This is a genomic window from Pseudarthrobacter sp. NPDC092202, assembly GCF_044755505.1.
Lineage (GTDB): Bacteria > Actinomycetota > Actinomycetes > Actinomycetales > Micrococcaceae > Arthrobacter.
In genome coordinates, this window is the sequence record NZ_JBIVRG010000009.1 from 1 (window position 1) to 55,894 (window position 55,894).

Here is a 55,894-nt window from a genome sequence, read left to right on the forward strand (position 1 = left end):
CTCGGCTTCCGCAACCTCGCGAACTACACAGCCAGGAGCCTGCTCGAGGCCGGAGGTTTCAGACCCTCGCTACACCCTTGATTCCGAAGAGCCGCACAACCTTGGATTGACGTGTGATCCGATCGGCGGTCTGGTGCAGGTCCCGTGCATTGAGCGGAACGCGATCGCGGCGGCGAAGGCGATCAACGCCGCGAAGATGGCGCTCTGGGGCGACGGGTCCCACCGGGTGTCGCTGGACGAGGTGATCGTGACCATGCGTGAGACCGGCAAGGACATGAGTTCTAAATACAAGGAAACGGCGATGGGCGGCCTCGCCGTCAACGTCGTCGAATGCTGAGAGCCCCAGGGAACCTTCAGTTGTGGACCGCAGCCCACCAGTTCAAAGTGGACGCGAAGACCAGCCAGGCAATGTAGGGGAGCAGCAGCAGTCCCGCGGTCCTGCTGATGGGGCCGAAATAGAGCACTGTCACCGTGACCGCGGCGATCAAGGCCACGATAATGGCCAGGGCGAGCCATAGCGCAGCCGTACCCAAAGCGGGATAGAGGCCGAAGAACACCGGAGTCCAGGCGAGATTCAGCCCCAGCTGGACCGCGTAGGCCGTCAGCGCCGGCCTGGTCTTGGGAGCACGCTTCCGCCAGACCAGCCAGGCTGCCACCGCCATGGCTGCGTACAGCAGCGTCCACACCGGGCCGAAGAGCCAGTTCGGCGGGGACCAGGGGGCCTTGTCAGCCGTGGCATACCAACCGTCCACGTTGTCCACCGTGGAGAATCCGCCGAGTCCGGCCACCAGGAAGGAAGCCACCAGAAATCCAGCCAGCACCGCTGCCTGCACCCGCGTACTGTACGGCTGGTCCCTTCCATCCGGCGGCAATGACAACTCTTCGCGGTTCGGCTGCATGCCTCAACCCTTGCCAACCGGTCCACCCGAGTCAAGGCCACGGGGCAAAGGCAGGCACCGGCGGGCTCCTGAAAAGGGGCAGCGGCATCAGGCTTTAGACTTGAGGCTGCATGTCCGCACGCAGACACGAGTACCGAAACCGCGCACGAAACCGATTGGACACGGCCCCCTTGCGAGAATTTACCGCACGTTTTGCCACAGCCGAAGAGATTGAAAACTGGGACAAGCACGTCACGGCCAACCCCAACGGCGGCAACATGCTGCAGTCAGCCGCGTACGCGTCGGTAAAGAACGGCAGCGGCTGGAAAGTCCGCTTCCTGGTCCTCGAATACGGTGCCTCTGCCAGCTACAACCTGGTGCTCGAAAGGAGCTTTCCCCTGCTGGGCCGGCTTTGGTACCTCATCAAGGGCCCCGACCTGGAGGCGGCGGCGGACCTTCGCGCGGCGCTGGAGGCCTGCGCAGCTTTCGTGCGCGGCCGGAAGCTCAACGTCTTCACCATCAAGATCGAACCGGACATCGTGGAGTCTGAAGAGGCTCAGGCGCGCCTGTTGGAAGCGGGCCTGGTCAAGGCGCCCAACATCCAGTCCAACGACTCCACTGCGCTGCTAGATATCTCCGCCCCGGAAGAAGCAGTGTTCAAGGCCATCTCCTCCCGGGCACGTAACGCCATCCGCCGGGCCGAGCGGGAAGGCTGCGAAGTGGTCCGCCAGGAACACGGTCCGGAAACCTACCGGGCCCTCTACGACCTCATGGCGGACACCGTCAACGCCAAAGGCTCCATGCCGCTGCGCAGCTACGAGTATTACGCAGCCTTCTGGGACGAATTCTGCAACCGGGGCCAGGGCAACTTCTTCTTCACTTACGAAGACGGAAAACCCAGCGTGGGAGCCTTCGTCATCAACTACGGGGCCAAAGCGACCTACAAGGACGGCGGCTCCACCCAGAACCGCAAGCAGTACGGCGACTCGCACCTGGTCCAGTGGGCTGCCATCCGGCGCATGCAGGAACTGGGATGCAGGGAATACGACTTCTGCGGCACCCCGCCAGCCTCACTGATCAAGGACAAGAGCCACAATCTTTACGGGATGGGCATGTTCAAGACCAGCTTCACCAAAACCGTCACCGATTTTGTGGGCTGCCACGACTACGTTCTTTCGCCCGTAAAACACAAGCTCTGGGTCAAGGGAGCCGAGAAGGTGTTCCGCCGGATCGAAACTGCCCGCACCGGCCAGCAGTTCTACTGACCTGTCAGGCGGGGCCACCTGACTGCTCCGCGTCCCGCCGCCGACCCAGCCCACAGCCTGCCTCTGCCAGCCCCCATTCGTGAAGAAGGTAACCCCTTGACTGCAATTTCCGCCGCCGACCTGGAGTTCGCCGTGCTCAGCGACGCCGAATTCGAACAGTTCGCGCTGAAGCACCCGCAAAACAGCTTCCTCCAGTCCCTCGACTTCACAAGGTTCCAGCGCGCCAGGGGGCAGCAGGTTGAACTCTTCGGCGTCCGCCGCGACGGTGAACTGGTAGCGGCCGGCAAGCTGAACTACACCACCACACGCCTCGGCTACACCATCTGCGAATGCGCCAAGGGCCCCCTGATGGACTACACGGACGCTGGGCTGGTGCGCGCCGTCGTCGGACTTCTCCGCAAACGCGCCGTGGAACGGAAAGCCGCGGAGCTGCGGATCTCCCCGAACCTCAAGTACATTGCCCGCGACGCCGATGGCGCGGAACACCCCGAGGTGGAGGACAACAGGCCGCTGGTGGCACAGCTGGGCGGGCTGGGCTTCCAGCACCAGGGGCTGGACATGAACTTCGTCAACGTGAACTGGATGTTCATCAAGAGCCTGGAAGGCGTCCAGGACGCGGAAGAACTGATCATGGGCACCAGCTACCGGACCCGGAAAGCCATCCGCAAAGCGGAAAAGAACGGTGTTTTCCTGGAACAGGCAACGCTGGAAACCCTTGACGATTTCTACGGCGCCCTGAGCCGGGCCGGCGACGAAAAGGGTTTCGTCTACCGCGAACGCGCCTACTACGAACAGCTGCTCCGCACCACCTCCGCAGAGTTCACCAAACTCATGATGGCCAAGATCGACATTCCCGCCTACCGGAAATCCATTACGGACCGGCTTGCCGAGGAATCGGCCACCGCGGCCGAACTGCGCCGCGAAGTGGAAGAGACAGGCAGCAAGAAGAAGGCCAACCGGCTCAAAGTGGTCCAGGACCTGGTGGACAGCTACGAGCGAAGCCTCAAGGACATCGAACGCTTTCCGGATTCCGTTGGCGTGGCCACCGTGGCCGCCATCCACTTCGTCTGCTACGGCGACGAGGTGGTCTGCGTCATCGGCGGCACCGTGCAGGACTACATCTACTTCAACGGCGCCACGTCGCTGTACTGGGGAATGATGCTGCACGCCCTTGAGAAGGGCTACCCGCGATACAACTTCTACGGCACGTTCGGCATCTCCGGCCAGGACGAGGAAGGCCACGGCGGCTACGAGTTCAAGAAGGGCTTCGGCGGGGAAGTGGTCCAGCTCGTGGGCGACTTTGTGATGCCCGTCCGCCCGGCCGTGTTCCGTGCCCACAAGCTTGCCCGCGCGGCAGCAGGCGCCGCCCGCCTCCTGCTGGGCAAACTGCCCCTGCGGCGCTCCGCCTGACGCGCTCCGCGGGACACGCACTGCACATCACCATCACGGGAGGAGGGACCCATGACCGACCGGCCTGACCATCCCGGCGGCGGATCACCGAAAGCAACGCCGCGCACCGACGGCCTGCCCAAAACCGAGCCGCTGACTCCCTCCCAAGTACGGCAGAACGCAGCTGCGAGAAGGATGCTGCGGCGCCTGGTCCAGGGTGAGAACCCGCCCACGGCTCCCATGAGCATCGTGGACAGGCTCACCGGCAGCCCCTACGCAAACCCCATGATCCAGGTTGGCGGCGTGGACACGTCCGCCCGGAAGACCCTGGATTTTGCGCTGCACCTGGCCGAGACCATGTTCCGCTACGGTGCAGGAGCGCTCGAGGTTGAAACCAGCATCATTGCCGTCACGGCGGCGCTGGGCCTGAAGAACATCGAAGTGGACATCACCAACCAGTCGGTGGGCATCAACTACGCCCCCAAGGACCAGACGCCCATCGCGCTGCTGCGGGTGGTCCGGTCCTGGACCAACAACTATGCGGGCCTCGCGAAGGTCCATCAGCTGGTGACGGACATCGTTGCCGGGGGAGTGGGGCGCGATGAAGCGATCCGCAGGCTTGACGAGGCAATCACGAGCCCCAAGCCTTTCCCCCGGTGGATGGTGACGGCCGCGTTTGGGATTTTTGCCGCAGCGTTCGTAGCCGTGCTGGGCGGCGGGCCGGTGTCCTCCGTCATAGCGTTCGCCGTCAACATCGGAGTGAGCCTGCTGGCCCGCCAGCTGGGCCGGTGGCGGGTGCCGGACTTCTTCACCACCGCCAGCTGTTCCTTCGCCGTCACCCTGCTTGCCCTGCTCCTGTGGCAGTTTGGGCTGACAACCTCGCCAGCCATCGTGGTGGTGGGGGGAATCCTGCTGCTCCTGCCCACGGGCCGGTTGGTCTCCTCGGTGCAGGACGCCATCAACGGTTTCCCTGTAACCGCAGCGGGGCGGTTCCTTTCCACGCTTCTGACCTTTGGTGCGCTCGTGGCGGGCATCGCGGTCGCTTTTGTGGCGGGCCAGCTGACGGGCATGCAGGGCATCGATGTGACGCAGACCTTCCCGCCGGCCTACGACCTGTGGGTCCTGGTAATTCTTGTGGCAGTGGCGGTGATGGCCATCGGTGTCACGGAACAGACCACCTGGCAGCTCCTGCTTCCCACGGCGGCAGTGGGGGTCGCAGGTTACCTCGTCCTGTTGGGCGGCGGCCTGCTGGGCATCGGCGACCGGTTCTCGCCGGCCCTGGCTGCCGTGGCGATCGGCCTGCTGGCCCGGGTGGTCGCCTTGCGGATGGGCGCACCCCAGTTGGTGGTAGCAGTGCCCGCGGCACTGATCCTGCTGCCCGGCCTGACCATCTTCCGGTCGATGTATGTGCTGACCATCGAGGAGGCCGAGATCCTGCTCGGCGCCGGCGGGATGCTCAACGCCGGCGCCATAGTCCTGGGGACTGCCGGCGGGATCGTGCTGGGGGATACCTTGGCGAGGCCGCTGACCCGCAGCCTGGCCAGCAACGAGCGCCGGCGGGCCCGCCGCCGCTGACCGGGCCCGGCTGCCTAGATTTGCCCTACGGGCAGTTTCTTCTCTGCCTGGAAAGCGTCCTCAACGCGGCCCTTGGCCCAGTACCCGGACAGGGACACCTGCTTGCGTTCCAGGCCGCGCTGGACGAAAAAGACATCGCGGAGCGCCTTCATGTACCCCCGCTCGCCGTGGGCAAAAACGTCCACTCTGCCGGCGGGCCAGTCAGCGGCGGCGACGGCCTGCACCAGGAGGCTGCTTTCGCCTGCCGGAACGCCACGGCGGAAGAGCCAGTGCAGTTCCAGTCCGGCCGGGGCGGCAATCGGTTGGATGTCGGCCTCGGAATCAACCTCGAGGAAAGCGGCGCCGGCCGCTTCCGCCGGGAGGGATTCGATGCAGGCGGCAATGGCCGGCAGGGCTGCCTCGTCACCGGCGAACAGGTACCAGTCAGCTTCGGGGTCCGGGTTGTACGCCCCGCCCGGGCCGGTAAAGGTCAGGGTGTCTCCCGGCTGGGCCCTCGCCGCCCAGGGCCCCGCCAGCCCTTCGTCGCCGTGGACCACAAAGTCGATGGCAAGTTCCTGTGCCCCGGTATCCACCCAGCGAAGGGTGTAGGTGCGCGTAAAAGGCCATTGTTCCCGGGGCATGGTCTCGCGGATGCTCCACAGATCAAGGGGGACGGGGTACTGGACACCTGGCTGCGGGAAGACAATCTTGACGTAACGGTCAACAAAGCCGTTGTTGACGAAATCGGCAAAACCGTCGCCGCCCGCAACAATCCGCACCATATGCGGCGCCAGTTGTTCGCGGCGCACCACCGTGAGGTTGACCTGGGGGCGGCTTTTCTTGCTGGCGCTGGTGGCGGCGGGAACAATGCTCATAAGGCAAGCCTAAGCTAGGGTACTGCCGGGAGCTCCCAGGTTACGCCGGCTGCCCCCTGCTCCCGCAGGAGCGCGTTGACGCGGCTGAAGGGTCGGGAACCAAAGAAACCCCGTGAAGCCGACAACGGGCTGGGGTGCGCGCTGGACACCGAGGGGACGCCAGGCAGCAGCGGGCGGACGCTCTCGGCGTCCTTCCCCCACAGGACCGCGACCAGAGGCAGGGGTGACCCGTCCGGTGCCCGCCGCGCGCCCAATGCCTGCACTGCCGCCGTCGTAATTTCTTCCCAGCCCTTCCGCCGGTGGGACCCTGCCGACCCTGCACGGACCGTCATCACGCGGTTCAGGAGCAGTACCCCCTGGCCGGCCCACGCAGACAGGTCGCCGTGCACCCTCGGCGGGATTCCCAGGTCTGCCTCGAGCTCGCGGTAAATGTTCGCGAGGCTCCGGGGAATGGGCCGGACGTGCGGATCCACGGAGAAGGACAGCCCCACTGGGTGCCCCGGCGTGGGGTACGGGTCCTGTCCCACAATCAGCACCTTCACCTCCGCAAGGGGCTGGCGGAAGGCTCGCAGGACGTTCGACGGCGCCGGGAGGACCTGGTGCCCGGCTGCTACTTCATCGGCGGCGAACCGAAGAACGGCGCGCAGTCCGGCGTCCACGTCCGAGAGTGCCGCGGCCCAGTCCGGTGCCATCAGCTCTGCCAGCGGAAGCCGGGCCTGGGCGGCGAAGCCCGTGGTGCCGGTCGGTTCCTGCTCCAGCTCAAACAAGGCGTCGGATTCAAACATCAGTCCATTCTTGCAGGCGGCAGGAGGCGCCGGCTGTGCCTGCGCCTCCTGCGCGGCTCAGCTACAGCGCAAATGACAATGGTGTTGTTCGTCCGTAGCATGGGGGTCAGACATTTACGTAAACCAGCTAAGGAGAGTGCGCCGTGGCGGAGCCAGCTCGGGAGCACCTGCCGGAGCAGGAACAACGGAACACCCTGTTGGCAGACTTCACGCTGCGGGAGTCGCCGCTGAGCGAGCGGGAGCAGCAGATGCTTGCCTTGGAGCGGCAGTGGTGGAAGTATGCCGGCGCCAAGGAACAGGCGATCCGGGAACTGTTCGACCTGTCCGCCACGCACTATTACCAGCTCCTCAACGCCCTGATCGACACCGAGGATGCGCTGGCGCATGACCCCATGCTGGTCAAGAGATTGCGTAGACTACGTACGTCGCGTCACCGTGCACGCACTGCACGCCGCCTGGGGTCCGACGCTTAAGACGCTCACGCTGAATCCTCAGCAGCTACACACAAGGATGTCTCTTTCCCATGACCAAATACGCCCGCGATGAATTCGACAAGGTTCCGCAGACCGCATCGCGACAAGGTGTACACCGGACAGCATCTGCTCCGCGCCGGGTCCGTCTGTGGCCCATCCTGACCGCAGGGGTTGTTGCGCTGGCCATCGGCGTGGTTTCCTTCCTGATCCTGCCTAAGCTTGGGTTCGACGGTCCTGCCACCCAGGCGGCGTCGAGCCTGGAAGCAGCGCCGCTGGCCGAAACCGGTCCGACCCCGTCCGCTGCGCCGGCCACGTCAGCAAGTCCCTCCATCGAGCCGGAGCCTTCGTCCTCTTCCGAACCGGATGCAGCGGGCAACGAGACTCCGTCCAGCCCACAGCCCACCATTCAAACGGCAGTGGTGGACAAAACCCAGGCCGTGGCCGTGTACAACGCTGCGGGAATTGCCGGGCTGGCAAGCCGTGTGGGGGGAACCGTGCAGTCGGACGGCTGGACGCTGGGCCAGGTAGGCAACTGGGCAGGGGCGCCGCAGCAGGGCTCCGTCATCTTCTACGCGGGAGCAGCGCAGGAGGCCAGTGCGCAAGCTCTCGCTGAACTCCTGGGCGTTCCGGCCGTAGTGGAGAGCGCCGAATTCCAGGTTCCCCTGGTGGTGGTTCTCGGCCCCGGATACCAGTAGCGCCGGGCTTCCCAACAAACACTTACGTCACATCCTCCCCCGCCAGGGCCAGGGGTTACGCCTGAATAACGTTTGCCGCCGGCCATGCAGTGCCCCGGCGCTGCCGGTGCGCATTGGCTAAAGTGAATTCCGGGCTTCGAGTCACGGCGGCACCGGCGGAACACCCCGCACCTAACGGAAAGAGTGGTCATCATGGCACGAGGAACCGTCAAATGGTTCAACGCGGAAAAAGGCTACGGCTTCATCACCGTTGACGGCTCCGGGGACGACATCTTTGTCCACTGGTCCGCCATCCAGGGTGAGGGCTACCGTGCGCTGGATGAAGGCCAGCGTGTGGAACTTGAAGTCGGCGAAGGCGAGAAAGGCCCGCAGGCCGAAAGCGTCCGGCCGGCCGAGTGAAGCACCCGTTTTCTTCCGCTGCCGCCATCCGCCCGTTGTTCGCCGCAGCCCTCTGCGGCACGCTGGCCCTGACCGCCTGCTCCGGAGTGACTGGAAATGCGCGCACGGAGCCGGCGGAGGCCTCGGGGGACGGCACGCTAAGGGTTGGCCTGATCCTGGACAACGCCGGTGCCAACGGCTTTCTGAACGGTCCCCAACGGGCGGCCGCCAAGCTCGCCGTCAAGGAGATCAACGCCGCCGGCGGGCACAAGGGCCGTCAGGTGGAACTCCTGCCTGTTGAAGCCGGCGTGGACACAGCGTCCCAGGCGCAGGCGCTGGTCCAGGCCAAGGCGGATGTAGTCATCGGCCCCACGGACTCCAGCCATGCCGCTGCGGCCGTCGATATCCTCTCCAGGGCGCGGACTCCGCTGATCTCCCCTGCCAACACCGCGGCCGCGCTCAGCAGCATTGCCAGCGGCGGATACTACTTCCGGACGGCCGCCGCCGACGTCGCGCAGGGACCCGTGCTGGCCAAGCTCGCCAAGGACGCCGGAGCCGCCACTATCTCGGTGGTATACCAGGAAGGTGCCTACGGCGGCGATGTCTCCGCGGCCGTCTCCGCGTCCGCTGAGCAGGCGGGACTGGATGTGCTGGCAGAAGTTGGATTCACGCCGGGCGAAGCGGGGGCTGCCGCGGCCGCAATCCGCGAGGCGCAACCGGACGCCGTCGTCCTGATAGCCCGTGACGGCGCCCAGGGCGCCCTGGCTGAGCTGAACAACGCAGCCCTCGCGGGTTCGAGGCTTATTCTGAGCGACGGCGCCTTCAGCCGGTATGGCTCGAGGCTGGGAACCAAAGCCATGGACGGTGCACGGGCGGTAGTCCCGGGGCAGCTTCCCTCAGCAGAGTTCCAGGACAGGCTGCTGGGTATCGATCCGGCCCTGAAAGACGTGTCCTTCGCGGCCGAGACGTACGACGCCGTGACCCTTGCCGCGCTCGCGGCGGCAAGGGCTGAGGATGATGCCGGGCGTTCAATCGCTGCAGCGCTGATCGCAGTGTCAGGCGGCACCGCCGACAGCCCGGACGCAGCCGGAACGGCGCCCTGCACCAGCTACAAAGACTGCCTGGAAGGCAAGGCATCCGGTGCGGACATCAATTACGACGGCGAATCAGGCCCTGTCGCGTTCGATGCCAACGGTGACATCACCTCAGCCACCTTCACGGTGTTCACGTATGGCGCCGACAACATTCCCACGGCCACCGGCGTAGAAACGGCAGGCCGCGCCGCCGGCTGATCGCCCTCGGCGAAGACGCCCCCGCCAGGGCGATTTGCACTGCTTATTCGCTTGCACTCTCACGTGGGGAGTGCTAATTATTGAGTTAGCACTCTGACGTACCGACTGCTAAGCAAAGCGTGGCTTCGGCCAGCGGCGCCGGCACCGGTCGAGGAGCGAAGAAACACCTAACTGGAGTGAGACCCTCACCCGAAGGCATACAGAGGCCGCCGGCAAACGGGTCGTCCGTCGCGGGCACTGCAGCGAAGGTTCATTCTTAACGACTGTCCCGAAAGGACTACTGCCGTTATGGCCAAGATCATTGCATTTGATGAAGAGGCACGCCGCGGCCTTGAGCGGGGCCTGAACATCCTCGCCGACGCCGTTAAGGTCACCCTCGGCCCGCGTGGACGCAACGTCGTCCTCGAAAAGAAGTGGGGCGCCCCCACGATCACCAACGATGGTGTTTCCATCGCCAAGGAGATCGAGCTGGACGATCCTTACGAGAAGATCGGCGCCGAGCTGGTCAAGGAAGTTGCCAAGAAGACTGACGACGTTGCTGGCGACGGCACCACCACGGCTACCGTGCTGGCACAGGCCCTGGTCAAGGAAGGCCTGCGCAACGTTGCCGCCGGCGCCGACCCGCTGTCCCTCAAGCGCGGCATCGAGAAGGCCGTTGACGCCGTCACCGCCGAACTGCTGAACTCCGCCAAGGAAATCGAAACCAAGGAAGAGATCGCAGCAACCGCCTCCATCTCCGCCGGTGACGACGAAATTGGTGCGCTGATCGCCGAAGCCCTGGACAAGGTGGGCAAGGAAGGCGTCATCACGGTCGAGGAGTCCAACACCTTCGGCCTGGAGCTCGAGCTCACCGAAGGCATGCGCTTCGACAAGGGCTACATCTCCGCCTACTTCGTCACGGACACTGAGCGCCAGGAAACGGTCCTCGAGGATCCGTACATCCTGATCGTCAACTCCAAGATCTCCAACGTCAAGGAACTGGTTGCTGTCCTGGAAAAGGTCATGCAGTCCAACAAGCCGCTGCTGATCATCGCTGAGGACATCGAGGGCGAGGCCCTGGCCACCCTGATCGTCAACAAGATCCGCGGCACCTTCAAGTCCGTCGCCGTCAAGGCTCCGGGCTTCGGCGACCGCCGCAAGGCACAGCTTGCCGACATCGCCGTCCTCACCGGCGGCCAGGTCATTTCCGAGGAAGTGGGCCTCAAGCTGGAGAACGCCGGCCTGGAACTCCTGGGCCAGGCCCGCAAGGTTGTTGTCACCAAGGACGAGACCACCATCGTCGAAGGTGCCGGCGACGCCGACCAGATCGCAGGCCGCGTGTCCCAGATCCGCGCCGAGATCGAGAACTCGGACTCGGACTACGACCGCGAGAAGCTGCAGGAACGCCTGGCCAAGCTGGCCGGCGGCGTTGCAGTCATCAAGGCCGGTGCTGCCACCGAGGTTGAGCTCAAGGAACGCAAGCACCGCATCGAGGACGCAGTCCGCAATGCCAAGGCTGCAGTTGAAGAAGGCATTGTTGCCGGTGGCGGCGTGGCCCTGATCCAGGCCGGAGCCAAGGCATTCGCCAACCTTCAGCTGTCCGGCGACGAAGCAACCGGGGCGAACATCGTCCGCGTTGCCATCGACGCTCCGCTGAAGCAGATCGCCTTCAACGCAGGCCTCGAGCCGGGCGTGGTTGTGGACAAGGTCCGCGGCCTGCCCGCAGGCCACGGCCTGAACGCAGCAACCGGCGAGTACGTCGACCTGCTGGCTGCCGGCGTCAACGATCCCGTCAAGGTAACCCGCTCTGCCCTGCAGAACGCGGCTTCCATCGCCGGCCTGTTCCTCACCACCGAAGCAGTGGTGGCTGACAAGCCCGAGAAGAACGCTGCCCCCGCAGGCGGAGACGACATGGGCGGCATGGGCGGCATGGGCGGCTTCTAAGCCTTCCATGCCGGGACCTGTCCCGCTGCACACAAATGCGGCCCCCTCTCCGGAGGGGGCCGCATTTGTGTTTACCGCGGGCTGTTACTACTTGGCGCTGGCCAGCATCCCTTCAACTTCCTTCTTGAAGGCTTCAGCTGCGGCCTGGGGGGTAAGGCGGTCATAGAGGACCTCATCGGTGTAGCGCTTGATGACGTTCTGCACGCTGCCTGCGCCCACCGGCGGGACCGGTGGCGCCTCCTTGATATCGGGGGCAATGTCCTTCAGGAAACCCACCACCGTGGTATCGGCAGGCTTCAGGGACGGCGTGATGCTTTCAACGATGTCCGTGTTGGTAGGCACGCCGCGGTCCGTCATCAGGATTGCCCCGGCCTCCGGGCTGTTGGCCAGGTAGTTGATGAAGGTGGAAGCGGCTTCCGGATGCTTGGAGCGTGACGAGGCGGACCAGAACATGGTGGGCTTGTAGTACATCCCGTTCTCAGCCGCTGAACCGTCGATGCTGGGTGCCCGGAGCATCTTGATACTGCTCCCGGTGGTGGATTCGAGGGATCCGAGCTGGTTGGTCCACCACCACGCCATGCCCACCCTGTTGGTGCCGAAGAGGCTTTCCTCGAGCCCGGCGCCGGAGTCTTCTGTGGCCACCGTGGCCGGTGGGCTCGCCTTGGAATCGCGCTGTTCCTTCAGCCGCTCCCAGAAGGATGCTGCGGTGGCGGTATCGAAGTCGAGCTTGCCGTCCTGGGAATACAGGTTTTCCCCATGCTGGCGCAGCCAGATGATCAGGTCTGCTTCATTGCTGCCGTACGCGGCGCCGTAGTTCTTGCCGTCTCCGGCGGCGCTGATCTTCGAGGCTGTTTCCATGAAGTCGTCCCACGTCCAGGTGGTGTCATCCGGGATGGGAACATTCGCAGCTTCGAAAACCTTGGTGTTGGCCATGATGACGTAGGCGTTCTGGCCGGTGCTCAGTCCGTACTGGGCGCCGTCATACTGGCCCGAGGCCAGTGCTTCCTTGTCAAGTTTCGAAGTATCGATGCCTTCCTGCTTGGACAGGTCAAGGAGCGCCCCGCGCCCGCCGTATTCCGCGATGTACTTCTGGTCCATCTGGATGACGTCCGGTGCATCGTTGGCAGCAGTCTTGGTGGCCAGCTTGTCCCAGTAGCTGCCCCACTCGCCGGGCTCGGACTCAATCTTGATGTTTGGGTGTTCCGCCTCGAAGGTGTCGATCACCTTTTCGGTCTGGGCGTTGAGGTACTCGTTTCCCCACCAGGCAAACCTGAGGGTTACTTCCTCGTTGCTCTCCGAGCCTGAGGAGGTGCCGCAGCCTGTGGCGAGGAGGGAAAGCGCAACTGCTGCTGCGCCGAGCTGGAATTTCCTCCGGCTGAGGGTTGGGATCGTCATTGATGTGCCTTCCTGGTGCTGAGGGCGCTTCCCGTCGGCTGCCGCTGCATCTGTGTACATCGGGCGAATGAGAAAACGCTTTCTCGTTTCAATACAGCGATTCTGCCTGTCCCGCTCCGTCCGCGTCAAGTACTTTTGGTAACCGCTTTCCAGGCGATGACAGGGGGCCGGTCTCCGGTTTGTCATGGCCGTCTGGCAGGATGGACCGGTGACGATAACTGCAGCGGCTGACGGCTCGGCCTTGGGAAACCCCGGTCCGGCCGGCTGGGCCTGGTATGTGAATGACGACTGCTGGCGTGCGGGCGGGTGGCCCCATGGGACAAACAACCAGGGCGAACTGATGGCGGTCCTGGACCTGTTGCGCGCCACGGCCCACCTTCCCCAGGAGGACCTTCACATCCTGTGTGACAGCCAGTACGTCATCAATTCGATTACCAAGTGGATGCCGGGGTGGAAGCGGAAGGGCTGGCGCAAAGCCGACGGCAAGCCGGTCCTCAATGTGGACCTCCTCAAGGAACTGGACCGGGAGCTTGCCGGCCGGAAGTACACCTTCGAGTGGGTGAAGGGGCATGCCGGGCATGACCTGAACGAGGCCGCCGACGAACGTGCCAGGGCCGCCGCAACGGCCTACCAGCAGGGCGTGGCTGCCCGTTCAGGGCCAGGATATCCCGGGGCCCACCATGCCCACCCGGCGCCGGCAAAGCAGGAAACCCGAAGCGCACCGCTGCAACCAGAAAAACAGGCAGTGGCCTACGAGGAACCGGACCTGTTCAGCCAGCTGGATAACCGCGGGTTCGATGAGCCTGGGACTGCCGCAAAAGCAGCTGAAGCCCCGCCTGAGGCCATCGTGGAGGAACTTGAACGGGAGCTGCTGGGGCCGCTGGTTCGCGGGGATATCGGCCGGACAGCGGTCCTGCTCCACCCCGACTTCACGGAGATCGGCAGTTCGGGCAGGATGTGGACCCGGGACGCCATGATGATGGCCCTCGAGGAGGACCCTGGCGAGCGTACGGACATTGAGATCCTGGACGCGGAACGCATCGGTGCGGAGGCGGTCCTCCTTACCTACCGCAGCTATGCACGCTCCGGCACCACTCTGCGAAGCTCACTGTGGGTGCTGGATGGCGGCCGGTGGCGGCTGCGGTTCCACCAGGGCACACCCGAAGCCTAGCCACCGCTCAGCTGAACCGCTGGGTATTCCCCTGCTCCGCCTGCGCGTAGGTTGCCGCTGCTGAGGCAAGCGCCGTGTTGATGGATGCAAGTGAGGCTTCCACCCGTCCCTGCGTAAGGGTCCATTCAGTGATGAGTGCCTGGAAGTTTGTGGCGGCAGAGCCCCGCCACGAACCCTGGAGTTCGTCCAGGCCTCGTTTCATGGCCTGGACGTCGGCGCTGATTCTGTCCACCGTGGCCTGGACGCTGGCGGACTTCAGCTGAAGGAGTTCGGTATCGACCGAGATGATGCTCATGGTGGTGCCTCTCGCTGTGCGGCAACTTGCGCCTGCGGGCCCGGCCGGTCCGGCCCCTTGCCCTCGAGCGTAGGTAAACTGCACCGGACGCTTCCACCGCCGGCGGCTATATGTGCATAACTTCGCCGCCGTTGCCCTTCTTCTCGTCCACGCGGTCCGCTGCCATGCGGCTCTCATCCACGCCCATTCCCGAATCCGGAACGTCGTCACGCTGCGGGAGGCTGACCACAAGGGTGGCGCCGCCGCCGTCGGTCTTTTCAACCCGAACGCTGCCGCCGTGGGAGCCCACGATCGCGGCAACGATGGCGAGTCCCAGCCCGCTGCCTCCCGTGTCCCGCGTCCTGGACGTGTCCGCCCGGTAGAACCGCTCGAAGACCTTGGACGCGTCTTCTTCCGAGATGCCCGGACCATGGTCCCGAACTTCGATGACGGAGCGAAGCTGCCCGTCTTCCGCCGGCCGGACCCCCACCGCCAGCTCGATGGGGCTGCCCTCCGGGGTGTAACGCAGGGCGTTGCCCACCAGGTTGCCTACTACCTGGCGGAGCTTGGCTTCGTCGCCCAGGGCGGGAGCCGGTGTGGCGGGACCGCCGTCCAGCCCCGTCAGCGAAATCACGCGGGAGCGGTCGCTGGCCTGGGTATCCACTACGGCGTCGTGCGCAATGAGCTGCAGGTCCACGGGCTTTTGCTGCAGCGGACGCTGCTCATCAAGGCGGGCCAGCAGCAGCAGGTCCTCCACCATCGAACCCATGCGCTTGGCTTCGCTTTCGATCCTCCCCATGGCAGTGGACACGTCCTCCTCCGTGGCCAGCGCACCATGCCGGTACAGCTCGGAGAAACCTCTGATGGTCACCAGCGGGGTCCGCAGCTCGTGGGAGGCATCGGCCGCGAACCGCCGCATCCTCGCCTCCGACGCAGTGCGTGCCGCGAAGGCTGTTTCGATATGGGCGAGCATGGCATTCAATGACCTGCTCAGCCGCCCCAGCTCGGTGCCGGGGTTTTCGACCTCCACGCGGCGGGAGAGATCGCCCGCGGCGATTGCCGCCGCGGTCTTTTCCACCCGGGCAAGGGGCCGGAAGGAACGGGAGACGGTCCAGCTTGCAATGAGGGATGCGAGCAGCAGCGTCAGCAGACCCACTCCAGTCACCACCAGGGTGGCGTGCTTGAGGACGTCGTCCACGCTCCGCAGGGGCAGTCCGATGGCCACCACTGCAGTCGTCTGGCCGTTCTGGACGGGTACGGCGACCACCCGCCAGTTCTCGCCGTCCGTGCCGCGCACCTGGTAGGGGACCGCCCCGCGTGCCTGGGCCTGCTCCACAGAGATGGAGCTGATGTCCGGGCGGTTGTCCACATCGCCGCCGAACGGATACGGGTCTTCGCCCGGGGCGAAGAGAATCAGCGAATAATCTGTGGGGACCATTGGGTTGGTGGGAGCCTGCAGGGGCGTAAAGGAGCGCTGTTTCCGGGCCAGGTCAACAGCTGCATACAGCTTGTCGTCCACCTGCGCCTGCAGGTAACTGTGCAGCAGCGCCAACGTTCCAGCCCCGGTCACCGTCAGGGCAACTATCAGCAGCGCCATGATCATGGCCACCAGCTGCGTCCTCAGGGACGCCGACTTCCATCGCTGCAGCAAGGTCAGCGCTTTTCTGCCGTCCGGAGCACGTAGCCCACGCCGCGCTTGGTCTGGATCAGCGCGGGGGCGTCGGGATCGATGTCTACCTTCCGCCGAAGGTAGGAAATGTACGACTCCACGATGGAGGCGTCACCGTTGAAGTTGTACTCCCAGACGTGGTCCAGGATCTGCGACTTGGAGAGCACCCGGTTGGGGTTGAGCATGAGGTAGCGGAGCAGCTTGAACTCGGTGGGGGAGAGCTCGATGACGGTGCCGCCGCGGCGTACCTCGTGGGCGTCGTCGTCGAGCTCAAGGTCGTCCACGCGGATCACGGCGTCGTCATCCACCATCGGCTGCGTCCGGCGCAGGACAGCCCGGATCCGGGCCACCACCTCATCGAGGCTGAAGGGTTTGGTGACGTAGTCATCCCCGCCGACAGTGAGCCCGGTGACCTTGTCCTCGGTGTCGTCCTTGGCGGTGAGGAACAAGACAGGGAAGTGTTTCCCCGCGGCGCGGAGCCGGCGGGTAACGGTGAAGCCGTCCATGTCAGGGAGCATGACATCCAGCACGGCCAGGTCCGGGGCGTGGGCATCCGCGGCGGCAAGGGCGTCACGCCCGTTGGACGCCGAAACGACGTCGAATCCGGCAAACCGCAGCGAGGTGGAGAGCAGCTCGCGGATGTTGGGTTCGTCGTCGACAACGAGGAGCTTCGCTTCTGGACCGTTCTTGTTCATGCTTCTATCATGCTCCCAGACTCTGGGAGTTGTCTGGACGTTGGATGGAAGCCCGGTGGGGAAAGCCGAGGCCTACCAGCCCATGGTCCCCGGTTCGCCCTTGAACGGGCCGGCTACCCGGTCAGTGATCCAGCCGCCGTAGAAGCCCCCTGCCTGCGGACGGACACTCTCGCCCTCCACTTCGCAGTAGTCCATCCTGCCCGGGTACACGGCCACCCGGTCAGCCAGTGCCTCATACCCCTTTGCTGGCTCCGGGTAGAACCACGCTGCTGCTTCAGCCACCGCCCCGCCCCCTCGGACAGTGAGGTAGTGCGCCGTGCCTTTGAACTCGCAAAAGCTGGTTCCGGGTGCGGGCGCCAAAGCTCCCGGCCGAAACGCCGAGCGGGGCAGGTAGTAGACCGGCGGGTGGCTGGTTTCGAGGACCCGGAGCGAGTCAACGGTGTCGAGGATCAGTTCGCCGCCCAGGACGATGCGGATCCGTTCGGTCCCCGGCTCGACGCGCGGGGGCCGGGGGTAGTCCCACGCGGATTCCTGTCCGGGACGGGGCACATCGGGGGTAACGTTGCGGCGCATGCCTCCAGTGTGCCCGACGGGAACCCAAAACAGAGTGAGAACGTTCCGTGCTGCACTCCTTCCGCCCGGTGAAGCACGGGAATACAGTGATGGTGCCGGGCTGGCTCCGTCCCGATCCGGTATCACAGGGCCCTCCCGCCCCCGCAGATCTACGCTTGGCTGCTCCACACCACGTTTTTCAATGATTTCCGGCCCAATGAAGGGGATAAGCATCATGACTGACCTGAGTGCATCCGAAAACACCGCATCCAATGAACGCAGCATCCGTGACTGGGCGGACCTGGCAGAGGAAATGTGGTCATATCTCACCGGCAAGGGTGCCGCGATCAACTACCAGTTCGTGGACATGACCATCGAAGTGCCGCGTGACATTGGCCCCGATGCTCCGCGCGCCACCTGGAAGCTGAACGGCAGCCTGCGCGTCACAACCAGTGACAAGGATGCTGCCGGCTCCGATCTGAACCGTGGCTGACGGAGATGGCTGAATACCGCCTGGACATGGACCTGGACTTTTCCTACACAGACGGGACCGGATCGGTCACTAGGGGAAGTGCCCGGTCCTCGGGCACGGACGTCACGGTGTCCATGGACAACCTGGCACCCCTGGGAGGCGGAGGCATCCCGTCACTCGAGGAAATCAGGCCCCTGGCGGAGATGCTGGCAGGGAAGGGGCTCAGCGTCACCCTCTCCGGTCCCGACGGCAGCATCGTGAGCCTGGGCGCGGTGAAAAGCCCAGCCTCGCAGCGTCTGGTGACCCGCTCCCCGCACATCAAACTGGGCAAACTGGGAGCACTCGTGCCGATTGTCAGGCAGGGCCGGCGCAAGTCTGCGGCGGTCCCGCTGCTGCCGCCGTCCACCCCCTTGCCCCTGCTTCCCACCGTCCGGCGGAAAATCAGCCGCCGGATCACCACGACCCACTACACCCGGGGCAGCGGCCGGCCCCGGTTGATCTTCGTGCAGGACGCAGCCACATGGACCGGGCAGATCCCCCGGGAGGTAACGCTTGCGGGGGAGAAGACCACCATCGGAAGCGACCCGGGCTCCGACATCGTCCTGGACGGGCTGGAAGGGCTCCACGCCGAGATCAGGCATGACGAGCTGGACGAGTACGTCCTGGTGCCGCATGGGACTGTCAGCGGCAGCGTGGTGCAGGGCGGCCCTTCAGTGCTCCGTACAGGCGCCCGGATACAGATGGGGCAGTGGTGCCTCGCCTTCTTCCGGGAAGAATTCGCCGACCACGGGCGTCCTTACGGCGGCCGCAGCGGTGGGGAACTGGCTTACGAGCGCCCGCAGCTCGATCCGCGGACCGGAACTATGGAAAGGGACAGCTCGCGCGGCGTCACCTGACCCTGCTCTGCCTGACGGGCAATGGTCCTAGTCAGCCGTTTCCACATCCTTGGCGTCCATGATCCGGTACGCATAGCCCTGTTCCGCAAGGAACCGCTGGCGCTTGGCGGCGAACTCCTGGTCCAGCGTGTCCCGGGCCACGAGGGAGTAGAAGCGTGCCGAGCGGCCGTCCTTTTTGGGCCGCAGGAGCCTGCCCAGCCGCTGGGCTTCCTCCTGCCGGGAACCGAATGAGCCCGACACCTGGATGGCAACCGATGCCTCGGGAAGGTCGATGGAAAAGTTGGCCACCTTGGACACCACCAGGGTCTGGATTTCCCCGGCCCGGAAGGCGTCAAACAGTTTCTGGCGCACCTTCACCGAGGTGTCGCCCTTGATCACGGGTGCGTTGAGGCGCTCGCCGAGCTCATCCAGCTGGTCGATGTATTGGCCGATAACCAGCAGCTGTTCGCCGGCATGCCGGCCAACCAGCTGCTCCACCACCTGCGTCTTGGACTCCGAGGTGGCGCACAGGCGGTATTTGTCCGCGTCCTCAGCCATGGCGTAGGCGACCCGTTCGTCCTTGGGCAGGTCGACGCGGACTTCCACGCAGTCAGCAGGCGCAATGTAGCCCTGCGACTCGATGTCCTTCCAGGGGGCGTCGTACCGTTTGGGCCCGATCAGGCTGAACACCTCGCCCTCGCGGCCGTCCTCCCGTACCATCGTTGCCGTCAGGCCAAGGCGCCGCCTTGCCTGGAGGTCCGCCGTCATCCGGAAGATCGGCGCGGGCAGGAGATGCACCTCGTCGTAGATGATCAACCCCCAGTCGTGTCCGTCCACCAGTTCAAGGTGGGGGTAGAGGCCGCCGCGTTTCATGGTGAGGACCTGGTACGTGGCAATGGTCACCGGGCGGACTTCCTTGACCGCTCCGGAGTACTCGCCGATTTCTTCCTCGGTGAGGGACGTGCGCCTGAGCAGTTCATCTTTCCACTGCCGCGCGGCCACGGTGTTGGTCACCAGGATCAGGGTGGTGGTGGAGCCGGTGGCCATGGCCGCGGCCCCCACCAGGGTCTTCCCGGCGCCGCAGGGCAGCACCACCACGCCGCTGCCTCCGGACCAGAAGTTGTCGCTCGCCATCTGCTGGTATGGCCGCAGCTTCCAGCCGTCCTCATTCAGCGCGATCAGGTGCGGGGTGCCGTCCACGTAGCCCGCAAGATCCTCCGCAGGCCAGCCGATCTTCAGCAGCAGCTGCTTGAGCTGCCCACGCTGGGAGGCATGCACCACCACGGTTTCGCCGTCAATCCGGGGGCCCAGCAGCGGCTGGATCTTCTTGGCCCGGATCACTTCCTCCAGGACAGGATAGTCATCGGTCCGCATGACCAGCCCGTGCTGCGGGTCCTTTTCCAGGCGCAGCCGTCCGTACCGGGACATGGTTTCTTCGACATCGATCAGCAGCGAATGGGGTACCGGGAAGCGCGAGTACTTCAGCAATGTGTCCAGCACCTTCTCCGCATCCAGTCCGGCGGCGCGGGCGTTCCAGAGCCCCAGCGGCGTGAGCCGGTAGCTGTGCATATGCTCCGGGGCGCGCTCGAGTTCGGCGAAGGGTGCGATGGCATGGCGGGCTTCGGTGGCCAGCTTGTGATCCACCTCAAGCAAGATGGTCTTATCGCTTTGGACGATCAAAGGTCCGTCGTTCACGCCGGGAAGTCCCTCACTGGCGCAGATTCCCCTGCAGCCTCAATGTCGATGATGCGGTGGATGGACAGCACCCGTTCTGTTTCCTTGGCTGGATCAAATACCCGGACGCGTCCGCCGCTTACAGAGAGCGGAACAACCGTTTCCAGGTTGGCATTCCCCAGGCCGTCCACCACGTTCATGCTGATCCGCTGCTTGAGCCTGATGGCGCGCTGCAGGGCCTCGAGTCCCAGTTGCGTTCCCGTCTCGCCGGTGTGGTCTCCGGAGCCACCGCGGTGTCCGACGGCGGCGCCGCCCTGGCGCAGGACCGCGAGCTGGGCTTCCACCTCCTCCGTCCCGGGCGCCGTCCGCGGCGCGGTGTACACCGGGCGGGCGTCCTGGGCGGTGTGGGTTCCGCGGAGCCGGACCACGGGCTCATCCGCGCCGTCCACGGAAGGGGAGAGGCCCAGGCTGCGGAGAACCTGCGCGGTTTCCCGCGGCGGCGCGGAGGAGACCAGGACCGTGGGGGCGATCTTCTCCAGTTTCAGGGCAGCTGCCTTCGGCCCGGAAAGGAGCTCCAGCAAGGTGCCCTCGTCCTCGCTGTGGACAAAGCTGGCCGCTGTCCCCACGCGGAGCCTTCCATGACGCAGGGCTGTGTCCTCCACGAGGTATTGCAGCGGCTGGGGCACCGCGGTGGCGGAGTGCTCGCGAAGGAAGTCCATGATGCCGGCAGCGTCATATCCCGTGTCCAGGGCCCGCTTGATGGAGGCTTCCGAAAAGCGGTAGATGGTGGCCGGCCCCTGGCCTTCGGCATCAGCCAGGACCAGCAGTTTTTCGGTCAGTGCGGGGGCGAGGTACCCGGGGGCGACTGCGGTCAGGTCTGCCTGGAGCAGGACATGGCTCAAAGCCGCCGGCAGGTGTTCGCCCAGGATGGCAAGGGCGGCCTCAGGGTTGTCTTCCGCCAGCGCGCTGCCCAACTGGCTGAGGGCGCCGGAGCCCACCAGGCCCAGGAGCTCAGCCTCGCTGAGAACGCCGCGGATCATCGAGCTGAAGCGCCGTGCCATCCGCGGCTGGGCCCACTCGGCGCGCTGGAGAACCGCTGCCGCGTCCAGCACCGGGGCGGTGCCGTCCGCCGGGCCCGCCTCCACGGTCAGCTCGTGCAGGATTTCGAGGATGCGTTTGCGGACCAGCGGGGCATCAGGCCGTTGGGCTTCGGCCGACAACGCAATAATGGTGCTTCCAGAGGCGGAACGGTGCGCCGCCGGCCCGCCGCGCGAACCATTAATGGGCTGGCCCACCAGGGACGGTACCCGCTCGCTGGCCAGCCAGGCATTTACCAGCCAGAGCCACTGCTCCTGGCGCGGCAGGGCAAGCCATTCCAGCTGCGGAGGCTGGACCCAGGACGAGGAATCGACGTCCAGCCGGATCAGGCCTGCCAGCGCGGCCAGTTCCAGCAGGAGGCCCGCCTGCTGGTGGTCGATCCGCAGCAATTCGGCCAGCCGCCTCATTTCGCGCACCCCTACGCCCCCGCTGCGCAGCGTAGCCAGGGGCTGGTCCCGTACGGCGTGGAGGAGCTCGCCCATGAGCCGCAACGTTTCCGATATTGCGCTGAGCGCAGCGTTCCTGCGAAGTACCGCCGAGGTCCGGCCAAGCTCAGGGACGGGGGGCTGCAAAGTGAAATCATTGATGATCGCCCCGCCGCGCAGTGAGAGCCCCACGCTGTGGGGCAGCTCCACGTGCGCGGCGTCCAGCGGCACCAGCAGTCCGCGTGCCAGCAGCCAGTCGACGGGCCCGACGTCGGACCCCTCCGTGGTGATGGAAGCCTTGCGTTGTGCCTGGGGGACTGCGCCCATAGCCCAGTTGCGGAACCTGGCGAGCAGCGCCGTCGTCCGCTCCGGGGCAGTAGACAGGATGCTGTTGAGGGCGTCAGGAGAGGAAGTCCAGTGCTGCAGCGCAAGCGCGGCCTCCATGGGCGTGGTGGCGTCATGGATGGCCACGCCGCTGCGGTGCAGCTCGGAGACCAGCTGGACAACGCGCTGCGCGAAGGCAGGCTGCAGCCGGACGAGTTCCGTGTAGCTCCTGCCCAGCCCGGCGGGATAGATCCCCACCACGTCCTTCAAGGAACCCACTGGCAGGTAGTGGCGCTGTTTTGCCGCAGAATCCGGGGTCCCGTGCGGAGGCTCGGCGCGGTGCACCAGCGCCAGCTCCTGCAGCGTATGCAGGATCCGCTCAACCGCGGCTCCCGACGATCCCGGAATCATTTTGCGGAGTCCGGCCGCCGAGGCGCTGTGCCCGGTGTCCGTATTGGTGCACAGGTGCAGTGTTTCGAGGACCTGCATTTGTGGCCTGTTAAGCCGCTCCAGCGCACGCTGCACGCTGAGCCGGGCGCTGGCCCGCGCCGCGAGGGCACTGAAGTCGGGGACAGGCGGAGAAATGAGGTCCGGCCGGGCGTCGAACAGCGCACGCAGGGAATCGTCGCTGCGTGCCTCCAGCTCCTTGCTCAACGCACGAATGAGGGACATCAGTCCAACGTTACCGCTGGTCCGGCTTTCCTGCCCGGCGCCGCCCGGCAACGCTGTCCAGAACCAGGAAAAGCATCAGGAGGAAGGCGAGCGGCAGGCCGTAGAGCGCCGAGTACGTCACCCAGGCGGGGGCCACTGACCCCGCGAAAGCCAAAGCCATCACAGCCCCTACCGCCACCAGGGAGAGCACGGCGACAGCTGCGGCGGTGATCATCAGGGCACGCCGATAACGCGAGGGTGTCATGGACGTAACGCTACAGCTCCCGCACCCTCCGGCGTGAACGTTGCTGCACGGAGCCCTTGAATGGCTCCGCGGGGCGGGTTAAAGCAGGAATAGGGCGGTGGGCAGGATAACCTTGAGGGATAGACCAACACGGTCTGCAGCCGCCATACCCTAAACCCGCACAGCAATGCGGATGCGGTGGCGGGCGGCCGTGTCAGAAGACGCAGAACGAAGAAGGTTGATTACGTGCCTACCGGCAAGGTCAAGTGGTATGACAAGGACAAGGGCTTTGGTTTCCTCGCGGGCGAGGACGGCCAGGAGGTATTCCTGCCTAAATCGTCGCTGCCCGAGGGCGTAACAGAGCTTAAGGCCGGCACCAGGGTTGAATTCGGTGTGGCTGACGGCCGGAAGGGCGCCCAGGCCCTGGGCCTGCGCGTGCTGGACAAGACACCCTCCATTGCCAAGGCAAAGCGGCCCAGTGCCAAGGACCTCGCTCCTCTCGTGCAGGATCTGGTGACGGTCCTGGATAATCTGTCCGGAACCCTCTCCGCAGGCAAATACCCGGAAGGCAACAAGGGCAAGGCCATCGCCGCTGCCCTGCGTAAGGTTGCCGACGAGCTGGACGTTTAGGCACTGATGAACCCCGAAGCTGAACAGCCGGTCCCAGCTGTGCCGGAACAGGACAGCACGACGACGGGTGGCCCGGGCGCCGCCGGCCCGGCCGTTGCAGGGGCCAGGGCTGTGTCCAAGCGCCGAGCGGGCGTCCCGGCATGGCGGACAGGGAAGCCGGATGCCTTCCTCGCCGCTGCCGTGGACACGGCGCGTTCGGCTGTGGAGGAAATCACGGCGGCGCCCACCATTGGCCGCCACCTGGCTGCCAAAAGCGAGGGCGACCGCCTGGTAACGCACCTGTTTGAATCCAGGTTGCCTGGCTACCTGGGCTGGCAGTGGTATGCGGTACTTACCCGCAACTCCCGCTCCAAGGTGGTCACGGTCAGCGAGCTCGGCCTGCTGCCGTCGGAAGATTCGATCCTTGCCCCGGAGTGGGTGCCGTGGGCTGAACGCGTCCGGCCCGAGGACGAGCAGGAACAGGACCAGGAGCAGGACCAGGTACGGGTAGGGAATCCGGAAACTGGCGGGCAGGAAGGCAATCCGGCAGAAGGTGAAGCCCAAGACGGCGCCCCTGGGGCCGGGAGCCAGGACGCGGCCGCAACGGAGCCTGCCGGAACCGGGCCCGTCGTCGAGCCCGCTGAAGCCGGAGCCGCCGCCCCGGGTGCGCCCGCCCCGTTCGCAGAAGCGCAGCCTGTAGAAGCGCAGCCTGTAGAAGCCCAGCCTGTAGAAGCCCAGCCCACTGAGGACAGCGCCGCCAGGCCTTAGGCAGGCCGCACCTCAGGATGCAGTCTTCACCACGTACACAAAGGCGCCGCCCGGGACTGTTCCCGGGCGGCGCCGTCGTACATTAATGCCCTGCCCAGCTCGGTAAGGCCCGGCAGCTCGGTAAGGCCCGGCAGTTCGGTAACGCCCCCAGTTCGGTGAGCCGCGACCCTTTGGTGAGCCGCGGCCGGACTGCCGGCGGACCGCTACTTGCGCAGTTCGCCCACCACGAAGTCGATGCTGGCCAGCAGCGCAGAAACGTCGTCGGGCTCGATGGCCACGAAAGTGGCGATGCGCAGCTGGTTGCGGCCGAGCTTGCGGTAGGGCTCGGTGTCCACGACGCCGTTGGCCCGCAGGACCTTTGCCACCACGGCTGCATCCACTGACTCGTCAAAGTCGATGGTGGCGATGACGTTGGAGCGCTCGTCCGGGTTGGTGACGAACGGGGTGGCGAATTCGGAAGCTTCGGCCCAGCTGTAGATGCGGCCGGCGGAATCGGCAGTGCGCGCGGCGGCGAAGTCCAAGCCGCCGTTGCCGTTCAGCCACTGCACCTGTGCATCCAGTGTCACCAGGGTGGACAGCGACGGCGTGTTGTAGGTCTGGTTCAGCCGTGAGTTGTCGATTGCGGTCTGCAGGTCGAGGAAATCGGGGATCCAGCGGTCGGTGGACTTGATACGCGCCGCGCGGTCCAGGGCGGCGGGGGAGAACAGGCCAAGCCAGAGTCCGCCGTCGGAGGCAAAGTTCTTCTGCGGGGCGAAGTAGTAGACGTCGCTCTCCGCCACGTCCACGTCCAGGCCGCCGGCGGCCGACGTCGCGTCGACCAGCACCAGCGCGCCCTCGTCGGCACCCGCTACCCGCTTCACGGGGGCGGAGACGCCCGTGGAAGTCTCGTTCTGCGGCCAGGCGTAGGCATCGACACCCGCTTCAGCCTGGGCAGCAGGGCGCGTACCTGGTTCGGATTTGATGATTGATGAGGCATCCAGGAAGGGCGCCTTGTTGGTGGCGGCAGCGAACTTGGACCCGAATTCACCGAACGAGAGGTGCTGGGCCTTCTGCTCCACCAGGCCGAAGCTGGCAATGTCCCAGAACGCAGTGGAACCGCCGACGCCGAGGACCACTTCATAGCCCTCGGGGGCACGGAAGAACTGGCTGAGGCCCTCGCGTACGGACCCGACCAGGTTTTTCACCGGAGCCTGCCGGTGCGAGGTTCCGAGGATGGTTTTGGAAGCAGCGGAAAGCGCATCGATCTGCTCCTGCCGGACCTTTGACGGGCCGGCGCCGAACCGTCCGTCCTTGGGCAGGAGGTCGGCGGGAATAGTGATGCTGTTTTCGCTCACAGGTGCTCCAATGTCGGCGTGGACGCGGTTGGGGTCCGGACGGGTGGTTGGTTGGCGGACAGTCGGCTGTGACTGCGACTTTCGGCCCCCCTCATTCTGCCTGAACAGGCGGTGGGGCGGGAACCGGCACCGTCATAGTCCAGAAATTGAGACAGAGACCAAGACGTTGGGACGGGCCCCGGCGGCGGCCGCCAACTATTCGGACAAAGTCAAAATAGGCTAAGCTTTCCAACGGACTACGTCGCGCGGATGGCGATATACGGTGGGACAACGCAAGGTACTGCGCTCGAGGAGCTGAGCTGGATGACGGATCTGATCGACACTACGGAGATGTACCTTCGGACCATCTTGGAGCTTGAGGAAGAGAACATCGTTGCCCTCCGGGCCCGGATCGCCGAACGCCTGCGCCACTCAGGACCCACGGTCTCCCAGACCATCGGCAGGATGGAGCGGGATGGCCTGGTGGTTGTCTCCGGCGACCGGCACCTGGAGCTGACGGAAACCGGCCGGAAGCGCGCTACCGAAGTGATGCGCAAGCACCGGCTGGCGGAGCGGCTGCTGGCGGACGTTATCGGCCTGGACTGGGCGTACGTCCATGACGAAGCCTGCCGCTGGGAGCATGTTATGAGCGAACGCGTGGAGCGGCGCATCTACGAACTGCTTGACCATCCGACCGAGTCACCGTACGGAAACCCTATCCCTGGCCTGGCTGCCCTTGGGGGCCAGGCGTCCGCAGGCTTCGCTGACGGCGCCATCAGCCTGCTTGAAGCAATGAAGTCCTATGGCCCGGCGTCGGAGGTGACCGTAAGCCGGTTGGCTGAGCCGATCCAGGTGGAGCCCGAGCTGCTGGTCCAGCTGGACGAGGGCGGAATCCGTCCGGGAGCCGCAGTCTCGCTGGAGCGGGTGGGGGACTACATTTCGGTCCGGGTGCCCGGCATCGAAGGTGCGCTGGAGTTGCCGCCTGAGGTGGCGGCCCACGTCTTCGTCGCCATCCGGTAACTCCCGCGCTGTACCCGCTCGGAGCGCATCAGCCAAAGATAACGGAATTGTTACTTTGGGCCTTCTGGCCCTATAGTTAAACGCAAGCGTAGATACTAAAGCGTTACCTGATCCGGAGCCGAGCTCTGCCAGCGGATCAGGTGCACGAGTCATTACTGGCAGAGGCGGGGGAACCACAACCGGCAGACGGGGGACTGCCTTGGGGTGAAGTCCGTCAGCAGCAAGCCTCTTCCAGTGAAGGATCCTTCCGGGGATACCTCTGTGCCGGGCTTGCCTAGGCGGACCGGGTCTTTGAACTCTCTGACCCGAATCCGACAGCTAACTTCGCAGGCTTTCCAGAGAGGAACCCTTCTTGTCCATAGAGACCCCCAAGGGGCGCCGCCGCGCGGCGTCTCCCGTTTCAACGCCGCGCGTTGTCGAGGTCATCACCACGGAACGCCCCCGCGATCCGCACCGTGACGCCCGCCGCCGTCGAGGACCCTTCCGGCAGATCACCGAATTTGCCGCAGCCAGCGGGATCGCACAGAAGGCCGGAATCGCTCTTGCTGCCACCGGCCTGGTGTTGACCGTGACCGTTCCGGCAACAAGTCCCGTCATGGCAACCGACAACGCAAGCGGCGTTACCCCGGTGGCAGCATCTGCTGTTACCCCGCAGCCGCAGGTATCCGCGGAGGCCGGCGCCCAGATCGACTTCAGCCGCTCTGCCGTGGTGACCCAGGCAGACCCCGATGGCAAGCTGAAGCAGCTGCTCAGCGCCCAGTCCGCAGGTTCGGTGTCCCGCGCGGCCTCGGCCGGAAGCCTCGGCGCTCCGCTGGCCGCGCTCTCCACTGCCTCCGCGTTCGGTTACCGGGTCAGCCCCATCACCGGCGGCGCGGGTGACTTCCACCGCGGCCAGGACTACGTTGCCCAATGCGGCACCTCGGTGCTGGCGGCTGCCACCGGCACCGTAACGTTCGTGGGCTGGCACCAGTACGGCGGTGGAAACCGGGTGGTGGTGGACCATGGCAACGGCCTGGAAACCACGTACAACCACCTTTCGTCCATCAGCGTCACGGAGGGACAGACGGTCTCCCGGGGCGATGTCCTGGCCCTCAGCGGAACCACGGGTGCTTCCACCGGCTGCCACCTTCACTTCGAGGTGCAGGTCAACGGCGAAGTCGTCGATCCCACGGGCTGGCTGTAGTCAAATGATGGTTTGCTATCGAATCATCGTGACCCGCCGTGACCTGAATGTGACATTCACCGAAAACTGCTGTACCGTCTAACTCGCGTCAACTTTTCCGAAGTTGACGCTCTTGTGCGGATTGCCTAGCTCTGCCACCGCTCAAGGTCCGTTCGCATTTCATCGTCTGGCAGGGGCGGGGGAACCAATTTTGGTCTTTGCTTCAGCGAAGGCCTTGGGGTTAAGTCGCAAAACTTCCTTGGAAGCCGCGCGGCCGGGTGACTCCCATCCGAATCCGACAGCTCACCTCGCAGGCATTGGGAGAGGCTACCTTCGTGTCTTCACGCCATCATTCTGCGCGCCACCGTGCGCAAACGGTTCGTACCAACCCCTTGGACACAGTGTCCAAGGCTGTTAGTGCCAATGCCGGGACAGTAGGTCGCCAGGCTGCGGTTATCGCAGCTGCTTCCGGTCTCATCCTCAGCATGGGCCTGCCTGCCAACGCCGCGGACACCACCGCCGGCGTTTCCGCTTCCACCGAGTCCGGGTCTGCCCAGTCCGCCCTGGCGGTCACCGCAGCACCCACCGCGACTGTCTCCTTCGAGCGTCCCGTGGTGAAGACCACCGCCGCACCGAAGCCGGCTCCCGTGCGGGCGCAGTCCACCGATTCGGAGGACCGCACTGCTGCCGCTACCCGGACGGCCTCCACCGCAGCGGCTCCCGAAGCTGCAGCTGAGAAGCTGGCAGAGACGGTTTCCTCGGCCTCTACCTCCGGCATTGCCGCACTCGCATACACCGGCATCGGCCGTCCCTACGTCTGGGGAGGCACCACCCCCAACGGCTGGGATTGCTCAGGGTTCACCCAGTGGGTCTACGCCCAGGCCGGCATCAGCATCCCGCGCGTCAACGCCTGGACCGCAATGACGCCCACCTCCACTCCGCAGCCGGGTGACCTGGTTATGCAGAACGGTGGCGCGCACGTGGGCATCTACGTGGGCAACGGCATGATGATCAGCGCGCTCAACCCCTCCCAGGGCACGCTCCTCCACTCGGTAGCCGCCACCGGAAGCTCCGCCTTCTTCACGATCAACAAATAGTTCTTGGGCCTTCGGGCCCAAGAACTATTTCTTTGCACCCCTTTCCACACACCACATCCCCGTTCGGGGCCTGCCGGCGTACCCCCAAGATGCCGGCAGGCCCAGACCCCTTGGTGCCCACAACGGCCTGAGGAAAACGAAAGAGAGAACTGATGACTACTCGTGCCACCGCACGGCATCGCGCCGAAGTCACCAAGACCAACTCAATCGCTGTTATTGCCAAGGCTGTTGGCGACAACGCCGGTGGCATGGGCCGCCAGGCAGCGGTTATCGCCGCCGCTTCCGGCCTGGTGCTCACCAGCGGCATCGCTGCAAACGCAGCTGACTCCAGCGTCCAGCGCGACTCTGCCCCCGCGTCCACCCTGGAAGTAGAGTCCTCCGTCGAGGCGCCGATCTCCGCTGCCTCCACCATCGCCATCACCTTCGAAAAGCCGGCCGTTACCACCACGCCCGCGCCTGTCGTCGTTGTCGAGGAAGAGCCCGCGCCTGTTGAGGTCAAGGAAGCCGAGCCGGCTCCGGCCGCCGCCCAGCCTGCTGCAGCCCCCAAGGTAACCGCCAAGGTAACCACAGCCTCCGCGCCCGCTGCAGCTCCTGCTGCTTCCGCCAGCGGCAAGGGCGCAGCCATCCTCTCGGCAGCGTACGCCCAGCTGGGTGTCACCCAGGACTGCACCATGCTGGTCACCAACTCCCTGGCAGCAGTGGGCATCAACTTCCACGACTGGCCCGCAGGCTACCTCTCCCTGGGCCGCACCGTAAGCGCCGCCGAAGCGCAGCCCGGCGACCTGATCTACTACGCAGACGGTGGCGCAGGCATGGCCCACATCGCTGTCTACGCGGGCAACGGCCAGGCCGTCCACGGTGGATACAACGGAAACCAGACGGTCGTCTTCAGCGCCAACGTTGGCTCCGGCCCCGTTTTCATCCGCGTGAACTAATTAGCTCCGCGCTAGGCCGTCCCACAGGGGCGGCACAAGAACCCCTGCCCTGGCGGCAGGGGTTCTTGCTTTTAAACGCCGGTTGGGTGGCTACCGGCCAGGCGCAGCCCCCGGCCGCCCGATACGCCCGCTGGCCCGACACGGCAGTTTTGGGAAACCGCGATTAGCTGATAGTGGGCTTCTATGTTTACTCTTGTGGTGTCGATCCATAGCCCGGACATGCCGAGGGCAGCCGGCCCTCGTGCCCCTGACGGGTGCGGCCGTGAAGAGGTACGTGCATGCGCACTCTCGTTCTGAATGCTGGATATGAACCGCTGGCGGTTATCACGTTCCGCCGGGCGCTGGTGCTTGTGCTCACGGGTAAAGCCAGTGTGGTTGCTGAGGGTGACGATCCCGTGGTGGGCCCCCAGGAGATATTGGGCCGCCCGTCCGTTATCCTCCTGAACCGCTATATCCGTCCGAGGTACAACCAGGCCACCGCTGTCAGCCGCCGGGGCGTGCTGAGGCGCGATGGCCACCGGTGCGCCTACTGCGGAAAAGCGGCCCACACCATCGACCATGTCCACCCAAAGTCCCGCGGCGGTGCGGATTCCTGGGAGAACCTGGTCGCGGCCTGCCTTCGTTGCAACAACGTCAAGGGCGACCATACTCCTGCTGAAATGGGGTGGAAGCTGAGATTCGTCCCGGAACCCCCGCACGGAACCATCTGGCAGATCAAGGAACTCGAAAAGCCCACCCCTGCGTGGGATCCGTTCCTGCTGCCCGAGCGCGCAGCTTGACCCCAACCTGCACCAGGCATTCCTGATCCATACAGCTAGGCTGGGGGAGTGGAAGAGAGCCGGTTGCCTTTCGATGCCGTGATCCTGGCCGGCGGCCGGTCGTCCCGGTTGGGCGGAGTGCCCAAGCAGGACCTCGTGTTCCACCATGCCACCCTCCTGCAGCGGGCGCTGGCCGCGTCTGCGGGCGCCACCAGCACTGTGGTGGTGGGTCCGCGCGCAGATTCTACGGTTACGGGGGTGATCTGGTGCCGGGAAGAGCCTGAGTTCGCGGGTCCGGCAGCTGCTATCTCCGCCGGGCTGGAGGCTCTTGCGCGGCACTGCAGCCCCGCATCGGAATACACCCTCGTGCTGGCGTGCGATATGCCCTTTGTCCAGGATGCCGTGGCGGTGTTGAAAGAAGCGCTGGTCCCGGCAAGGGGAGACGGAGTCATGGCCCGCTCTGCTGACGGGACCCTCCAGCCGCTGGCCGGCATGTACCGCACGGCTGGGTTAAAAAGGGCGGCAGCGGAACTGGCTGCACGCGGTACGCTAATCAACGGCTCCGTGCGTTCGCTGCTTGCTAGTCTGGAGGTGCAGCCTGTCACCGTCCCCGCAGGTTCCACGGCCGACGTGGACACGTGGGATGATGCCGCCGCACTAGGGATTGCCGCCGGGAGCCAGGACAACAGCCAGGACCGGCGCAGCCGCAGTTAACTTGGGAGGCACGTTCGTGAAAAGTCAGGATGAAACGCTGGAGGAGTGGTGCAGGTCCCTGCTCCAGGCCTATGAGCTTGAGGACGTCCAGGTGGATGTCAACGCCATCCTTGCCTTGGCTGGCGTGGCCGCCCATTCAGTGGTCCGCCCGGCAGCGCCGCTGACCACCTTCATTGCCGGCTACGCCGCTGGCCTGGCATCCGGGTCCGGGCAGCCAACGAACGCCGCTTCCATGGAATCCGCGCTCGCCGTGGCCCGTGCCCTGGCCGCCGACTACGATGCTGAAGCCGCCGGGACTCCCGGCGGATGACCAGCGACGCCCAGAAGGAACCAAGCAAACCCGACGCTGACCATCCCCGGCACCTTGACCACACGTGGGACGAGGCCCGCGAGGCCGCCTTTGACGCCGCCCATCCGATTCCCGCCGGACCGGTCGCGCTTGAACTGGCGCTCGGACGAAAACTTGAGCAAGATATTGTGGCGCTGCAGGACATGCCCCACTATGCGTCGTCAGCCATGGACGGCTGGGCGGTGAACGGCACCGCGCCGTGGATCCTTGTTGAACCCGGCACCCCCCTTGCTCCCCACCAGGCCAGTCCTATCGCCACAGGGGGGCTCATCCCGCTGGGTGGCAAGTCGGTACTGCGCAGCGAAAGCGCCCGGCTGGACGAGGACGAGGATGGACTGCCCATCCTGGTAACCGGCGGGACGGCCCGCCCCGGCGAGCCCCGCACCGGCCAGCATGTGCGGAAAGCGGGTGAGGAGGCTTCGGAAGGTGACGTCCTTGTCAAGGCAGGAGTGGTGCTCAACCCCGCGCATCTGGCGCTGGCTGCCCTTGCCGGGTACGACGAACTTGTGGTCCAGGGTAAGCCGATGGTCCGGCTGCTGCTGACCGGTTCCGAGGTGGTTGGCCACGGCGTGCCCGTCCCCGGGCAGGTCCGGGACACCTTCGGCCCGCAACTGCCGGCAGTGGTGGGCATGCTGGGCGGGATACCCGGCGGACAGCAAAGGATCGGCGATTCCTATGCTGAGTGGCTCGGCGCACTGGAGGACGTGGTGCCGGAGCTGCCGGGTGCACCGGACCTGCCGGCCGACGTCGTCATTACCACCGGCGGGACGGGAAAATCCGGCACGGACCATCTTCGCAGGGCCGTAGCGGAGCTGGGAGGCCGCTTGATCATCGACGGCGTGGCCATGCGTCCGGGGCATCCTGCCGTCCTGGCCGAACTTCCGGACGGACGCTTCGTGCTGGGATTGCCGGGGAATCCGCTTGCCGCCATGATCGCGCTGTCCACGGTGGGCGCGCCGCTGTTGGCGGCGCTGGGACACGGCGACATGCCGGCGGTGCAGAAAGTGCCATGCGGAACCACCCTTGAGCCGGAACCAGGGCGCACCCGCCTTATGCCGTTCCGCCTGCTCTACGGGATGGCCTCGCCCGCCCAGCACACCGGCCCCGGCATGATGCGGGGACTGGCCTCCGCCGACGGCGTAATGGTTGTTCCTCCCCACGGGGTGAAGCTCGGCGAACTGGTGCCGGCCTTCGCCCTGCCCTGGGGGCCGCCCATCCCTGCGCCCCCCGACCCCAACGCGAAACCAAAGACGCGCAGCGCGGGACGGACGGGCCGGACAGCCGCCAAACCCGCAGCCGCCGGTCCAGTGGACTGGTCCGAGCTCCTTGGCTGACGAGGCCAGGGGAACGGCCGCTGCGCTGGCATCAACCCTGGGCGGTTGCGATGATGGAGTCATGAACAGGAACGGTGGGACATGGGACGTGTAACCCAGCGCCGCAAGGTGCACAAGTACGTGCTGGATGGCTCCCCGAACGCCCTCGAGTTCCCGGTCCGGTACCGGGAGGATGTCCTGGCGGTGGAGGAACCGCTGGAAATCCGGCTGGGCAGCATGTCCTATTCCGTGACCATGCGGACCCCTGGCCATGACTTCGACCTGGTGGCCGGGTTCCTGGTGTCCGAGGGCGTCATCTGGGATTCCGGGCAACTGGTGTCGCTGCGCTTCTGCGCCGGCGAGGACGAAAACGGCGTCCAGACCTTTAATGTGGTGGAGGCCCAGTTGCGGCCGGATGTAGAGGCTCCGTCCATGGGCCGGCATGTGTACACCTCCAGCTCATGTGGTATTTGCGGCACCGATTCCATCGAGTCCGTCAGCAAGTCCTCGCACTTCACCCCCGCCGCGGATCCCCTGATCGTTTCCGCCGAGGTGCTCGCCTCGCTTCCGGACATTCTTCGGCAGTCCCAGCGGCTCTTCGATGACACTGGGGGTGTCCATGCAGCGGGCCTCTTCCGCATCGGGGACGACGGCGGCGCGAACCTTCTGTGCCTCCGGGAGGACGTGGGACGGCACAACGCCGTGGACAAGGTAGTGGGGTGGGCCTTGCGTGAAGGCCTGCTGCCCCTCAGCGGCACGGTCCTCCAGGTCTCGGGCCGGGCATCCTTCGAATTGGTCCAGAAGGCTGCTTTGGCCGGGATACCTGTCCTGGCTGCCGTGAGTGCGCCATCCAGCCTTGCAGTTGAACTGGCTGAGGCCAGCGGCCTGACACTCGCTGGCTTCAGCCGGGGAACCAGCCTCAACATCTACGCAGGCGACGGGAGGATACGGCGCCCCGTAGCTGCTGCGCCGGCGTAGGCCAATCCAGCCCACTGCCCCTTGAACCGCCGTGCAGTCCCGGAGCACTCCCGGAGCACGCCGGAAACAGTCCGGGAAACGGTTTCAAAAGGGTTGGTAAACGGGGTACCAGCAGGTAGATTTATCCATCGAATGGACACTAGGATCCAGTCCCAAACGCTAAAGAGGGCACACATTGCATGACGACCGCCGGATCACGGAAGTGCGCCTGCATAGGTTCGTGCGGGAGCGTATTACCCCTGCGGTCTACAGCCGGACACTTCCCCTCACACTGAGCAGCTGGGATGCCCCGGATGAACCCGTCCCGGCGCTGGACGCCATGCGGCAGGAGTTCCAGCCCCAGGAACACGGAGCGTTGTGGGGGAAACCGTGGGGCACCAAGTGGCTCCGCCTCCAAGGGGAGGTCCCCGAATCGTGGGGCACGGAACCGGACACCACTGTTGAAGTGCTCGTGGACCTTGGGTTTACGGTCGAAATACCCGGCTTTCAGTGCGAGGGCATCGCGTGGCGGCCGGACGGCAGCATCATCAAGGCGGTTTCGCCCCGGAACCAGTACATTCCGCTGAAGCTCCTGGGCGGCGGCATGGCGGTGGACTTCTACGTTGAGGCTGCGGCGAATCCCGACGTCGCCCAGGGCTGGACCTTCGCTGCCACGCCCTACGGCGACAAGTCAACGGCCGGGACAGCACCGCAATACAGGCTGGGAAGCATCGCCATTGCAGAACTGAACCAGAACGTTTGGGAACTGCAGCAGGATGTTTCCACCCTTTCGGGTCTCATGGCGGTGCTGCCCCTTGAGCTGCCCCGGCGGCACGAGATCCTCAGGGCCCTCGAGCGCATGATGGACATCATGGATCCCGACGATGTTGCCGGGACGGCCGCTGCGGGACGCGAAGCGCTCGCGGAAGTACTTGCCCGCCCGGCCTATGCTTCTGCGCACCAGCTGGTGGCAACCGGGCATGCCCACATTGATTCTGCCTGGCTCTGGCCGGTCCGGGAGACTGTCCGGAAATGCGCCAGGACGTTTTCCAATGTCGTGGCACTGATGGATGAAAACCCCGATTTTGTCTTTTCCTGCTCCTCAGCCCAGCAGTTCGCCTGGATCAAGGAGTTCTACCCAGAACTCTTCGCCCGCATCCGCGAGAAAATCCGTGCCGGCCAGTTCGTTCCCGTGGGCGGGATGTGGGTTGAATCGGACACCAACATGCCCGGCGGCGAAGCAATGGCGCGGCAGTTCGTGGAAGGCAAGGGCTTCTTCCTGGCGGAATTCGGTGTGGACTGCCAGGAGGCCTGGCTGCCGGATTCGTTTGGGTATTCTGCGGCGCTGCCGCAGATCGTCAAGTCTGCCGGCAGCCGCTGGTTCCTGACCCAGAAAATTTCCTGGAACCAGATCAACAGGATGCCGCACCACACTTTCAACTGGGAGGGCATCGACGGCACCCGGCTCTTCACCCACTTCCCGCCTGTGGATACCTACAATTCGGAGTTGAGCGGGCGTGAACTTGCGCACGCGGAGCGGAATTACCGCGACCACGGCCACGGCAGCGTGTCACTGGTGCCGTTCGGCTACGGCGACGGCGGCGGCGGACCAACGCGGGAAATGCTGGCGGCTGCGTCACGCGCCGCGGACCTGGAAGGCTCCCCGAAGGTCCGGATCGGCTCCGCGGAAAGCTTCTTCACGCAGGCCGAGGCTGATTACCCGGTCCTGCCCGTGTGGGTGGGCGAGATGTACCTCGAGCTGCACCGTGGAACCTACACCAGCCAGGCCAGAACCAAAAAGGGGAACCGCCGCAGTGAGCACCTGCTGCGGGAAGCCGAATTGTGGTGCACAACGGCTGCTGTGCGCACCGGCGGCAGCTTCGCCTATCCGGCTGCGGAACTCAAGCGTCTGTGGAGGCTGGTCCTCCTGCAGCAGTTCCACGATATTCTTCCCGGGAGCTCCATCGCCTGGGTCCATCAGGATGCCGAGCGGAACTACCAGGCCGTCAGTAATGCCCTTGAGGCCATCATCGATGAGGCTGCCGCCGCCGTGCTGGGCAGCGGCGAGCGGACCTTCCTGCTGAACGCTGCGCCCCATGCCAGGGACGGAGTGCCTGCATTGGCCGCAGGCGAGCCGGCTTCGGCGGATGGCGCGGTCCAGGCCGACGCCCATAACGGGGGCTTCGTCCTGGACAACGGAGTCATCCGCGCTGTCCTGGACGCCGACGGGCTTCTCGCCTCGCTGGTGGACCGCGCCAGCGGACGCGAATCAATTGCTCCCGGCCAGCGCGGTAACCTGCTTGAACTTCACCGCGATACTCCCAACGAGTGGGACGCCTGGGACATCGACGAGTTCTACCGGCGGAACGTCACGCCACTGACCGGAGCCGCTTCCGTACGCCTTGTTCATGAGGGGACAGACGCCGTCGTACTCGTGGAGCGGCTTGCCGGGTCATCCACCATTACCCAGCGCATCACGCTTGCTGCAGGGAGTCCATCCCTCTCAATCGCCACCTCGGTGGACTGGCAGGAACGCGAGAAGCTGTTGAAGCTCGGCTTCGCCCTGGACGTCCGGGCGGACAGGTCCGCTGCGGAAACGCAGTTTGGCCACGTGTTCCGGCCCACCCACACCAATACCTCATGGGAAACGGCGAAGTTCGAGATCTGTGCGCATCGGTGGATCCATGTGGCGGAGCCGGGCTATGGTGTGGCGATTTCCAACTCGTCCACCTACGGGCACGACGTCGCGCGGAACATCAGGGATGACGACGGCGGCACCACCACTACCGTGCGCCTGTCGCTGTTGCGCGCTCCCAAGTTCCCCGATCCGGAGGCTGATCGCGGGGTGCATGAGCTGACCGTCACCATCCGCCCGGGGGCGGACATTGCCGACGCCGTGGAGGAAGGTTACCGAACGAATCTTGTTCCCCGGCTGGTTCACGGCGGTTCGCCGGCGGAACCGTTGTTCTCGGTAACGAACCCCGCCTTGGTGATTGAATCCGTCAAGCTGGCGGAGGACGGCTCCGGGGACGTGATTGTCCGCCTCTACGAGTCCTTGGGCCAGCGGTCGGCAGGAAAGTTGACCGCTAACTTTTCCCTGCGGGACGTTACTCCAGTGGATTTGTTGGAGCGTCCGCTCGAGGCGCCGGGCGTGGAAGCGTGCGCTGACGGAGCGGAACTGGGCCTGCGGCCGTTCCAGTTGGTTACCCTGCGGTTCGCCCGCGCCTAGGGGCAGCCGCTTCTGCAGCGCATGGAACTATGGATTCACGCGCCCAAACAGTCTTTTAACCAGGCTGAGTGGGGGCGGTCCCCAACGGCCGCCACCACTCATCCCCCCAATAGGTGTGAAGGCCCCCGGAGCGGCCAACGTTTTGGAATTTATCCCCGTTCGAAAACGACCTGCGCTCCACCTTCACACATTCATGATTGTTTCACATTCTAATGAATTTGTGAAAGCCGGCAGGGTTACTTTTCGGTATATGTCCTTTTCGCCGATGAGGTCTTTCTGTTCTGCACCCGTGCCGCCCAGATCAGTGCCAGGCCAAGGACGTAGCACAGCACGGCGGTGTAATTGACCACAAACTTGATGGCGCCTCCTCCCGGAGGCACGAAGGGAAAGAGCAAGCTGACCCCGATGGCAAGCCCACCCAGGGCAAGAAGGCCTGCGGCGACCCTTACCATCACCGGCAAGCGGCTCCGGACAGCCCTGACCATAGCCGGAAGGAGGACCAGCGCTACATAGCCTGGATAGGCGCGTCCAGCCGCACCGTAGTACTGCGCCAAAACAGCGTTGTGTTGGGTTCTCACGGACGGTGCGGCAAGTCCTGCCGAGGACCCCACAGTGTCCATCATGAAGAACAGGGCCACGAGCACAACGGAAATGACCAGCAGCACAACCATGCCGGCCTTTCCCGTGATAAGCCGGTACGCGCTGTCGGCGCCGAAACCGCGGGTGACCCGGATCCCCACGAAGTAGATGGCTGCGAAGATGATGAAGCGGAGCAGCAGGTTGGCAAGGTTGATTCCGCCCAGGGCCTGGTCGATGGCCACGTAGGGGGCTTCGATGCTCAAGAGGATGGCGATGGTCATCAGTGCAAAGATGTAGAACAGCGACCTGTTCTCTCCCCGGACAGCGCTGGGCACCCGGGCTGCTGCAGTGAGCGCGCAGATGGCCAGCGTGGCCCATTGAAGAATGTCGATCATCCCAGGTTCTCCCAAATTTTTTCAGTTTGCGCTTGGTCCTGCTCCTGGCGTCGCAGCACCTTGCCCAATGCCTGCAGCCGGTCACCCGCCAAGGCGGAGAGGTCGCCGTCGGACAGGCTGTCCAAGGCGGCCTGCCGCGCACCCGGCGGCCAGCCCGCTTCCTCTTCGGTGATCAGGCCGGTTGCCACCAGGCCGCCGGCCGGTCCTACGCCGGCAGCAAGGGCAGTGGCAAGCGCCAGCTCCGGAGACAGCCGGTTGGCGGTCAGCTGCGCCGAATAGTTCTGCGGCGCCACTCCCGTGGCCGCCGAAACGCGGTGTCGCACTTCGCCGTCGTCGATGGCGTCAACCCAGTTCTTCACCGAGGTGGCGTGCGGGGCGGCGGTAAGGGGTGCTGACGCTGCCCCGGCAGCGCCGGTGGGCTCCATCGCCGGACGCGCAAGGACAGCCCGCAGGAGATCGGCCGTGGAAACCTGGCTGACAAGTTCGCAACGCGTTGGCGGAGCCTGGGGACCGGCCAGGTCCCGGTATGCCTCGAAAGTGGCCAGGGCCGCGAGCGGATTGACGTTGTAGGCGCGGCTGATGCTGACCACGGTGCTGACCGAGACTTTTCCTCGGACCAGTTGCTGGGCCAGGGTAGTCCGCTTGATCCCTGAGATCCTGCAGACGTCAGCCGTGCTGACGTCCGGCGCAATGCCTTGCAGCCACCGCTGGAACGCCTTGGCGGGGATGGTCATGGAGGGCTCTCTGCAGAACGGATGGTGTGTCGATTTTAGCGTGCTGCTTCGAGGCGGTTTTACCCGTGGTGCCGTTTCGACTATGCTTGATGGTCGAGCCCGTTGGTCCGTACACCCCCCAAGTCCGGACCAGCGGGTTCTTTCATGTCCTGCCGCCCGCGCTCCTTCCTCCGGGTACATGTCAGGGCCCTGCCAGCCAGTGTCCGGGCAGGAAACCCGCTGCGGACGCGGTGGCGAAAGGATAGAACGATGACTGCAACCCTCGTAGCGAAGGACGTTTCCGGCGGTCACGACCACCGGCAGCTTTTCTCCGGGCTCTCCCTGACAGTGGCACCCGGGGACGTGGTGGGCGTGGTGGGTGCCAACGGAGCGGGGAAATCCACGCTGCTGCGGCTCCTCGCCGGCGTGGACCAGCCGCAGGAAGGCTCCGTCAGCCTCGCCCCGGCCGATGCGTTCGTGGGCTGGCTTCCGCAGGAACACGAGCGCGTGCCCGGCGAAACAGTGGCGGGGTACATTGCCCGGCGCACCGGCAGTGCGCAGGCCACCGCCGAAATGGAATCCACGGCTGAGGCCCTTGGCAGCAGCGCGCCCGGAGCGGACGACGCCTACGCGCTCGCCTTCGACCGATGGATGGCCTCCGGGGCTGCCGACCTTGATGACCGGATTCCTGCTGTCCTCGCGGACCTTGGCCTGGAGACCGGACCGGACGCTGCAATGACCGGCCTCTCCGGCGGGCAGGCTGCGCGGGTTGCGCTGGCGGCGCTGCTGCTCAGCCGGTTTGACGTGGTGCTGCTGGACGAGCCCACCAACGATCTTGACCTTGAAGGCCTCGCCAAACTGGAGGACTTCGTCACAGGCCTGCGCGGCGGTGTAGTGCTGGTCAGCCATGACCGCGAGTTCCTTGCGCGATGTGTCACGACTGTGGTGGAGCTGGACCTGACGCAGAACGCCGTGGGCGTGTACGACGGCGGCTACGACGCCTTCCTGGAGGAACGGGCAGTTGCCAGGCGGCACGCCCGGGAGAAGTACGAGGAATTTGCGGCCACCAAGGCCGATCTGGTGTCCCGGGCGCGGACCCAGCGTGAATGGAGCTCCCAGGGCGTCCGGAACGCCATGAAGAAGAGCCCGGACAATGACAAGATCCGACGCGCGGCCAGCACGGAGTCCTCCGAGAAACAGGCCCAGAAAGTGCGGCAGATGGAATCGCGGATCTCGCGGCTGGACGTGGTGGAGGAGCCGCGGAAGGAATGGCAGCTGCAGTTCTCCATCGGTAAGGCGCCGCGGTCCAGCTCAGTGGTGGCCACGCTCCGCGACGCTGTGGTCCGGCAGGGCGACTTCACTTTGGGCCCGGTTAACCTGCAGCTCAACGCAGGGGAGCGGATCGGTATCACCGGTCCCAACGGTGCCGGTAAGTCCACGCTGCTGCGGCTGCTGCTGGGCGGCGTCGAGCCTGACTCCGGCAGTGCCACGATGGGATCTTCCGTGGCCGTCGGGGAGATCGACCAGGCCCGCGGACTGCTTGCCGGCGAGCTGACCCTGGGCGGCGCCGTGGAGGCAGTCCTCGTGGACCTTAATCCGGCCGAGGTCCGCACGCTCCTGGCGAAGTTCGGGCTCAAAGCCGACCACACGTCACGGACGGTTGAATCCCTGTCGCCGGGCGAGCGGACAAGGGCTGCGCTGGCGCTGCTCCAGGCCAGGGGTGTTAACCTCCTTGTCCTGGACGAGCCCACCAACCACCTGGACCTGCCTGCCATTGAGCAGCTCGAGGAAGCCCTGGAAAGCTACGAGGGCGCGCTGCTGCTGGTTACCCACGACCGCAGGCTGCTGGAAAACGTGCGGCTGGATGTACGTTGGAATGTTGTTGACGGCGTGGTCACCGAAGTGTTGGCCGCCAGCGCCCCGAAAGGCACCAAAAAATGAGCATGGACAGGGTTGCCTGGAGCTCCCTCTACAACATCACCCGCGCCTCCAACGGCTCCAAGCCGTTTTCCAAGGAGCTCCTCAAACGGGTGTTTGGCTTCGCCCGGCCGCACCGCAGCCGGCTGATCGCCTTCGTTCTGCTGTCCATTGTGATGGCTGTCCTGGCGGTGGCAACGCCGGTGCTCGCCGGCCAGGTAGTGGACGCGATTATCGCCAAGGCAGACGCCGGCACAGTAATTTGGCTGGCAATACTGATCGCGGTCGTGGCCGTGGCCGAGGCAGGGCTAGGGCTTGTAACTCGCTGGCTGTCCTCTTCGATCGGCGAGGGCGTGATCCTGGACCTGCGCACCAAGGTGTTCGACCACGTACAGAAGATGCCTATCGCCTTTTTCACCCGGACCCGCACGGGTGCGCTGGTGAGCCGGCTCAACAACGATGTGATCGGTGCGCAGGCGGCCTTCGCCGGCACGCTCTCCGGGGTGGTCAGCAATGTGGTGGCCTTGGCCCTGACGCTGGTGGTGATGCTGAACAAGTCCTGGCTGGTAACTGTGCTGGCCATGATCCTGCTGCCGATCTTCCTCCTCCCCGCCCGCAGGATGGGTTCGAGGCTTGCCGAGCTGCGCCGCGAGGCCGCCGAGCACAACGCCACCATGGGCACGCAGATGACTGAGCGCTTTTCCGCCCCCGGCGCCACCTTGGTGAAGCTTTTCGGGCGCCCGGACGAGGAGTCCCGTGAGTTCGCGCTCCGGGCCGGTCGTGTGCGGGACATCGGTGTGCGCACGGCGATGCTCCAGTTCACCTTCGTGACGGCCCTGACCTTGGTCTCCGCCTTGGCACTGGCGTTGGTCTACGGCCTGGGCGGCTGGTTGGCGCTGGGAGGGCAGCTGGCCGCGGGTGACGTGGTGGTGCTGGCTTTGCTGCTCACCCGGCTCTATGCCCCGCTCACGGCACTCTCCAACGCGCGGGTGGAAATCATGAGTGCCCTGGTCAGCTTCGAGCGCGTCTTCGAAATCCTTGACCTCAAGCCGCTCATCAGCCAGAAGCCGGGCGCTGTGGAATCGCCGCGCGGCCCGCTCTCCGTGGAGTTCGACGACGTCCGGTTCTCCTATCCCTCAGCGGACAAGGTGTCCCTGGCCTCCCTCGAAGACGTCTCCACCCTGGATACCCGCGGCGGAGAGGAAGTCCTGCACGGGGTCAGCTTCCGGGTTGAGCCTGGGCAGACGGTGGCCTTGGTGGGCTCTTCGGGCGCCGGCAAGTCAACCATCGCCCAGCTGCTGGCCCGGCTTTACGACGTCGATTCCGGCGCCGTCCGCTTTGGTGGCCTGCGGCCCGGAACCGGGGTGGACGTCCGGGACCTGACTTTCGACTCGATGCGGGAAACGCTGGGCATGGTGACCCAGGACGGCCACCTGTTCCACGAGAGCATTGCCTCCAACCTGCGGCTTGCCCGGCCGGACGCAAGCGAAGAGGACATGTGGGAGGCCATCCGGCAGGCCCGGCTGGAAGCCATGATCCGGTCCCTCCCGGACGGTCTGGACACCGTGGTGGGGGAGCGCGGCTACCGGCTTTCCGGCGGTGAACGCCAGCGGCTCACCATCGCCCGGCTGCTGATCGCCCAGCCCCGCGTGGTCATCCTCGATGAGGCGACGGCGGCGCTCGACTCCACCAATGAGGCAGCCGTGCAGGCTGCCCTGGGCGCCGCACTTGAGGGGCGCACCGCCGTCGTGATTGCGCACCGGCTGTCCACCGTCCGGGCTGCGGACGCCATCCTGGTGGTGGAGGACGGCCGGATTGTTGAACGCGGGACCCACACCGAGCTCCTGGCTGCCGAGGGACGGTACGCCGAGCTCTACCGCACGCAGTTCAACGAGGCAACGGCTGTGGCCCAGGAAGCAGTTCCCGAACTCTAGGCCTGACTGGCCGTGCTGCCGGAGCTGCCGAGTTCCGGGAGGATGTGGTCTGTCAGCAGCGGGGCAAGGTCCTGGGTGGGCTCGGCGCCCAGTTCCAGCCACCTGATCTCGGCGATCTCCGCCGAGGGGTGGGCCTCCCACACTCCGGGGGCCAGGAAAACTGTTGCCTCGATGTCCGTGGCGGCCTCATTTGCCGCGTCGGCGATCCACACGCCCATCAGCTTCAAATCCTGCGGGTCGAGGACGATGCCCACTTCTTCGGCGAGTTCCCGCGCCGCCGCCTGGACAGCTGTCTCCCCGGCCTCGGGCTTGCCGCCGGGGTGCATGAACATGGCAGTGCCGCGCTTCCTTACTGTCAGGAGGCGGCCTGCCCTGTCGAAGACGCAGACGGCCGAAACCACGATGCGGTTCTTCATGCTGCCGCACCGTCCCTGCGAACCAGGTGTGACGTCAGCAGCAGGTCCTTGCGCGGGCCCTGGACATCCCAGGTATAGCTGAACCTGTCCCCGCCCTCATAGACGTAGGTGACACGGTAGGTATCGGGATCGCACCAGTGGTTGTCAAGGTTGGACTCCGGGGCGAAGCTCATCCGGTGGAAGGGTCGGCCGTCCGGGAATAACACGTCGAGCGCATCCGGACTCCTGGTGGTCCGCAGCAGGTACTCGCGGGAGGCGGGGCCCGTGAAGGAGGGCCAGCGCATGGTGCCTTCTTCACGGAAGGCAAGGCCGCCGTCGTCCGTGGGAACAAATTGTACGACGCCGGAGAAGGTTCCGCAGGTGCCCTCAGCCCGGTCCAGCAGGTCACGTTGGACCGTCCACTGCCCGGCACAGTCAGCGTCCGCGGCGGGGCCGGGCTGCGTGGGGCCAAGGAGGTAGGCGCGGAGTGCGAACTCCGGGGGAGGAAAGTTCAAGTGCCCTCGATTGGAATCGAACCAACGACACCGGCTTTAGGAGAGCCGTGCTCTATCCACTGAGCTACGAGGGCTTGCGTCCGTTGGATCGGCAGGCCAGTCCGGCCGGACACGGATACAAGCATACAAGGTGCTGGGCCGTACTACGCTCAAGGCATGAGTTCCGCGCCGTCCGCCGCCAGGCCCGCCACACTGATTCCGGACACCGCGTCCACCCGCCAGTACATCGGCGCCTGGTCGGTGTTGAGCGTACTGCAGTACTTTGCGGCGGAGGCAGCGGTAATCGGAGCATGGGCGGGCCCCAGGCCCTATGACCTGCGGACCGGCTACATCAGCGACCTTGGCGCCCTGAACTGCGGCATATTTGACGGCCGCGAGGTCTGTTCCCCGTTGAACTGGCTCATGAACGCCTCATTCGTGGTGCAGGGCCTCGGCATGCTGCTGGGTGCCCTTTTGCTGAGCTCCGGGCTGCTCTGCGTGGCGGCCCGGGCGGATCTGCGGGTGCAGCCGCGGCGGCGGCCGTGGCTGGCGGCTGTCTGGGTCCGGATCCTGACAGGGACCGCCGGCGCCGGCACGGTCATCGTGGGACTGGTGCCCGAGGACGTGGGTTCCGGTTGGCACATTGTTGGCGCTGTGATGTACTTCCTCGCCGGGGCCGCCGCCTTGCTGGTCCTGGGCGTCCTCTGGCTGTGGAAAACAAACTTCGCCTGGTTCATCCTGGTGTGCGGTGCCGTGTCCCTCACCGCTGTGGGGACAGGGGGCCTGACGGGAATGGACATCCCGGAGCCCGGCACGCTGGAGCGGCTCATGGGCTATCCGGTGACCTTGGGGATGGCCACCGCAGGACTGGTGATCGCGCGCCAGGTCCACCGGCACCGCAAGGAGATGCGGGCCCGGGCAGCCCTCAGCTAGCGGCTTTGGGCTGGCGGGCCCCGAGGAAGACGGCGGCGGCACCCGCCAGCAGGCTGAGGACCAGGAGTACCCAGCCGGCCACCGTGAGTCCGGAGGCAAGGGCCACCTGGCCGGCATCGGCATCGGCAGTGCCGGATGCCAGCACTCCGTCGATGGCGGCGTTGCCCCAGAGCCGGACCACGACGAACAGCAGCGGCAAGGACCAGAGAGCCCAGCGCAAGGCTTTACGGGCTACGTTGGTGCCGATCAGCAGCAACCAGGTGAATCCAAAGATCAACGGGAACAGGGTTCCCGCCGTTTTGTGCACGTAATTGAGCTGGCCACGGGCGTCGTCGTTCATGGCCGCCTGGAGCTGGCTGACGTAAGCCGCGTCGAAGCCGCCGATGAGCGAGTCCGGCATGGCCAGGTCCGCGGAGAGGTCACGGAGCTGGTCCAGGGTCAGCAGGTGCAGGTACCAGAAAAGGAACAGGCTGGCCACCACACCGGCGATCAGGATGAGGCTGCTGTTGCTCTGGGCTTTTTCCGGCGTGCGCGCCGTGGTGGGATTCACCACGGCCGGAAGCTGGTGCTGCGGTACTACCGCCTTGGAGCCGTGCTTCTTGATCCGCTGGGCAGGTGTTTTGGCCATGGCTTCATTATCGCGCCCCATAAACTGAAGCCATGACCACTGGCCGGCACAGCGCTGTTGAACTTGACCCTTCTTTGGACGACTACCAGCTGGCAGCAGCCCTGGTGCGGGAGGCCGGGCAGCTGGCACTGCTCATGCGGATGGCGGGCCTGCAGTCGCAGCAGAAGACCTCCATTTCAGATGTAGTAACGGCCGCTGACCATGCCGCAGAAGCCTATGTGCTGGAACAACTGCAGCGCTGCCGTCCCGAGGACGGCATCCTGGGGGAGGAGGGCGCCTCCGTACAGGGCAGCAGCGGCCGGACCTGGGTTATCGATCCCGTGGACGGCACCTACAACTTCCTGCATGGCTCAACCTACTGGTGCTCGGCGATCGCATTGAAGGACCGCTCCGATGTGCTGCTCGGTGCCATCTTCCAGCCGGAGGAGGACAAGCTTTGGCTCGGTGGCAGGGAGCACCCGGCCAGCCTGAACGGTGAACGGCTGACGGTATTTCACGACAACAGGGGAGAGCGCAACGCAACACCCGCGGCGCAGCTCGGGGCGGCTACCTACATCCACCCCAGCTGGCTGATGGATCCGCTCTGCGCCATGCCGTGGCATGCAGCCGCGACCTCCGCCGCCGCCCTGAGGATGTTGGGCTCCGGCTCCTGCGACCTTGGCCGGGTGGCGGACGGCCAGCTGGGGTGCTGGTTCCAGCACAGCTGCCCTGAATGGGACTGGCTGCCCGGCAAAGCGATTGTCCGGGCGGCTGGAGGCGCAGTGGACACGGTGCGCGTCAACGGCCTGGAATGGTTCATGGCGGGAGGAACGACGGCGGTCCGCGAGCTCCGTGCAGCCCTCGAGTCCGGCTCCGTGGCCTAGCCCACGCCCACGCGGCTGCTGAGCCTGCGCCGGTAGGGCTATGGCGGTGCAGCTGCAGCAGCTGCTGCGGCCAGGGGCCGGTGCGGTACAACACGGCCCAGCACGACGACGCCGTGGTTCCTTTTCTTGCCGGACTTCGCTAAGCCCTTCGGCAGTGTGTCCGGGTCAGTGCAGTTCGGACCCGATCCGCCTGCATCAAGAGCGGTGCCGGGTGGGGGTGGTGCTGTGGAGTGGTAGGTGTGGCCGGTGGGGGTTTGGAGTTCGACTGTGTGTCTGGGGCCGGGGGCTGGGGTGGCGGAGAATCCGGGTGTTTCTTTGGTGTGGTTGCAGGCTTCGCAGAGGTCTTGGCCGTTGGTGCTGGTGGTGGGCCCGTCCTGGTGCCAGGGGATGATGTGGTCGTGGTGGCGGATGGGCGCGTCGCAGTAGGGGGTGCGGCAGGTATCGTCGCGGACCTGGAGGAACCGGCGGAGCCCGGGCGGGAAGAGCCGGGCCTTCGAATCCATGGCGAGGAGTTCTCCGCTGCCGGGCGCTGTGTAAAGCCGGCGGAGCCAGACATCAATGTCGCTGCTGCCCCTGACTTCAGTCCCTGCAGCGCCGGCGGCGGCCGCTCCCGTATCATGGGTCCTCTCGGCCAGCGCACCTCCCGTTATATCTTTCGCTGTACCTGCGGGCCGGACGTTACCGGGTTTGGCACCGGCGGGCCTCACGGCTGGCAATCCCTGACTCTTAGCTTTCGGCCCGCCCCGCACTCCGGGGGCTTCCAGCTCTCCTAATCCTCTGAGGATTGTTTGGCGTGCCCATTCGGCGGGGACGGTGCCGTAGCCTGCGAGGCGGGCGGAGTCGCTGTCGTCTTGGAAGAGGGTGCGGTCGGTCATGACGAGCTGGACCTCGATGCTGCTGACCCCGCCAGGGGTGCCGGTGATGTTTTCGACGAGCTGGTCGGCCATGATCGCACCCAGGGAGCGTTCGTCCCCGGAAGACCGCAACGTGTCCGCGTGCCGGGTCAGGGCGGCGTAGGCGGCGACCCCCTGGGCGACGGGCAGCAGGGCGGTCAGGCGGGCCATGGTGTCCGGCGCCGGGCGAAGACTCACGGTCCGGTCATTCACCGCATGGCTGGCCCGTTTCGCCACCGAGTGCGGGTCACGCCGGTACGCGGCCGTCCGGACCGCGGCAATGATGCCCCGGTCCCCGCAGCCTGAAAGCGTTCCGGTGTCGGCGGCGAGTTCCTCGTCCACGGCGCACCGGTCTTCGGCGGACAGGCACGCGGTTTCCTTCACGATGAGGGTGGCGCGCCATTCGTTCAGCTGCCCGGACTCCAGCGCGGCCAGGGTGCGGGGCATCTCGGTGCCGAGGGCTTTGGCCAGTCCCAGGAATTGGCTGCCGCGGGCCGGGGACTCCCGGCGCGCCAGCGCAACCTGCGCGGCCACGCCGGTGCCTTGTTCCTTGACCGGGACACCGGCGGCGGCCTGCTCCCGCCGCTGTTCAGCGTCGAAAACCACAGCAATACGGGCCTGTTTCGCAGCGGCCAGCGACTTCAGATCCTCAAGCTCCCGCAACTGATCAATCATCCCCGGACCGTCAGCAGCGATCGGCACGGACGCCAGGACCTTCACGGCGTCACCAATGCGAGTGCCATCGAGGCTCCCTGCACTTTGTACCGGCGCCGCCGCCGTCGTTAAGGCTTCCATCACCGAAGCCTTTCAACCGAAGGCCCTCCTTGCACGCACCCTTGATCGCTATGTGGATAAAGCTTCCAGGACCGGCAAAAGCGGAGGGGTGTGGAGCCGGTAATCCACAGCCTGGAAGTCCGTGTCGGTCCCACCGCCTAGACTTGTAGGCACCATGGATATGTTGTTTGACCCGTACTCTGACGGACCGTTCAAGGCTGCTTCCCCGCCGGCTGCCCGCACCAAGTCACGCCCTGAAGGCGCTACGGCGGCCGGTTCAGGCGGTGCTGCGCCGTGGGAAAACCGGCAAGGAATGGGCCTGTCAGGGGGACAGCAGCGGGTAGGGCTGCAGGCCGAGGACGAGCATGCTGAGGGCCAGCAAAGGGAGGGCCACCGCCACGGCCACCGCCGGCCGGATGCGGCCCAGCTGCTGGAAGGGCTGAACCCGCAGCAGGAGGAAGCGGTAAAGCACGCAGGCTCCGCGTTGCTTATCGTTGCCGGCGCCGGGTCGGGCAAAACCCGCGTGCTCAGTAACAGGATTGCCTACCTGATCGCCACGGGGCGTGCCCATCACGGCGAGATCCTCGCGATCACCTTCACCAACAAGGCAGCCGCAGAAATGCGGGAACGCATCGAGGCGCTTGTGGGCGGCCGCGCCAAGATCATGTGGATTTCCACTTTCCACTCATCCTGCGTCCGGATCCTGCGCCAGGAAGCCGCGAACGTGGGGCTGAAATCGAATTTCTCCATATACGACTCCGCCGACTCCCTCCGGCTGGTCACCCAGGTGTCCAAGGCCCTGGACCTGGATCCAAAGAAGTTTGCGCCCAAGGCAATCCAGCACAAGATCTCCGCCTTGAAGAACGAGCTCATCGATGCTGACTCATACGCCTCCGCCGCGAACTACAACGATCCTTTCGAGCAGGCTGTTGCAGGGGTTTACAAGGGCTACACGCAGCGGCTGCGCCAGGCCAACGCCATGGACTTCGATGACCTGATCGCCGAAACCGTGTTTATGTTCCGGGCCTTCCCGGCCCTCGCCGACTCCTACCGCCGGAGGTTCAGGCATGTCCTGGTGGACGAATACCAGGACACCAACCACGCCCAGTACGCCCTGGTCCGCGAAATCGTCGGCGAAGGTCCCGGCGCATCAGAGCTGACCGTCGTGGGCGATTCTGACCAATCCATCTACGCCTTCCGGGGCGCGGACATCCGCAACATCGTGGAGTTCGAAAAGGACTACCCCGAGGCACGGACCATCAAGCTGGAGCAGAACTACCGCTCCACGCAGAACATCCTCAGCGCGGCCAACTCGGTTATTTCACGGAACCCCAACCGCCCCGAAAAACGGTTGTGGACCGCTGAGGGGGACGGCCACAAGATCATCGGCTATGTGGGCGAGAACGAGCACGACGAAGCCCAGTTCATTGCCAAGGAAATTGACCGGCTCCAGGATGAGGACAACCTCCGTCCCGGGGACGTCGCAATCTTCTACCGCACCAACGCCCAGTCCCGCTCCATCGAGGACGTGTTGGTAAGGGTGGGCCTGCCGTACAAGGTGGTGGGCGGTACGCGCTTCTATGAGCGCAAGGAAATCAAGGACGCCCTCGCCTACCTGCGCGTCCTGGTGAATCCGGACGACGACGTCAACCTGCGCCGGGTGCTCAACGAGCCGAAGCGGGGGATCGGCGACCGCGCCGAAGGTGCGGTGGCGGCATTGGCCCAACGCGAACGCATCTCGTTCATGGCGGCTGCCCGCCGCGCCGAGCAAGCCCCGGCGATGGCAACCCGCTCCGTCAATGCCGTCCTTGGCTTTGTGAAGCTGCTGGACGACCTGGCCGAAGTGGCTGCGGGTTCAGGCGCCGCAGCAGCCCTTGAGGCCGTCCTGGAGCAGACCGGCTACCTGGCCGCGCTGCGTTCCAGCACTGATCCCCAGGACGAGTCCAGGGTGGAGAACCTCGCAGAGCTCGTGGCCGTGGTGCGTGAGTACGAACAGGAGAACCCGGAAGGGTCGCTGGGTGCTTTCCTGGAGCAGGTCTCGCTGGTGGCGGACGCAGACCAGATCCCGGACGCCCCCGGTGCAGATGTCGACGCCGCAGTGGCGGAAGCCAAAAGACTGGGCGTCGTGACGCTGATGACACTGCACACCGCCAAGGGACTCGAGTTCCCGGTGGTGTTCCTGACCGGCATGGAACACGGGCTGTTTCCGCACCAGCGGTCAGCGACTGACCCCAAGGAGCTGGCCGAAGAACGCCGCCTTGCCTACGTTGGCTTGACGCGCGCCCGGAAACGGCTGTACGTCACGCGTTCCGAGGTCCGGAGCATGTGGGGCCAGAGCCAGTACAACCCTGCCAGCCAGTTCCTGGAAGAGATCCCTGCCGAGCTCCTGGAATGGAAGCGCGAGGGAACCAGCAGGCAGGCCGGCGGGTGGGGCGGCGGATCAATCGGTTCGAGCCGCTACAGCGGATCCTTCTGGGGCGCCGGGACGGCACGCGGCGCGGCTGCAGACTCGTCAGCCGGATTCAACGCCGACGTTCCCGCAGCTATTGCGAAGAACCGTGTGCAGCCGCAGAAGGAAATCGTGGCGGTCAGCGTGGGGGACAAGGTCAACCACACGAGTTTCGGCAACGGAACCGTCCTGGCGTTGGAAGGCGCCGGGGACAAGACCGTGGCCAAGGTGAAGTTCGACGTCGGCGAGAAGCGTTTGCTGCTGCGGTACGCGCCGCTGACCAAGCTCGACGCCTGAACACATGCGACGGACTGTACGGGGAATGCTCGCCGCCCTTTTCCTGCTGGCTTCAACAGGCTGCACCGTGACGGTGGAGGATCCTGGATACGTGGCGCCACCTCCTTTGCCGCCGATGGAGCAGCTGGAACAGGCGCCGCTTGTTGACCCGCAGGACTACGGCGGCGGCGATGACATCCTGTCCTTCGTCACCGAGGACCGGACAGTGGCGTGCTCGCTCACGGCAGCCCGCGGGCCGCACATCAACCTCCCCTATGAGCAAAACACCTTCAGCAACAGCGAAAACAATAAACTGGCCATCGTGCCGGTGGCCCACTGTGAGCTGGCCAAGTATCCGAAACCTGTCCCGGGCGATGTGGCGGATGACTGCGCGGGAACGAACCTCGGCTATCTGGGTGGAGTAGCCCTGCTGACACCGGACAAAGCAACGTATGGAGAGTGCCGGTCCGGCGTCACACAAATGGAGGCAACGTACGGCCCCCGCGGAAACAAGGCCGGACCCATTGCGGAACTGGCTGTCCTGGGTGACGGGCAGAACCTCGAACGCAATGGGCTGCGCTGTTCCGCCTACAACGGCGGCGTAGCCTGCGGAAACGTCTCGGCCGGCGTCGGGTTCTTCGTTTCGGAGGACCGTTACGAGCTAATTTCAGGCTCCCCGGAAAGTACAGCACCGGCGCCGTGAAGCCCTCAAAAACCGCGTAAATCCGCGGTTTTTCTACGCCCCATAGAATAGTGTCCTTACTCACATAAGGGGTAGTCTGGGACGGCCCGGTCCTCCCAAAGGACTAGAGTTCCCAATGGAGCATCACGCCGCGTGGCTCGTTTCCAACAGGCCGCCGGTGCGTGCAATTCCGCAGCCCGGTCATCGTCTTCGATGGTGTCCGACTGTACAGAAACTACTTCGACGTAGAAGGACACTAAACCGTGGACCTGTTTGAATACCAGGCGCGCGATATGTTCGAGGCGCACGGTGTACCCGTGCTTGCCGGCATCGTGGCGTACACCCCAGAAGAAGCAAAGGCAGCTGCCGAGAAGATCGGCGGCGTTACCGTTGTCAAGGCTCAGGTCAAGGTTGGCGGCCGCGGCAAGGCCGGCGGCGTCAAAGTCGCAAAGTCCGCCGACGAGGCATTTGAGCACGCCTCCAACATCCTGGGCATGGACATCAAGGGCCACACCGTCAAAAAGGTGATGATTGCCCAGGGTGCGGACATTGCCGAGGAATACTACTTCTCCGTGCTGCTGGACCGGGCCAACCGGAACTACCTGGCCATGTGCTCGGTTGAAGGCGGCATGGAAATCGAACAGCTCGCCGTCGAACGCCCCGAGGCGCTGGCGAAGATCGCCATCGATCCCGCCGTCGGCATCGACCAGGCCAAGGCTGACGAAATCGTTGCAGCCGCAGGCTTCGCCGAGGAACTGCGCGGCAAGGTCGCCGCCGTGATCCTCAAGCTCTGGGATGTCTTCAAGAAGGAAGACGCCACCTTGGTGGAGGTCAACCCGCTGGTCAAGACCGGCGCGGGAGAGATCGTGGCACTGGACGGCAAGGTCTCGCTGGACGAGAACGCCGACTTCCGCCACGCCAAGCACGCCCTCCTTGAAGACAAGGACGCTGCCGACCCCCTCGAGGCCAAGGCCAAGGCGCAGGACCTGAACTACGTCAAGCTGGACGGCTCCGTAGGCATCATCGGCAACGGCGCCGGCCTGGTCATGTCCACCCTCGACGTCGTTGCCTACGCCGGTGAAAACCATGGCAACGTCAAGCCCGCCAACTTCCTGGACATCGGCGGTGGAGCTTCCGCAGAGGTCATGGCAGCCGGCCTGGACGTCATCCTGGGCGACGAGCAGGTCAAGTCGGTGTTCGTGAACGTCTTCGGCGGCATCACTGCCTGTGACGCCGTCGCAAAGGGCATCGTCGGCGCGCTGGCCGAGCTCGGCCACACGGCCAACAAGCCGCTGGTAGTCCGGCTCGACGGCAACAACGTCGAAGAAGGCCGCCGCATCCTGAACGAGGCCAACCACCCGCTGGTTACCCTGGCCGCCACCATGGACGAGGGCGCCGACAAGGCCGCCGAGCTCGCCAACGCAGCGAAGTAAAGGGACGCACCATGTCTATTTATCTGAACAAGGACTCCAAGGTCATCGTCCAGGGCATCACCGGCGGCGAAGGCACCAAGCACACCGCCCTGATGCTCAAGGCCGGCACCAACATTGTTGGCGGCGTCAACGCCCGCAAGGCCGGCACCACGGTCCTGCACGGCGACAAGGAAATCACTGTCTTCGGCACCGTCAAGGAAGCCATGGCCGAAACCGGCGCTGACGTCTCCATCGTCTTCGTGCCGCCGGCATTCACCAAGGCAGCTGTGGTCGAAGCCATCGAGGCCGGCATCGGCCTGGTCGTCGTCATCACCGAGGGCGTGCCGGTCCAGGATTCCGCCGAGTTCTGGGCACTGGCCCAGTCCACCGTGGACGCCGACGGCAACCAGGTCACCCGCATCATCGGACCGAACTGCCCCGGCATCATCACCCCGGGTGAGGCCCTCGTTGGCATCACCCCGGCCAACATCACCGGCAAGGGCCCCATCGGCCTGGTTTCCAAGTCGGGCACGCTGACCTACCAGATGATGTACGAGCTGCGCGATCTGGGCTTCTCCACTGCCATCGGCATCGGCGGCGACCCCATCATCGGCACCACCCACATCGACGCCCTGGCCGCCTTCGAGGCTGACCCCGAGACCAAGGCCATCGTGATGATCGGCGAAATCGGCGGCGACGCTGAAGAGCGCGCTGCCGACTTCATCAAGGCCAACGTCACCAAGCCGGTTGTCGGCTACGTGGCAGGCTTCACCGCTCCCGAAGGCAAGACCATGGGCCACGCCGGCGCCATCGTCTCCGGTTCCGCAGGAACCGCCCAGGCCAAGAAGGAAGCACTCGAGGCCGCTGGCGTGAAGGTTGGCAAGACGCCGTCCGAGACCGCCAAGCTGCTGCGCGAAGTCTACGCAGCGCTCTAGTACCCAGTACCAGCCAACGCGGGGTCGCTTCCCGCCCGTCACACGTGGATGGGCGGGTTTGCGGCCCCGCGTGGCCGTTTAAGTACGACGGCGGGCGGTTACCTTCCAAGCGAAAGGTAGCCGCCCGTCGTCGTACTTTTGCGTCCTACACCTTTGCCCCGCTGAGCAGCTCATCGAGCCGCTCGTAGCCTTCGGACATGCCGCCTTCCATGCCTGACTGCGCCATGCCGTCGCGGGCCTCCTGCGTGGGATAGACGGAATGCCCGCGGAGGCGGCACCGGCCATTGCCCAGGTCCTCGAACGTCATGAATTCCAGGCTGACAACGTCCGGGTACCCTCCGAACTCAAAGGTCTGGATGGCGAACTCGTTCTCACGGACCGTGTGGAAGATGCCCTTGAACTCGTAAGGCACCCCCTCCGGTCCGGTATGCAGGTAGCTGTAACTGCCGCCGGTGCGGAAATCGTAATGGTCGATCTCCATCTTGTAGCCCCGCGGGCCAAGCCACTGGACAATCAGGTCCGGTTCCTTGTGGGCCCGGAACACATCCGTGACCGGAAAATCGAACTCGCGCTCGTAGTCGATGAAGGGGACTCCCTCAGGAACGCTGAGTTTCAGGGAATTGCTCATGATGATTCCTTCGAACTATTCGCTGCCGTCTGCAGCTCGTGGCCTAAGCACGGCATCAAGGCTGCGGAACTGTCCCTCCCGGACCAACCTGTACTGGTCAATCCAGGCGGTGAGCGCCTCAAGCCGCGCGGGATTCAGGTGCACGGGCCGCCGTTGGGCCTCCCTGGTCCGGGTGACCAGCTCCGCCTGCTCGAGTACCTGGATATGCTTCGAAACCGCCTGCTTGGAGATTTCGAAGGGTTCCGCCAATTCATTTACGGTGGCCGGTCCCCGGCTGAGCCGGGCAATGATGCTCCGCCGCACAGGGTCCGCCAGGGCCATAAACGCCGAATCCAGTGCCCTTGCGTCGGTTTCCACAGCCACTCCGTTAGCTACCCAACTATTAATCAACTACTTCATTTATCAACCTTTCGGTTGTTTAATATTAGGCCCGCTGCGCCTGTCCGGCAATACCTTTCCTTGCGCCACGTTTACGGCGTTTGTTAGTATGTCAGTACAAACTTTGAGGAGAGACAGTGCCACTCGTTCGTATTGACGTAAACCAGGGCCGCAGCCGAGAGGATCTGCAGCGGCTGAGCCGGGGGATCCATGACGCAATCCTTGCCGAGTACGGCATCCCGGAGCGCGATTACTTCCACATCCTGAGCGAGCATCCCGACGGCCAAATTTATGCCCAGGATGCGGGGCTTGGTTTCGAGCGGACAAGCGGTGTTGTGATGATCCAGATTTTCACCCAGGCAGGCCGTTCGCAGGAAGCCAAGCAGCGCCTCTTCGCCGCTGTGGCGAACAAGCTCGCGGAGGTGGGCGTCTCCGGTGAGGACGTCTTCATCGGCTACGTGGAGAATACTGCCGGCGACTGGTCATTCGGCTTTGGCCGGGCCCAATATGTCACCGGCGAGTTGGCCGTACCCCGGAAGTAGCGTCGTCTTCGGCGAGGCTGTTGGTCAGCCCAGCACGGTCAAAATAGGCCGTTATGGCAAGTTGTAAACATGTCAGTACAAACCTTTGACAGGACATTGATTCTAGGGCAAAGTAGTGGATGTGACCCCGCTCATGGCAGGGCCAGCCAAGGCACCGGAGCTCTAACTGTTGAGGTACAGAGTTCAAACGAGAAAGGTCCGCAACACCGTGACCCACGAACTGCTCACGATCGGGCGCATCAGCGTTGATATTTACCCGAACGACATCGGAGTTGGCCTGGAAGACGTAACGTCCTTCGGCAAGTACCTTGGCGGATCGCCGTCCAACGTCGCTGTAGCCGCTGCCAGGCACGGCCGCCGTACGGGGGTTATTACCCGCACCGGTGACGACCCCTTCGGCACCTACCTGCACCGCGAACTCAAGAAATTCGGGGTGGATGATTCTTTCGTCATCCCGGTGCACGGCCTCCAGACCCCGGCCACCTTCTGCGCGATCCAACCGCCCGAGGATTTTCCCCTGTATTTCTACGGACGCTTTCCCACCGCCCCGGATCTGCAGATCAGGGCGGAAGAGCTGGACCTGGACGCCATCCGCAGCGCGGGAATCTTCTGGTCCACTGTGACCGGCCTGTGCCAGGAGCCCAGCAGGGCAGCGCACATCAAGGCACACGAGGCCCGGCCCCGGACTGGCCTCAAAGATGGCCAGTTCACCATCCTTGACCTCGACTACCGGCCCATGTTCTGGGCATCTGAAGAGGAAGCGCGTGCCGAGGTGGCCAAGATCCTGCCGCACGTCACCGTCGCCATTGGCAACGACAAGGAAT

The 55,894-nt window shown here is 65.1% G+C and carries 53 protein-coding genes, 1 tRNA gene, 1 pseudogene and 2 riboswitches (1 of these 57 cut by a window edge); of the genes and pseudogenes, 34 read left to right on the forward strand and 21 right to left on the reverse strand.

All coding sequences use genetic code 11. The features are described from left to right. Positions 1-94: 94 nt before the first annotated feature. Positions 95-337: pseudogene (locus ACIQF4_RS13895) on the forward strand (L-serine ammonia-lyase, iron-sulfur-dependent, subunit alpha); the annotation flags it as partial. Positions 338-353: 16 nt separating this feature from the next. Here the strand turns inward: ACIQF4_RS13895 and ACIQF4_RS13900 are convergent. Then, positions 354-899 (reverse strand): TspO/MBR family protein, encoded by a 546-nt coding sequence (locus tag ACIQF4_RS13900; RefSeq protein ID WP_400516412.1) that lies wholly within the window; start codon positions 897-899, stop codon positions 354-356. A 110-nt stretch (positions 900-1,009) separates the two neighbouring features. Between ACIQF4_RS13900 and ACIQF4_RS13905 the strand changes: the two genes are divergently transcribed. From ACIQF4_RS13905 to ACIQF4_RS13915, 3 genes are all read left to right on the forward strand, one after another. Further along, positions 1,010-2,143, forward strand: a complete 1,134-nt coding sequence (locus ACIQF4_RS13905) for a lipid II:glycine glycyltransferase FemX (RefSeq protein WP_400516411.1) — start codon at positions 1,010-1,012, stop codon at positions 2,141-2,143. Between the two features lie 96 nt (positions 2,144-2,239). After that, positions 2,240-3,553 (forward strand): peptidoglycan bridge formation glycyltransferase FemA/FemB family protein, encoded by a 1,314-nt coding sequence (locus tag ACIQF4_RS13910; RefSeq protein WP_400516410.1) that lies wholly within the window; start codon positions 2,240-2,242, stop codon positions 3,551-3,553. A 51-nt stretch (positions 3,554-3,604) separates the two neighbouring features. Continuing rightward, complete coding sequence (locus tag ACIQF4_RS13915) at positions 3,605-5,107, forward strand: threonine/serine exporter ThrE family protein (protein ID WP_400516409.1); 1,503 nt, start codon at positions 3,605-3,607, stop codon at positions 5,105-5,107. A 14-nt stretch (positions 5,108-5,121) separates the two neighbouring features. On the opposite strand, the gene ACIQF4_RS13920 is transcribed toward ACIQF4_RS13915, so the two are convergent. Together ACIQF4_RS13920 and ACIQF4_RS13925 are read right to left on the reverse strand one after the other, a co-directional pair. After that, positions 5,122-5,961, reverse strand: a complete 840-nt coding sequence (locus tag ACIQF4_RS13920; protein WP_400516408.1) for a siderophore-interacting protein — start codon at positions 5,959-5,961, stop codon at positions 5,122-5,124. Between the two features lie 14 nt (positions 5,962-5,975). Continuing rightward, positions 5,976-6,746 carry a uracil-DNA glycosylase gene (locus tag ACIQF4_RS13925; protein ID WP_350004893.1) on the reverse strand — a complete coding sequence of 257 codons (771 nt, stop codon included), beginning with the start codon at positions 6,744-6,746 and terminating at the stop codon, positions 5,976-5,978. 143 nt (positions 6,747-6,889) lie between these two features. Here ACIQF4_RS13925 and ACIQF4_RS13930 point away from each other — a divergent pair, with 143 nt between their 5' ends. From ACIQF4_RS13930 to groL, 5 genes are all read left to right on the forward strand, one after another. Continuing rightward, positions 6,890-7,219: a DUF3263 domain-containing protein gene (locus ACIQF4_RS13930; RefSeq protein ID WP_350004891.1), complete on the forward strand. Its 330-nt coding sequence runs from the start codon at positions 6,890-6,892 to the stop codon at positions 7,217-7,219. A gap of 50 nt (positions 7,220-7,269) precedes the next feature. Continuing rightward, on the forward strand, positions 7,270-7,914 hold the full coding sequence (locus tag ACIQF4_RS13935; protein ID WP_400516407.1) for a LytR C-terminal domain-containing protein: 645 nt from the start codon (positions 7,270-7,272) through the stop codon (positions 7,912-7,914). A gap of 192 nt (positions 7,915-8,106) precedes the next feature. Then, complete coding sequence (locus ACIQF4_RS13940) at positions 8,107-8,313, forward strand: cold-shock protein (RefSeq protein ID WP_146031895.1); 207 nt, start codon at positions 8,107-8,109, stop codon at positions 8,311-8,313. Continuing rightward, the gene (locus tag ACIQF4_RS13945; protein ID WP_400516406.1) at positions 8,310-9,584 is read left to right on the forward strand and encodes an ABC transporter substrate-binding protein; all 1,275 of its coding nucleotides are present in this window, start codon (positions 8,310-8,312) and stop codon (positions 9,582-9,584) included. Before ACIQF4_RS13940 ends, ACIQF4_RS13945 begins: the two co-directional genes overlap by 4 nt. Before the next feature lie 288 nt (positions 9,585-9,872). After that, the gene (groL, locus tag ACIQF4_RS13950; protein WP_142030283.1) at positions 9,873-11,507 is read left to right on the forward strand and encodes a chaperonin GroEL; all 1,635 of its coding nucleotides are present in this window, start codon (positions 9,873-9,875) and stop codon (positions 11,505-11,507) included. Between the two features lie 87 nt (positions 11,508-11,594). On the opposite strand, the gene ACIQF4_RS13955 is transcribed toward groL, so the two are convergent. Continuing rightward, a complete protein-coding gene (locus ACIQF4_RS13955) occupies positions 11,595-12,902 on the reverse strand; it encodes an ABC transporter substrate-binding protein (RefSeq protein WP_400516405.1) in 1,308 nt (435 codons plus the stop codon). A gap of 208 nt (positions 12,903-13,110) precedes the next feature. Here ACIQF4_RS13955 and ACIQF4_RS13960 point away from each other — a divergent pair, with 208 nt between their 5' ends. After that, positions 13,111-14,073 (forward strand): RNase H family protein, encoded by a 963-nt coding sequence (locus tag ACIQF4_RS13960; RefSeq protein WP_400516404.1) that lies wholly within the window; start codon positions 13,111-13,113, stop codon positions 14,071-14,073. 7 nt (positions 14,074-14,080) lie between these two features. Here ACIQF4_RS13960 and ACIQF4_RS13965 read toward each other — a convergent pair whose 3' ends face one another. From ACIQF4_RS13965 to ACIQF4_RS13980, 4 genes are all read right to left on the reverse strand, one after another. Then, positions 14,081-14,368 (reverse strand): WXG100 family type VII secretion target, encoded by a 288-nt coding sequence (locus tag ACIQF4_RS13965; RefSeq protein WP_350004883.1) that lies wholly within the window; start codon positions 14,366-14,368, stop codon positions 14,081-14,083. Positions 14,369-14,474: 106 nt separating this feature from the next. Beyond that, positions 14,475-15,998, reverse strand: a complete 1,524-nt coding sequence (locus ACIQF4_RS13970) for an ATP-binding protein (protein ID WP_400516403.1) — start codon at positions 15,996-15,998, stop codon at positions 14,475-14,477. A gap of 2 nt (positions 15,999-16,000) precedes the next feature. After that, a complete protein-coding gene (locus ACIQF4_RS13975) occupies positions 16,001-16,711 on the reverse strand; it encodes a response regulator transcription factor (protein WP_350004879.1) in 711 nt (236 codons plus the stop codon). Positions 16,712-16,783: 72 nt separating this feature from the next. After that, positions 16,784-17,284, reverse strand: a complete 501-nt coding sequence (locus ACIQF4_RS13980; RefSeq protein ID WP_400516402.1) for a DUF427 domain-containing protein — start codon at positions 17,282-17,284, stop codon at positions 16,784-16,786. Between the two features lie 214 nt (positions 17,285-17,498). Between ACIQF4_RS13980 and ACIQF4_RS13985 the strand changes: the two genes are divergently transcribed. Then, positions 17,499-17,756 (forward strand): hypothetical protein, encoded by a 258-nt coding sequence (locus ACIQF4_RS13985; RefSeq protein WP_066273863.1) that lies wholly within the window; start codon positions 17,499-17,501, stop codon positions 17,754-17,756. 5 nt (positions 17,757-17,761) lie between these two features. Further along, positions 17,762-18,631 carry an FHA domain-containing protein gene (locus ACIQF4_RS13990; RefSeq protein ID WP_400516401.1) on the forward strand — a complete coding sequence of 290 codons (870 nt, stop codon included), beginning with the start codon at positions 17,762-17,764 and terminating at the stop codon, positions 18,629-18,631. Positions 18,632-18,658: 27 nt separating this feature from the next. On the opposite strand, the gene ACIQF4_RS13995 is transcribed toward ACIQF4_RS13990, so the two are convergent. From ACIQF4_RS13995 to ACIQF4_RS14005, 3 genes are read right to left on the reverse strand one after another with little or no spacing between them, the layout of a single operon-like run. Continuing rightward, on the reverse strand, positions 18,659-20,305 hold the full coding sequence (locus ACIQF4_RS13995; protein WP_400516400.1) for a DNA repair helicase XPB: 1,647 nt from the start codon (positions 20,303-20,305) through the stop codon (positions 18,659-18,661). Then, entirely contained in the window at positions 20,302-22,803 is a 2,502-nt protein-coding gene (locus ACIQF4_RS14000; RefSeq protein WP_400516399.1) for a helicase-associated domain-containing protein, read from the reverse strand. Before ACIQF4_RS14000 ends, ACIQF4_RS13995 begins: the two co-directional genes overlap by 4 nt. A 10-nt stretch (positions 22,804-22,813) precedes the next feature. Continuing rightward, on the reverse strand, positions 22,814-23,047 hold the full coding sequence (locus ACIQF4_RS14005) for a hypothetical protein (RefSeq protein WP_350004869.1): 234 nt from the start codon (positions 23,045-23,047) through the stop codon (positions 22,814-22,816). Positions 23,048-23,272: 225 nt separating this feature from the next. Between ACIQF4_RS14005 and ACIQF4_RS14010 the strand changes: the two genes are divergently transcribed. Beyond that, the gene (locus ACIQF4_RS14010) at positions 23,273-23,656 is read left to right on the forward strand and encodes a cold-shock protein (protein WP_066273868.1); all 384 of its coding nucleotides are present in this window, start codon (positions 23,273-23,275) and stop codon (positions 23,654-23,656) included. Positions 23,657-23,662: 6 nt separating this feature from the next. Continuing rightward, on the forward strand, positions 23,663-24,403 hold the full coding sequence (locus ACIQF4_RS14015; RefSeq protein WP_400516398.1) for a DUF3027 domain-containing protein: 741 nt from the start codon (positions 23,663-23,665) through the stop codon (positions 24,401-24,403). Positions 24,404-24,606: 203 nt separating this feature from the next. Here the strand turns inward: ACIQF4_RS14015 and serC are convergent, their stop codons facing one another. Continuing rightward, on the reverse strand, positions 24,607-25,737 hold the full coding sequence (gene serC / locus ACIQF4_RS14020) for a phosphoserine transaminase (RefSeq protein ID WP_400516397.1): 1,131 nt from the start codon (positions 25,735-25,737) through the stop codon (positions 24,607-24,609). A gap of 303 nt (positions 25,738-26,040) precedes the next feature. Between serC and ACIQF4_RS14025 the strand changes: the two genes are divergently transcribed. The 10 genes from ACIQF4_RS14025 to ACIQF4_RS14070 all read left to right on the forward strand — a co-directional run bounded on the left by ACIQF4_RS14025 (position 26,041) and on the right by ACIQF4_RS14070 (position 37,250). Further along, positions 26,041-26,736, forward strand: a complete 696-nt coding sequence (locus ACIQF4_RS14025) for a metal-dependent transcriptional regulator (protein WP_350004863.1) — start codon at positions 26,041-26,043, stop codon at positions 26,734-26,736. 106 nt (positions 26,737-26,842) lie between these two features. Further along, a riboswitch (cyclic di-AMP (ydaO/yuaA leader) is annotated at positions 26,843-27,084 on the forward strand. A 10-nt stretch (positions 27,085-27,094) separates the two neighbouring features. Then, the gene (locus tag ACIQF4_RS14030; protein WP_374152991.1) at positions 27,095-27,919 is read left to right on the forward strand and encodes a M23 family metallopeptidase; all 825 of its coding nucleotides are present in this window, start codon (positions 27,095-27,097) and stop codon (positions 27,917-27,919) included. A 136-nt stretch (positions 27,920-28,055) separates the two neighbouring features. Then, positions 28,056-28,229, forward strand: a riboswitch (cyclic di-AMP (ydaO/yuaA leader). Between the two features lie 70 nt (positions 28,230-28,299). Beyond that, entirely contained in the window at positions 28,300-28,995 is a 696-nt protein-coding gene (locus ACIQF4_RS14035) for a C40 family peptidase (RefSeq protein WP_400516396.1), read from the forward strand. A gap of 152 nt (positions 28,996-29,147) precedes the next feature. After that, positions 29,148-29,930 carry an NlpC/P60 family protein gene (locus ACIQF4_RS14040; protein WP_350004857.1) on the forward strand — a complete coding sequence of 261 codons (783 nt, stop codon included), beginning with the start codon at positions 29,148-29,150 and terminating at the stop codon, positions 29,928-29,930. Between the two features lie 278 nt (positions 29,931-30,208). After that, positions 30,209-30,709: an HNH endonuclease gene (locus ACIQF4_RS14045; RefSeq protein ID WP_350004855.1), complete on the forward strand. Its 501-nt coding sequence runs from the start codon at positions 30,209-30,211 to the stop codon at positions 30,707-30,709. A gap of 48 nt (positions 30,710-30,757) precedes the next feature. Beyond that, a complete protein-coding gene (locus tag ACIQF4_RS14050) occupies positions 30,758-31,402 on the forward strand; it encodes a molybdenum cofactor guanylyltransferase (RefSeq protein WP_400516395.1) in 645 nt (214 codons plus the stop codon). A gap of 16 nt (positions 31,403-31,418) precedes the next feature. After that, positions 31,419-31,712, forward strand: coding sequence for a DUF6457 domain-containing protein (locus ACIQF4_RS14055; RefSeq protein WP_231457541.1), 294 nt, complete (start codon positions 31,419-31,421; stop codon positions 31,710-31,712). Continuing rightward, on the forward strand, positions 31,709-33,085 hold the full coding sequence (locus tag ACIQF4_RS14060; RefSeq protein WP_400516394.1) for a molybdopterin molybdotransferase MoeA: 1,377 nt from the start codon (positions 31,709-31,711) through the stop codon (positions 33,083-33,085). Before ACIQF4_RS14055 ends, ACIQF4_RS14060 begins: the two co-directional genes overlap by 4 nt. Positions 33,086-33,166: 81 nt before the next feature. Then, a complete protein-coding gene (fdhD, locus tag ACIQF4_RS14065) occupies positions 33,167-34,042 on the forward strand; it encodes a formate dehydrogenase accessory sulfurtransferase FdhD (protein ID WP_400516393.1) in 876 nt (291 codons plus the stop codon). Between the two features lie 175 nt (positions 34,043-34,217). Further along, complete coding sequence (locus tag ACIQF4_RS14070) at positions 34,218-37,250, forward strand: alpha-mannosidase (protein WP_400516392.1); 3,033 nt, start codon at positions 34,218-34,220, stop codon at positions 37,248-37,250. A gap of 236 nt (positions 37,251-37,486) precedes the next feature. Here the strand turns inward: ACIQF4_RS14070 and ACIQF4_RS14075 are convergent, their stop codons facing one another. Further along, a complete protein-coding gene (locus tag ACIQF4_RS14075) occupies positions 37,487-38,224 on the reverse strand; it encodes a hypothetical protein (RefSeq protein WP_400516391.1) in 738 nt (245 codons plus the stop codon). Next, positions 38,221-38,958: a hypothetical protein gene (locus ACIQF4_RS14080; protein ID WP_350004841.1), complete on the reverse strand. Its 738-nt coding sequence runs from the start codon at positions 38,956-38,958 to the stop codon at positions 38,221-38,223. The genes ACIQF4_RS14075 and ACIQF4_RS14080 overlap by 4 nt, the downstream gene beginning before the upstream one ends. Positions 38,959-39,207: 249 nt before the next feature. On the opposite strand from ACIQF4_RS14080, the gene ACIQF4_RS14085 reads away from it, so the two are divergent. Continuing rightward, positions 39,208-40,878 carry an ABC-F family ATP-binding cassette domain-containing protein gene (locus ACIQF4_RS14085; protein WP_400516390.1) on the forward strand — a complete coding sequence of 557 codons (1,671 nt, stop codon included), beginning with the start codon at positions 39,208-39,210 and terminating at the stop codon, positions 40,876-40,878. Then, complete coding sequence (locus ACIQF4_RS14090; RefSeq protein WP_400516389.1) at positions 40,875-42,788, forward strand: ABC transporter ATP-binding protein; 1,914 nt, start codon at positions 40,875-40,877, stop codon at positions 42,786-42,788. Before ACIQF4_RS14085 ends, ACIQF4_RS14090 begins: the two co-directional genes overlap by 4 nt. Here ACIQF4_RS14090 and ACIQF4_RS14095 read toward each other — a convergent pair. The 3 genes from ACIQF4_RS14095 to ACIQF4_RS14105 form a co-directional block, all read right to left on the reverse strand. Continuing rightward, positions 42,785-43,204: an NUDIX domain-containing protein gene (locus ACIQF4_RS14095; protein ID WP_350004836.1), complete on the reverse strand. Its 420-nt coding sequence runs from the start codon at positions 43,202-43,204 to the stop codon at positions 42,785-42,787. The genes ACIQF4_RS14090 and ACIQF4_RS14095 overlap by 4 nt on opposite strands. Next, positions 43,201-43,698: a DUF6314 family protein gene (locus tag ACIQF4_RS14100; protein WP_400516388.1), complete on the reverse strand. Its 498-nt coding sequence runs from the start codon at positions 43,696-43,698 to the stop codon at positions 43,201-43,203. The genes ACIQF4_RS14095 and ACIQF4_RS14100 overlap by 4 nt, the downstream gene beginning before the upstream one ends. A gap of 1 nt (position 43,699) precedes the next feature. Then, positions 43,700-43,772, reverse strand: a tRNA-Arg gene (locus tag ACIQF4_RS14105). Positions 43,773-43,854: 82 nt separating this feature from the next. On the opposite strand from ACIQF4_RS14105, the gene ACIQF4_RS14110 reads away from it, so the two are divergent. Beyond that, the gene (locus ACIQF4_RS14110) at positions 43,855-44,610 is read left to right on the forward strand and encodes a DUF998 domain-containing protein (protein WP_400516387.1); all 756 of its coding nucleotides are present in this window, start codon (positions 43,855-43,857) and stop codon (positions 44,608-44,610) included. On the opposite strand, the gene ACIQF4_RS14115 is transcribed toward ACIQF4_RS14110, so the two are convergent. Further along, a complete protein-coding gene (locus ACIQF4_RS14115; RefSeq protein ID WP_400516386.1) occupies positions 44,603-45,238 on the reverse strand; it encodes a hypothetical protein in 636 nt (211 codons plus the stop codon). The two genes, ACIQF4_RS14110 and ACIQF4_RS14115, sit on opposite strands and share 8 nt — an antisense overlap. A 32-nt stretch (positions 45,239-45,270) precedes the next feature. Here ACIQF4_RS14115 and ACIQF4_RS14120 point away from each other — a divergent pair, with 32 nt between their 5' ends. Beyond that, positions 45,271-46,101, forward strand: a complete 831-nt coding sequence (locus ACIQF4_RS14120) for an inositol monophosphatase family protein (RefSeq protein ID WP_350004829.1) — start codon at positions 45,271-45,273, stop codon at positions 46,099-46,101. 38 nt (positions 46,102-46,139) lie between these two features. On the opposite strand, the gene ACIQF4_RS14125 is transcribed toward ACIQF4_RS14120, so the two are convergent. Next, positions 46,140-47,669, reverse strand: a complete 1,530-nt coding sequence (locus ACIQF4_RS14125) for a DUF222 domain-containing protein (RefSeq protein WP_400516417.1) — start codon at positions 47,667-47,669, stop codon at positions 46,140-46,142. 280 nt (positions 47,670-47,949) lie between these two features. Here ACIQF4_RS14125 and pcrA point away from each other — a divergent pair, with 280 nt between their 5' ends. The 4 genes from pcrA to sucD all read left to right on the forward strand — a co-directional run bounded on the left by pcrA (position 47,950) and on the right by sucD (position 53,522). After that, complete coding sequence (pcrA, locus tag ACIQF4_RS14130) at positions 47,950-50,514, forward strand: DNA helicase PcrA (protein ID WP_400516416.1); 2,565 nt, start codon at positions 47,950-47,952, stop codon at positions 50,512-50,514. 4 nt (positions 50,515-50,518) lie between these two features. Next, the gene (locus tag ACIQF4_RS14135) at positions 50,519-51,196 is read left to right on the forward strand and encodes a hypothetical protein (protein ID WP_400516385.1); all 678 of its coding nucleotides are present in this window, start codon (positions 50,519-50,521) and stop codon (positions 51,194-51,196) included. Positions 51,197-51,438: 242 nt separating this feature from the next. After that, positions 51,439-52,608 carry an ADP-forming succinate--CoA ligase subunit beta gene (gene sucC, locus ACIQF4_RS14140; protein WP_400516384.1) on the forward strand — a complete coding sequence of 390 codons (1,170 nt, stop codon included), beginning with the start codon at positions 51,439-51,441 and terminating at the stop codon, positions 52,606-52,608. A gap of 11 nt (positions 52,609-52,619) precedes the next feature. Further along, positions 52,620-53,522, forward strand: coding sequence for a succinate--CoA ligase subunit alpha (sucD, locus tag ACIQF4_RS14145; RefSeq protein ID WP_231456441.1), 903 nt, complete (start codon positions 52,620-52,622; stop codon positions 53,520-53,522). A gap of 145 nt (positions 53,523-53,667) precedes the next feature. On the opposite strand, the gene ACIQF4_RS14150 is transcribed toward sucD, so the two are convergent. Continuing rightward, a complete protein-coding gene (locus ACIQF4_RS14150) occupies positions 53,668-54,150 on the reverse strand; it encodes an SRPBCC family protein (protein ID WP_400516383.1) in 483 nt (160 codons plus the stop codon). A gap of 15 nt (positions 54,151-54,165) precedes the next feature. Next, the gene (locus tag ACIQF4_RS14155; RefSeq protein ID WP_374152994.1) at positions 54,166-54,471 is read right to left on the reverse strand and encodes an ArsR/SmtB family transcription factor; all 306 of its coding nucleotides are present in this window, start codon (positions 54,469-54,471) and stop codon (positions 54,166-54,168) included. Positions 54,472-54,665: 194 nt separating this feature from the next. On the opposite strand from ACIQF4_RS14155, the gene ACIQF4_RS14160 reads away from it, so the two are divergent. Continuing rightward, entirely contained in the window at positions 54,666-55,070 is a 405-nt protein-coding gene (locus ACIQF4_RS14160; RefSeq protein ID WP_400516382.1) for a tautomerase family protein, read from the forward strand. Between the two features lie 208 nt (positions 55,071-55,278). Beyond that, positions 55,279-55,894 carry the 5' portion of a 5-dehydro-2-deoxygluconokinase gene (iolC, locus tag ACIQF4_RS14165; RefSeq protein ID WP_400516380.1) on the forward strand. 386 nt of this gene lie beyond the right edge of the window, so 616 of the gene's 1,002 nt are visible here — the first part of the coding sequence; the start codon lies at positions 55,279-55,281; its stop codon lies off the right edge, out of view.

Excerpts from the sequence above, each read along its gene's own strand:
- ACIQF4_RS13900 (WP_400516412.1), bottom strand. The coding sequence starts at position 899 with ATGCAGCCGAACCGCGAAGAGTTGTCATTGCCGCCGGATGGAAGGGAC.
- ACIQF4_RS13905 (WP_400516411.1), top strand. The coding sequence starts at position 1,010 with ATGTCCGCACGCAGACACGAGTACCGAAACCGCGCACGAAACCGATTG.
- ACIQF4_RS13915 (WP_400516409.1), top strand. The coding sequence starts at position 3,605 with ATGACCGACCGGCCTGACCATCCCGGCGGCGGATCACCGAAAGCAACG.
- ACIQF4_RS13920 (WP_400516408.1), bottom strand. The coding sequence starts at position 5,961 with ATGAGCATTGTTCCCGCCGCCACCAGCGCCAGCAAGAAAAGCCGCCCC.
- ACIQF4_RS13925 (WP_350004893.1), bottom strand. The coding sequence starts at position 6,746 with ATGTTTGAATCCGACGCCTTGTTTGAGCTGGAGCAGGAACCGACCGGC.
- ACIQF4_RS13935 (WP_400516407.1), top strand. The coding sequence starts at position 7,270 with ATGACCAAATACGCCCGCGATGAATTCGACAAGGTTCCGCAGACCGCA.
- ACIQF4_RS13940 (WP_146031895.1), top strand. The coding sequence starts at position 8,107 with ATGGCACGAGGAACCGTCAAATGGTTCAACGCGGAAAAAGGCTACGGC.
- groL (WP_142030283.1), top strand. The coding sequence starts at position 9,873 with ATGGCCAAGATCATTGCATTTGATGAAGAGGCACGCCGCGGCCTTGAG.
- ACIQF4_RS13955 (WP_400516405.1), bottom strand. The coding sequence starts at position 12,902 with ATGACGATCCCAACCCTCAGCCGGAGGAAATTCCAGCTCGGCGCAGCA.
- ACIQF4_RS13965 (WP_350004883.1), bottom strand. The coding sequence starts at position 14,368 with ATGAGCATCATCTCGGTCGATACCGAACTCCTTCAGCTGAAGTCCGCC.
- ACIQF4_RS13975 (WP_350004879.1), bottom strand. The coding sequence starts at position 16,711 with ATGAACAAGAACGGTCCAGAAGCGAAGCTCCTCGTTGTCGACGACGAA.
- ACIQF4_RS13980 (WP_400516402.1), bottom strand. The coding sequence starts at position 17,284 with ATGCGCCGCAACGTTACCCCCGATGTGCCCCGTCCCGGACAGGAATCC.
- ACIQF4_RS13985 (WP_066273863.1), top strand. The coding sequence starts at position 17,499 with ATGACTGACCTGAGTGCATCCGAAAACACCGCATCCAATGAACGCAGC.
- ACIQF4_RS13990 (WP_400516401.1), top strand. The coding sequence starts at position 17,762 with ATGGCTGAATACCGCCTGGACATGGACCTGGACTTTTCCTACACAGAC.
- ACIQF4_RS14000 (WP_400516399.1), bottom strand. The coding sequence starts at position 22,803 with ATGTCCCTCATTCGTGCGTTGAGCAAGGAGCTGGAGGCACGCAGCGAC.
- ACIQF4_RS14005 (WP_350004869.1), bottom strand. The coding sequence starts at position 23,047 with ATGACACCCTCGCGTTATCGGCGTGCCCTGATGATCACCGCCGCAGCT.
- ACIQF4_RS14015 (WP_400516398.1), top strand. The coding sequence starts at position 23,663 with ATGAACCCCGAAGCTGAACAGCCGGTCCCAGCTGTGCCGGAACAGGAC.
- ACIQF4_RS14025 (WP_350004863.1), top strand. The coding sequence starts at position 26,041 with ATGACGGATCTGATCGACACTACGGAGATGTACCTTCGGACCATCTTG.
- ACIQF4_RS14040 (WP_350004857.1), top strand. The coding sequence starts at position 29,148 with ATGACTACTCGTGCCACCGCACGGCATCGCGCCGAAGTCACCAAGACC.
- ACIQF4_RS14045 (WP_350004855.1), top strand. The coding sequence starts at position 30,209 with ATGCGCACTCTCGTTCTGAATGCTGGATATGAACCGCTGGCGGTTATC.
- ACIQF4_RS14060 (WP_400516394.1), top strand. The coding sequence starts at position 31,709 with ATGACCAGCGACGCCCAGAAGGAACCAAGCAAACCCGACGCTGACCAT.
- fdhD (WP_400516393.1), top strand. The coding sequence starts at position 33,167 with ATGGGACGTGTAACCCAGCGCCGCAAGGTGCACAAGTACGTGCTGGAT.
- ACIQF4_RS14075 (WP_400516391.1), bottom strand. The coding sequence starts at position 38,224 with ATGATCGACATTCTTCAATGGGCCACGCTGGCCATCTGCGCGCTCACT.
- ACIQF4_RS14080 (WP_350004841.1), bottom strand. The coding sequence starts at position 38,958 with ATGACCATCCCCGCCAAGGCGTTCCAGCGGTGGCTGCAAGGCATTGCG.
- ACIQF4_RS14085 (WP_400516390.1), top strand. The coding sequence starts at position 39,208 with ATGACTGCAACCCTCGTAGCGAAGGACGTTTCCGGCGGTCACGACCAC.
- ACIQF4_RS14090 (WP_400516389.1), top strand. The coding sequence starts at position 40,875 with ATGAGCATGGACAGGGTTGCCTGGAGCTCCCTCTACAACATCACCCGC.
- ACIQF4_RS14095 (WP_350004836.1), bottom strand. The coding sequence starts at position 43,204 with ATGAAGAACCGCATCGTGGTTTCGGCCGTCTGCGTCTTCGACAGGGCA.
- ACIQF4_RS14110 (WP_400516387.1), top strand. The coding sequence starts at position 43,855 with ATGAGTTCCGCGCCGTCCGCCGCCAGGCCCGCCACACTGATTCCGGAC.
- ACIQF4_RS14115 (WP_400516386.1), bottom strand. The coding sequence starts at position 45,238 with ATGGCCAAAACACCTGCCCAGCGGATCAAGAAGCACGGCTCCAAGGCG.
- ACIQF4_RS14120 (WP_350004829.1), top strand. The coding sequence starts at position 45,271 with ATGACCACTGGCCGGCACAGCGCTGTTGAACTTGACCCTTCTTTGGAC.
- ACIQF4_RS14125 (WP_400516417.1), bottom strand. The coding sequence starts at position 47,669 with ATGATTGATCAGTTGCGGGAGCTTGAGGATCTGAAGTCGCTGGCCGCT.
- pcrA (WP_400516416.1), top strand. The coding sequence starts at position 47,950 with ATGTTGTTTGACCCGTACTCTGACGGACCGTTCAAGGCTGCTTCCCCG.
- ACIQF4_RS14135 (WP_400516385.1), top strand. The coding sequence starts at position 50,519 with ATGCGACGGACTGTACGGGGAATGCTCGCCGCCCTTTTCCTGCTGGCT.
- sucD (WP_231456441.1), top strand. The coding sequence starts at position 52,620 with ATGTCTATTTATCTGAACAAGGACTCCAAGGTCATCGTCCAGGGCATC.
- ACIQF4_RS14150 (WP_400516383.1), bottom strand. The coding sequence starts at position 54,150 with ATGAGCAATTCCCTGAAACTCAGCGTTCCTGAGGGAGTCCCCTTCATC.
- ACIQF4_RS14155 (WP_374152994.1), bottom strand. The coding sequence starts at position 54,471 with ATGGCCCTGGCGGACCCTGTGCGGCGGAGCATCATTGCCCGGCTCAGC.